Annotated in this window: 44 protein-coding genes and 6 pseudogenes (1 of these 50 cut by a window edge); 20 read left to right on the top strand and 30 right to left on the bottom strand. The window is 71.8% G+C overall.

All coding sequences use genetic code 11. The annotated features are described in order from the left end of the window. Nucleotides 1-200: 200 nt before the first annotated feature. The gene (locus tag GFH48_RS08830) at nt 201-965 is read right to left on the bottom strand and encodes a CDP-alcohol phosphatidyltransferase family protein (protein WP_153287734.1); all 765 of its coding nucleotides are present in this window, start codon (nt 963-965) and stop codon (nt 201-203) included. A 106-nt stretch (nt 966-1,071) separates the two neighbouring features. On the opposite strand from GFH48_RS08830, the gene GFH48_RS08825 reads away from it, so the two are divergent. The 5 genes and pseudogenes from GFH48_RS08825 to GFH48_RS39045 form a co-directional block, all read left to right on the top strand. Further along, on the top strand, nt 1,072-2,052 hold the full coding sequence (locus GFH48_RS08825; protein WP_153287733.1) for a zinc-dependent alcohol dehydrogenase: 981 nt from the start codon (nt 1,072-1,074) through the stop codon (nt 2,050-2,052). Between the two features lie 137 nt (nt 2,053-2,189). Next, on the top strand, nt 2,190-2,588 hold the full coding sequence (locus GFH48_RS08820; RefSeq protein ID WP_153287732.1) for a 6-pyruvoyl trahydropterin synthase family protein: 399 nt from the start codon (nt 2,190-2,192) through the stop codon (nt 2,586-2,588). After that, a complete protein-coding gene (locus tag GFH48_RS08815) occupies nt 2,585-3,787 on the top strand; it encodes a glycosyltransferase family 4 protein (protein WP_228120459.1) in 1,203 nt (400 codons plus the stop codon). The genes GFH48_RS08820 and GFH48_RS08815 overlap by 4 nt, the downstream gene beginning before the upstream one ends. Next, entirely contained in the window at nt 3,784-4,785 is a 1,002-nt protein-coding gene (locus GFH48_RS08810) for a class I SAM-dependent methyltransferase (protein ID WP_228120457.1), read from the top strand. The genes GFH48_RS08815 and GFH48_RS08810 overlap by 4 nt, the downstream gene beginning before the upstream one ends. Nucleotides 4,786-4,907: 122 nt before the next feature. Further along, nucleotides 4,908-5,861, top strand: a pseudogene (locus GFH48_RS39045) (lysylphosphatidylglycerol synthase transmembrane domain-containing protein); the annotation flags it as partial. Between the two features lie 89 nt (nt 5,862-5,950). On the opposite strand, the gene GFH48_RS08800 reads toward GFH48_RS39045, so the two are convergent. Then, complete coding sequence (locus tag GFH48_RS08800; RefSeq protein ID WP_153287730.1) at nt 5,951-6,754, bottom strand: creatininase family protein; 804 nt, start codon at nt 6,752-6,754, stop codon at nt 5,951-5,953. Between the two features lie 49 nt (nt 6,755-6,803). Between GFH48_RS08800 and ribA the strand changes: the two genes are divergently transcribed. From ribA to GFH48_RS08775, 5 genes are read left to right on the top strand one after another with little or no spacing between them, the layout of a single operon-like run. Further along, on the top strand, nt 6,804-7,532 hold the full coding sequence (ribA, locus tag GFH48_RS08795; protein ID WP_153287729.1) for a GTP cyclohydrolase II: 729 nt from the start codon (nt 6,804-6,806) through the stop codon (nt 7,530-7,532). Beyond that, the gene (locus tag GFH48_RS08790; protein ID WP_153287728.1) at nt 7,529-8,515 is read left to right on the top strand and encodes an ornithine cyclodeaminase family protein; all 987 of its coding nucleotides are present in this window, start codon (nt 7,529-7,531) and stop codon (nt 8,513-8,515) included. The genes ribA and GFH48_RS08790 overlap by 4 nt, the downstream gene beginning before the upstream one ends. Continuing rightward, nucleotides 8,512-9,657, top strand: coding sequence for an NAD(P)/FAD-dependent oxidoreductase (locus GFH48_RS08785; protein ID WP_153287727.1), 1,146 nt, complete (start codon nt 8,512-8,514; stop codon nt 9,655-9,657). Before GFH48_RS08790 ends, GFH48_RS08785 begins: the two co-directional genes overlap by 4 nt. Further along, nucleotides 9,654-10,709, top strand: coding sequence for a saccharopine dehydrogenase (locus GFH48_RS08780; RefSeq protein ID WP_153287726.1), 1,056 nt, complete (start codon nt 9,654-9,656; stop codon nt 10,707-10,709). Before GFH48_RS08785 ends, GFH48_RS08780 begins: the two co-directional genes overlap by 4 nt. Next, nucleotides 10,699-11,853, top strand: a complete 1,155-nt coding sequence (locus tag GFH48_RS08775; RefSeq protein WP_153287725.1) for a saccharopine dehydrogenase family protein — start codon at nt 10,699-10,701, stop codon at nt 11,851-11,853. The genes GFH48_RS08780 and GFH48_RS08775 overlap by 11 nt, the downstream gene beginning before the upstream one ends. Nucleotides 11,854-11,859: 6 nt before the next feature. Here the strand turns inward: GFH48_RS08775 and GFH48_RS08770 are convergent, their stop codons facing one another. From GFH48_RS08770 to GFH48_RS08760, 3 genes and pseudogenes are all read right to left on the bottom strand, one after another. Beyond that, on the bottom strand, nt 11,860-13,086 hold the full coding sequence (locus GFH48_RS08770) for a serine hydrolase domain-containing protein (RefSeq protein ID WP_153287724.1): 1,227 nt from the start codon (nt 13,084-13,086) through the stop codon (nt 11,860-11,862). After that, nucleotides 13,052-13,922: pseudogene (locus tag GFH48_RS08765) on the bottom strand (MFS transporter). Before GFH48_RS08765 ends, GFH48_RS08770 begins: the two are co-directional and overlap by 35 nt. Next, nucleotides 13,919-14,503, bottom strand: coding sequence for a TetR/AcrR family transcriptional regulator (locus tag GFH48_RS08760; protein WP_153287723.1), 585 nt, complete (start codon nt 14,501-14,503; stop codon nt 13,919-13,921). Before GFH48_RS08760 ends, GFH48_RS08765 begins: the two are co-directional and overlap by 4 nt. Before the next feature lie 103 nt (nt 14,504-14,606). Between GFH48_RS08760 and GFH48_RS08755 the strand changes: the two genes are divergently transcribed. Further along, entirely contained in the window at nt 14,607-15,047 is a 441-nt protein-coding gene (locus GFH48_RS08755) for a PPOX class F420-dependent oxidoreductase (protein WP_153287722.1), read from the top strand. Between the two features lie 313 nt (nt 15,048-15,360). Here GFH48_RS08755 and GFH48_RS08750 read toward each other — a convergent pair. Both GFH48_RS08750 and GFH48_RS08745 read right to left on the bottom strand, forming a co-directional pair. Further along, a pseudogene (locus GFH48_RS08750) lies at nt 15,361-16,317 on the bottom strand (MFS transporter); the annotation flags it as partial. Between the two features lie 110 nt (nt 16,318-16,427). Beyond that, complete coding sequence (locus GFH48_RS08745; RefSeq protein ID WP_153287721.1) at nt 16,428-17,093, bottom strand: TetR/AcrR family transcriptional regulator; 666 nt, start codon at nt 17,091-17,093, stop codon at nt 16,428-16,430. A 211-nt stretch (nt 17,094-17,304) separates the two neighbouring features. Here GFH48_RS08745 and GFH48_RS08740 point away from each other — a divergent pair. Together GFH48_RS08740 and GFH48_RS08730 are read left to right on the top strand one after the other, a co-directional pair. Further along, a pseudogene (locus tag GFH48_RS08740) lies at nt 17,305-17,520 on the top strand (shikimate dehydrogenase); the annotation flags it as partial. A gap of 505 nt (nt 17,521-18,025) precedes the next feature. Continuing rightward, complete coding sequence (locus GFH48_RS08730) at nt 18,026-18,988, top strand: hypothetical protein (protein WP_153287720.1); 963 nt, start codon at nt 18,026-18,028, stop codon at nt 18,986-18,988. Between the two features lie 56 nt (nt 18,989-19,044). Here the strand turns inward: GFH48_RS08730 and GFH48_RS08725 are convergent, their stop codons facing one another. The 8 genes from GFH48_RS08725 to tkt all read right to left on the bottom strand — a co-directional run bounded on the left by GFH48_RS08725 (nt 19,045) and on the right by tkt (nt 28,603). Next, on the bottom strand, nt 19,045-19,500 hold the full coding sequence (locus GFH48_RS08725; protein WP_153287719.1) for a tellurite resistance TerB family protein: 456 nt from the start codon (nt 19,498-19,500) through the stop codon (nt 19,045-19,047). A gap of 81 nt (nt 19,501-19,581) precedes the next feature. Beyond that, a complete protein-coding gene (locus tag GFH48_RS08720) occupies nt 19,582-20,193 on the bottom strand; it encodes a histidine phosphatase family protein (protein ID WP_153287718.1) in 612 nt (203 codons plus the stop codon). Nucleotides 20,194-20,201: 8 nt separating this feature from the next. Then, nucleotides 20,202-21,080 carry a phosphogluconate dehydrogenase (NAD(+)-dependent, decarboxylating) gene (gene gnd / locus GFH48_RS08715; RefSeq protein ID WP_228121288.1) on the bottom strand — a complete coding sequence of 293 codons (879 nt, stop codon included), beginning with the start codon at nt 21,078-21,080 and terminating at the stop codon, nt 20,202-20,204. Between the two features lie 14 nt (nt 21,081-21,094). Beyond that, a complete protein-coding gene (gene pgi / locus GFH48_RS08710; RefSeq protein WP_153287716.1) occupies nt 21,095-22,744 on the bottom strand; it encodes a glucose-6-phosphate isomerase in 1,650 nt (549 codons plus the stop codon). Next, nucleotides 22,737-23,672 (bottom strand): glucose-6-phosphate dehydrogenase assembly protein OpcA, encoded by a 936-nt coding sequence (gene opcA, locus GFH48_RS08705; protein ID WP_153287715.1) that lies wholly within the window; start codon nt 23,670-23,672, stop codon nt 22,737-22,739. Before opcA ends, pgi begins: the two co-directional genes overlap by 8 nt. After that, a complete protein-coding gene (zwf, locus tag GFH48_RS08700) occupies nt 23,669-25,342 on the bottom strand; it encodes a glucose-6-phosphate dehydrogenase (RefSeq protein ID WP_228120455.1) in 1,674 nt (557 codons plus the stop codon). The genes opcA and zwf overlap by 4 nt, the downstream gene beginning before the upstream one ends. Next, nucleotides 25,339-26,484: a transaldolase gene (tal, locus tag GFH48_RS08695; protein WP_153287714.1), complete on the bottom strand. Its 1,146-nt coding sequence runs from the start codon at nt 26,482-26,484 to the stop codon at nt 25,339-25,341. Before tal ends, zwf begins: the two co-directional genes overlap by 4 nt. A gap of 19 nt (nt 26,485-26,503) precedes the next feature. Next, nucleotides 26,504-28,603, bottom strand: a complete 2,100-nt coding sequence (tkt, locus tag GFH48_RS08690; protein ID WP_153287713.1) for a transketolase — start codon at nt 28,601-28,603, stop codon at nt 26,504-26,506. A gap of 146 nt (nt 28,604-28,749) precedes the next feature. Between tkt and GFH48_RS08685 the strand changes: the two genes are divergently transcribed. Continuing rightward, nucleotides 28,750-29,658: a helix-turn-helix domain-containing protein gene (locus GFH48_RS08685; RefSeq protein ID WP_153287712.1), complete on the top strand. Its 909-nt coding sequence runs from the start codon at nt 28,750-28,752 to the stop codon at nt 29,656-29,658. A 64-nt stretch (nt 29,659-29,722) separates the two neighbouring features. On the opposite strand, the gene GFH48_RS08680 is transcribed toward GFH48_RS08685, so the two are convergent. The 9 genes and pseudogenes from GFH48_RS08680 to GFH48_RS08640 form a co-directional block, all read right to left on the bottom strand. After that, nucleotides 29,723-31,120 (bottom strand): glycoside hydrolase family 16 protein, encoded by a 1,398-nt coding sequence (locus tag GFH48_RS08680; RefSeq protein ID WP_153287711.1) that lies wholly within the window; start codon nt 31,118-31,120, stop codon nt 29,723-29,725. Between the two features lie 179 nt (nt 31,121-31,299). Beyond that, nucleotides 31,300-32,054 (bottom strand): annotated as a pseudogene (locus tag GFH48_RS08675) (Ig-like domain-containing protein); the annotation flags it as partial. 199 nt (nt 32,055-32,253) lie between these two features. Continuing rightward, entirely contained in the window at nt 32,254-33,036 is a 783-nt protein-coding gene (locus tag GFH48_RS08670; RefSeq protein WP_228121286.1) for an IclR family transcriptional regulator, read from the bottom strand. Between the two features lie 719 nt (nt 33,037-33,755). After that, nucleotides 33,756-34,382, bottom strand: a pseudogene (locus tag GFH48_RS08665) (histidinol-phosphatase); the annotation flags it as partial. A 180-nt stretch (nt 34,383-34,562) separates the two neighbouring features. Beyond that, entirely contained in the window at nt 34,563-37,487 is a 2,925-nt protein-coding gene (locus tag GFH48_RS08660; RefSeq protein WP_153287710.1) for a glycoside hydrolase family 2 TIM barrel-domain containing protein, read from the bottom strand. Further along, nucleotides 37,487-38,323 (bottom strand): carbohydrate ABC transporter permease, encoded by an 837-nt coding sequence (locus GFH48_RS08655; protein WP_153287709.1) that lies wholly within the window; start codon nt 38,321-38,323, stop codon nt 37,487-37,489. The genes GFH48_RS08660 and GFH48_RS08655 overlap by 1 nt, the downstream gene beginning before the upstream one ends. A gap of 13 nt (nt 38,324-38,336) precedes the next feature. Next, nucleotides 38,337-39,302: a carbohydrate ABC transporter permease gene (locus GFH48_RS08650; protein WP_153287708.1), complete on the bottom strand. Its 966-nt coding sequence runs from the start codon at nt 39,300-39,302 to the stop codon at nt 38,337-38,339. Then, nucleotides 39,302-40,588, bottom strand: coding sequence for an ABC transporter substrate-binding protein (locus GFH48_RS08645; RefSeq protein WP_153287707.1), 1,287 nt, complete (start codon nt 40,586-40,588; stop codon nt 39,302-39,304). Before GFH48_RS08645 ends, GFH48_RS08650 begins: the two co-directional genes overlap by 1 nt. A gap of 103 nt (nt 40,589-40,691) precedes the next feature. Beyond that, nucleotides 40,692-41,729: a carbohydrate kinase family protein gene (locus tag GFH48_RS08640; protein ID WP_153287706.1), complete on the bottom strand. Its 1,038-nt coding sequence runs from the start codon at nt 41,727-41,729 to the stop codon at nt 40,692-40,694. A gap of 126 nt (nt 41,730-41,855) precedes the next feature. Between GFH48_RS08640 and GFH48_RS08635 the strand changes: the two genes are divergently transcribed. Genes GFH48_RS08635 through GFH48_RS08625 form a run of 3 tightly spaced genes read left to right on the top strand, consistent with a single transcriptional unit; the run spans nt 41,856 to nt 47,032 of the window. Then, nucleotides 41,856-42,623, top strand: a complete 768-nt coding sequence (locus GFH48_RS08635) for a DeoR/GlpR family DNA-binding transcription regulator (protein ID WP_153287705.1) — start codon at nt 41,856-41,858, stop codon at nt 42,621-42,623. Next, nucleotides 42,620-43,957: a 6-phospho-beta-glucosidase gene (locus GFH48_RS08630; protein ID WP_153287704.1), complete on the top strand. Its 1,338-nt coding sequence runs from the start codon at nt 42,620-42,622 to the stop codon at nt 43,955-43,957. Before GFH48_RS08635 ends, GFH48_RS08630 begins: the two co-directional genes overlap by 4 nt. A gap of 27 nt (nt 43,958-43,984) precedes the next feature. Then, the gene (locus GFH48_RS08625; protein ID WP_153287703.1) at nt 43,985-47,032 is read left to right on the top strand and encodes an alpha-mannosidase; all 3,048 of its coding nucleotides are present in this window, start codon (nt 43,985-43,987) and stop codon (nt 47,030-47,032) included. Between the two features lie 82 nt (nt 47,033-47,114). On the opposite strand, the gene GFH48_RS08620 is transcribed toward GFH48_RS08625, so the two are convergent. Then, the gene (locus tag GFH48_RS08620; protein WP_153287702.1) at nt 47,115-48,806 is read right to left on the bottom strand and encodes a carbohydrate binding domain-containing protein; all 1,692 of its coding nucleotides are present in this window, start codon (nt 48,804-48,806) and stop codon (nt 47,115-47,117) included. A 291-nt stretch (nt 48,807-49,097) separates the two neighbouring features. Continuing rightward, nucleotides 49,098-50,282: an ATP-grasp domain-containing protein gene (locus GFH48_RS08615; RefSeq protein WP_153287701.1), complete on the bottom strand. Its 1,185-nt coding sequence runs from the start codon at nt 50,280-50,282 to the stop codon at nt 49,098-49,100. 289 nt (nt 50,283-50,571) lie between these two features. Between GFH48_RS08615 and GFH48_RS08610 the strand changes: the two genes are divergently transcribed. Both GFH48_RS08610 and GFH48_RS39040 read left to right on the top strand, forming a co-directional pair. Next, nucleotides 50,572-51,480 (top strand): metallophosphoesterase family protein, encoded by a 909-nt coding sequence (locus GFH48_RS08610; protein ID WP_153287700.1) that lies wholly within the window; start codon nt 50,572-50,574, stop codon nt 51,478-51,480. Then, a complete protein-coding gene (locus tag GFH48_RS39040) occupies nt 51,428-52,312 on the top strand; it encodes a 4'-phosphopantetheinyl transferase family protein (protein ID WP_228120453.1) in 885 nt (294 codons plus the stop codon). Before GFH48_RS08610 ends, GFH48_RS39040 begins: the two co-directional genes overlap by 53 nt. Nucleotides 52,313-52,495: 183 nt before the next feature. Here GFH48_RS39040 and GFH48_RS08595 read toward each other — a convergent pair whose 3' ends face one another. Further along, entirely contained in the window at nt 52,496-52,738 is a 243-nt protein-coding gene (locus GFH48_RS08595; RefSeq protein WP_153287699.1) for a hypothetical protein, read from the bottom strand. Nucleotides 52,739-52,955: 217 nt separating this feature from the next. On the opposite strand from GFH48_RS08595, the gene GFH48_RS08590 reads away from it, so the two are divergent. Continuing rightward, on the top strand, nt 52,956-53,999 hold the full coding sequence (locus tag GFH48_RS08590; RefSeq protein WP_153287698.1) for an alpha/beta fold hydrolase: 1,044 nt from the start codon (nt 52,956-52,958) through the stop codon (nt 53,997-53,999). 474 nt (nt 54,000-54,473) lie between these two features. Here the strand turns inward: GFH48_RS08590 and GFH48_RS08585 are convergent, their stop codons facing one another. The 3 genes in view from GFH48_RS08585 to GFH48_RS08575 are tightly spaced (at most 15 nt apart) and all read right to left on the bottom strand, a layout consistent with a single transcriptional unit that may run on beyond the window. Next, complete coding sequence (locus tag GFH48_RS08585) at nt 54,474-55,934, bottom strand: NAD(P)/FAD-dependent oxidoreductase (RefSeq protein ID WP_153287697.1); 1,461 nt, start codon at nt 55,932-55,934, stop codon at nt 54,474-54,476. Next, complete coding sequence (locus GFH48_RS08580) at nt 55,918-57,144, bottom strand: MAB_1171c family putative transporter (RefSeq protein WP_153287696.1); 1,227 nt, start codon at nt 57,142-57,144, stop codon at nt 55,918-55,920. The genes GFH48_RS08585 and GFH48_RS08580 overlap by 17 nt, the downstream gene beginning before the upstream one ends. Nucleotides 57,145-57,159: 15 nt before the next feature. Continuing rightward, on the bottom strand, nt 57,160-57,671 hold the 3' portion of the coding sequence (locus tag GFH48_RS08575; protein WP_153292791.1) for a toxin-antitoxin system, toxin component. It continues 19 nt past the right edge of the window; the window shows 512 of its 531 coding nt (coding positions 20-531); its start codon lies beyond the right edge, outside the window — the gene reads right to left on this strand; it ends in the stop codon at nt 57,160-57,162.

Genomic DNA, 57,671 nt, shown 5'->3' with positions numbered 1-57,671 from the left:
GCGGCCCTGTTCGGAGCCGTGGGCCCACAAGTGGGGGACGGCCTCCGGCGCGTTCGCCCTCACGGGAGTGATCCTCCGGCGACGCCGGTCCCGTGGGACGGCTCTCCGCCGTACCGCTCGCGTACCTGTCGTGTGGGACGGCTCACCGCGCTACCGGTAGCGCGGGGACGGCCCCCGGCCGTCCGTCCCGGTCCTTCCGCTCAGCCGACCTCGGCGAGCTCGCGGACGCTCCGCGGACGCTCCGGCGTGTGCTGGTGACGGTGGCGGCACAGCCACACGATGTCGCGGCCGAACGACCAGACCAGCAGCCCGAGCGCCAGCAGCACCGCGGCCGTGTCCCCCTCCCGGGGCAGGATTCCGGCCCCGGCGACCAGCAGCACGATGCCCTGAAGGGCCGCCACGGTCTTGCGGGCCATGCTGTGCGGCAGTGCCGCGTTCAGCCAGGGGAGGACCCGGGCGGCGGCCACGAACACGTACCGCATGGTGCCGATCAGCAGCACCCAGGGGCCGAGCGACATCGAGACGTACACGCTGAGCACGAGGATCAGGAAGGCGTCGACCTCCATGTCGAAACGGGCGCCGAGGGCGGTCGAGGTGCCGGTGCGGCGCGCGACCTTGCCGTCGACCCCGTCGAGGATCAGGGCGACCGCCGTGAGACCGACGAGCAGGGAGACCGGGGGCGAGCTCTGGAAGGAGTCCGCGACCAGCGCGGTGACGCCGCCGACCAGGATCGCGCGGCCGAGGGTCACCCGATTGGCCGGTCCGAAGGAGCGGGGGCGTGAGCGGCGCAGGGCGCGGGTCAGGACCGCCCAGGTGGCGATCGCGAAGGCCAGGCCGGTCAGCCAGCCCGCGGGCCCCATCCCGATCGCCGTGCCCAGCAGAGCCAGCACCAGGAGCTGCACACCCGCTCCCACCGTGGTCTCCTGAGCCAGGAGCCTCGCGTCGTACGTGTTGTTCAGGGCCACCGCACATCCTCCGGCCATATGACAGAGTCGATCAACGCCGCGTACTGAGCGCGGCTTGTCACCGCTCCGTACGTGAAGATCTGCTCGATCGTTCAGGGGGACGCTCATGGAACTCACAGCTCGCGCCTTCTGGCTGGGCTCGCCCGGCCACGGCGAGATACGCGAGGTGGCCCTGCCGGCGCCCGCGAAGGACGAGGTGCTGGTGCGCACGCTCTACTCCGGAGTCAGCCGGGGCACCGAGTCCCTCGTCTTCCGCGGCGGCGTGCCGGAAAGTCAGCATGCTTCGATGCGTGCACCGTTCCAGGACGGCGATTTCCCCGCACCGGTGAAATACGGCTATCTGAGCGTCGGCCAGGTGGAGGAGGGCCCGGCGGGCCTGCTGGGCAGGACCGTGTTCTGCCTGTATCCGCACCAGACCCGCTACGTCGTCCCGGCGAGCGCCGTGACGGTCGTACCGGACTCGGTGCCGGCGGCCCGTGCCGTTCTCGCCGGGACCGTGGAGACCGCGGTGAACGCCCTGTGGGACGCGGCTCCGCTGGTCGGCGACCGGATCGCGGTGGTGGGCGGCGGCATGGTCGGCTGCTCCGTCGCCGCGCTCCTGGCCCGCTTCCCGGGCGTACGGGTCCAGCTCGTCGACGCCGATCCCCAGCGCGCCGGCATCGCCCGCGCCCTGGGCGTCGACTTCGCGCTGCCCGCGGAGGCCGCCGACGAGTGCGACCTCGTCGTGCACGCCAGCGCCACCGAGGCCGGACTCACCCGGGCACTGGAACTCCTCGCCCGCGAGGGGACCGTCCTGGAGATGAGCTGGTACGGCGACCGGCGGGTCAGCCTCCCGCTGGGAGAGGCCTTCCACTCCCGGCGCCTGGTCGTACGCAGCAGCCAGGTGGGTTCCGTTTCGCCGGCTGCCCGGCCCGGCCGCACGTACGCGGACCGGCTCGCGCTCGCCCTCGAACTGCTCGCCGAGCCCGCCTTCGACGCTCTCGTCACCGGAGAGTGCGACTTCACGGAACTGCCCGGCGTGATGGCGAAACTCGCCTCCGGATCGATACCCGGGTTGTGCCATCGCGTCGTCTACGACGGGGTCTGAGCACCGGGCGACCGGCCTGACCTCAGAAGACTGCGAAGAAAGGGGAACAGGCAGCTGAACAAGGAGAACGGGGCAGCCGTACTACACGGCATGGTCCCGGCAGGGGATCAGACGTGCCGCACCTGGAGGGTCGTCCGTTGTTCAGCATCACCGTCCGCGATCACCTGATGATCGCCCACAGCTTCCGTGGCGAGGTCTTCGGGCCCGCGCAGCGCCTGCACGGAGCGACGTTCCTGGTGGACGCCACGTTTCGGCGCGCCGAACTGGACGACGACAACATCGTCGTCGACATCGGTCTGGCCACCCAGGAACTCGGCGCCGTCGTGAGCGTGTTGAACTACCGCAACCTCGACAACGAGCCGGACTTCAAGAACACGAACACCTCGACGGAGTTCCTGGCCAAGGTCGTCGCCGACCGCCTCGCCGAGCGCGTGCACGCCGGGGCACTGGGCGAAGGCGCCCACGGGCTCTCGGGCATCACGGTCACCCTGCACGAATCACACATCGCGTGGGCGAGTTACGAGCGTGCCCTGTGACCGACACGACCATCGGCCCGCCGGCCGCGAACAGCGACCGGTCGTCCCTGAACTACGTGCCCGTCCAGCACACCGCTCTCAAGAATGCGGCGATCATCCCCATGTCCCTGCGCTCCGTGCACTTCGTGATGCCGGGCGGCGTCGACGACGCGTCCGCGCCCAGCGGCGGCAACGCCTACGACCGGCGGCTGTGCCTGGACCTCCCCGGCTTCGGCTGGCAGGTCCACCGGCACGCCGTCCCGGGTGACTGGCCGCGGCCCGCGGCCGCCGCCCGTACCGAACTCGCGCGCACCCTGGCCGAGTTGGAGGACGACACGGTCGTCCTCCTCGACGGCATCGTCGCCTGCGGTGTCCCCGAGATCATCGTCCCCGAGGCCGAACGGCTGCGTCTCGTCGTCCTGGTGCACCTGCCGCTCGGCGACGAGACCGGACTCGCGCCGGCCGTGGCCGCGGAGCTGGACGCGAAGGAACGCACCACCCTGCGGGCCGTGCCCGCCGTCGTCGCCACCAGCGAATGGGCGGTGCGCCGGCTCGTCGCCCACCACGGACTCGCCCCCGACCGTGTGCATGTCGCCGCCCCCGGCGCCGACATCGCCCCGCTGGCCTCCGGCACCGACGGCGTCTCGCGGCTGCTGTGCGTCGCCGCCGTCACCCCGCGCAAGGGCCAGCACCGGCTGATCGAGGCCCTCGCCACCGTCACCGACCTGCCCTGGAGCTGCGTCTGCGTCGGCGGACTCACCCAGGACCCGGCGTACGTCGCCCAACTGCGCGGTCTGATCGAGAAGTACGGCCTCGGCGACCGGCTGCACCTCGCCGGACCGCAGGCGGGCGCGGAACTCGACGCCAGCTACGCCGCGGCCGACCTCATGGTCCTCACCTCGTACGCCGAGACGTACGGCATGGCCGTCACCGAGGCGCTCGCCCGGGGCATTCCGGTGCTGGCGACGGATGTCGGCGGCCTGCCCGAAGCGGTCGGCCGCGCGCCCGACGGCGGGGTGCCCGGCATCCTCGTCCCCCCGGAGAACCCGGCCGCCCTGGCCGTGGAACTGCGCGGCTGGTTCGGCGAGGCCGATGTGCGCCGCCGGCTGAAGGCGGCCGCCCGCGGCCGGCGCGCCGCACTCGACGGCTGGGCCGCCACGGCCCGCAGCCTGGCGGGCGTGCTGGCACGGCTTCCGCAGGAACCCCGGAGGGCGGCATGAAAACGACGGCGACCGGTGCGGACGCTCCCCGGCAGGGGGCGCCGCGTACCGCCGGGACCGATACCGCGGGCGCGAGCGTGAAGCAGGTCGTTCCCGGGGCGGGCCCCACCCCGGGCGGTTCCGGCGCACCGGGACGGCGCGCGGACACGCCCGACGACGACATGCCCCGTTACGCCCCCCAGTGGCTCCAGTTGCGGGAGGGCGCCGACGCCGCGGCACGCGCGGCCGACCTGCTCGACCCGCTGCGCATCCGGCTGGCCAACCTGCCCCGGCGCGGCGGCGACCTGGTGATTCACGACCTCGGCTGCGGCACCGGCTCCATGGGCCGCTGGCTGGCCCCGCGTCTCGACGGTGCCCAGCACTGGGTCCTGCACGACCGGGACCCGTATCTGCTGCACTTCGCGACGGTGGGCTCGCCCAGCGCGGCCGCCGACGGCAGCCGGGTCACGGTCACCACGCAGCGCGGCGACATCAGCCGGCTGACCGCCGACGCGCTGACCGGGGCCTCGCTGGTGACGGCCTCCGCCCTGCTGGACGTGCTGACCCGCGAGGAGATCGGCCGGCTCGCGGAGGCCTGCGCGGACGCCGGGGTCCCGGCCCTGCTGACGCTCTCCGTCGCGGGCCGTGTCGAGTTCACCCCCGGCGACCCGCTGGACGCCGAGTTCGCCGAGGCCTTCAACGCCCACCAGCGGCGCGGGGACCTGCTCGGCCCGGACGCGATCACGGCGGCCTGCGAGGCCTTCGACCAGCACGGCGCGACCGTCCGGGTGCATCCGAGTCCCTGGCGGCTCGGGCCCGCCGAGGCCGCGCTCACCGAGGAGTGGCTGCGCGGCTGGGTCGGTGCGGCCGTCGAGCAGCGGCCCGAGCTGGCGGAGCGTGCGGAATCGTACCTGCGGGACCGTCTGGCGGCCTGCGCCGCGGGCGAGTTGCGTGTGGTCGTGCACCACAGCGACGTACTGGCGCTGCCGTCGCCGCGGCCGACGGGCGGTGCGAAGTGAGCGCGGGGGTGGAAACGGTCGGCGTGGACGCCGGCACGGTTCCCGCCGTCGGCAGGCGTGTCGTCCTGCGCATCCGCGGCGCGGCCGCCCGAGCCGTCGCGCTCCCGTCCGCGGCGGGCGACATGACACCGGCCGGCCACGCGCCCGAGCGGGCCGAACCGGCGCCGACCGCCGACGGCCGGCGCCCGGCGGGCGCCCTGCGCGCGCTGCTCGACTCCCGCGGCCTGCGCACCCACTTCGGCACCGTCGCCGGCGCCGCCATCCTCGGCGTACTGCTGTGGCGGCTCGGCACCGGAGTCTTCCTGGACGGGCTGCGCAGGATCGACGCCACCACCCTGCTGGCCGGGGTCGGACTGGGGCTGCTCACCACGGTGTTCAGCGCCTGGCGCTGGTGCCTGGTGGCCCGCGGACTGCGGATCCGGCTGCCGCTGGCCAGCGCCGTCGCCGACTACTACCGCGCGCTGTTCCTGAACGCGGCGCTGCCCGGTGGTGTCCTCGGTGACGTGCACCGCGCGGTACGGCACGGCCAGAGCGCGGGCGACATCGGGCGCGGTGTGCGCGCGGTGGTCCTCGAACGGACCGCCGGACAGGCGGTCCTGGTCGCCGTGGGGGCCGTGGTCCTGCTCACGCAGCCGTCACCGGTCCTCACGGACGCCCGCCGGCTGGCCCTCGTCCTGGCGATGGTGTCGGTGTGCTCGGTCGTGACGGTGGGCGTGGTCCGCAGGGCGAGGCCGACCGCTCCTTCCCGCCGGTACGGAGCCGTCCGCGCCGCCCTCACCGAGGCGCGCGGAGCGCTGCTGGCCCGCGGGAACTGGCCGGGTGTGCTCATCTCGTCGGTCGTGGTGCTGGCCGGACACCTGGCCATGTTCCTGATCGCCGCCCGCGTCGCCGGATGCACCGCGTCCGCGGCCGAGTTGCTGCCGCTGGCACTGCTGGCCCTGCTCGCCATGGGCCTGCCGCTCAACGTCGGCGGCTGGGGTCCCAGGGAAGGCGTCATGGCCTGGGCGTTCGGTGCGGCCGGCCTGGGCGCCGGCATGGGTCTGAGTGTCGCCGTGATCTACGGGGTGCTCAGCTTCGCCGCCGCCCTGCCCGGCGTCGTGGTCCTGTTCGTCCGCTGGTTCGCGGCGCTGCGACGCCCGCGGGAGGAGAACGCAGGAGGGCAGGATCAATGCCGGGATTCAGCGACCGCCGAGGGGCCCGTCCCCGCCGGGGGCGGCGTCTTCTCCGTCAGCAGCGAGAAGTACGCGCCGAAGGCCTCGGTCAGCCCCGCCAGGAGCTCCCTGCCCTTCTCCGCGGAGGCCCTCGAAGGACGGCCGATGACGCCGGACTCGGTATAGCCGGACATACCGAGGGTGAGCAGATGACGCCGGTCGTCCGCGACGAAGTCGGAGGTCTCGTGACCGGGCCGGAGCAATTCCGGGTGAGTGTGCAGAAGAATGGAGGTCTCGATTTCTCCCGCGTGCATATCGGTGAGCAACGAGGTCTCCACACCTGCCCGTTCGAGCGCGGCCTCCCAGTCCTCCGCGGCAGGGAAAAGCGCCATACGCGTACCACTGCCCGCGGATTCCTGGACGACATTGCCCAGCACGTAATTCCCGCCGTGTCCGTTGACCACTACCAGGGTGTCCACACCCGAGCGGCGGAGCGATTCGGCTATGTCCCGCACCACCGCGTACAGCGTGACGGCGGAAATGCTGACGGTCCCCGGCCACGCGGCGTGCTCGTGCGAGCAGGAGATCGTCAACGGAGGAAGGAGATGGACCGGATGGGCGGCGGCGATCTCATGCGCGACGGCGCACGCGACCAGCGTGTCCGTCGCCAACGGAAGGAACGCCCCGTGCTGTTCGAAGCTTCCCACGGGAAGCACCGCGACCTCACGGGTGACACCGGCCCCCCGCTCGCGCACATCCTCGGTGGTGTCCGCCGGCAACAGACCGGACACCGTCGAGCGCGTTCCCGAACCACTCATGTTTCACGGCCTTTCGACTCTTCTTTCGACTCTGCTTAGGAACCAGATCATGACAGATAACTTCGCAGTACTTGCCGGGACCGCGCGCCGCTCTGGTGTCGAACGAGTCGTGATTGCCCCTCTGCCCACCGTGTACGGCAATTTCCAGGCGGTCGGCTACCTTGACCACGACCGGGGCGAGGAGCAAGTGGTCCTGGTCCACGGGGATGTCGGTGATCTCGCCGACGCCGGAGGGGACGCGACGAAGGAAGGCGTCCTCACCCGGCTCCATTCGGAGTGCCTCACCGGCGACGCCTTCGGCTCCACGCACTGCGAGTGCGGCGACCAACTCGCCGCGGCGCTGCGCGCCATCGTCGCGGAGGGCCGCGGCATCCTCGTCTACCTCCGCGGGCACGAGGGCCGCGGTATCGGTCTGCTCGCCAAGCTGCAGGCGATGAAGCTCCAGTCGGAGGGCCTCGACACCGTGGAGGCCAACGTCGCCCTCGGTCTGCCGGTCGACGCCCGCGACTACCGGGTGGCCGCGGACATCCTGCACGACCTCGGCGTACGGTCGGTGCGTCTACTCTCGAACAACCCGCGCAAACGTGAGTCGCTGCAGCGCAACGGCATCAGGGTCGCCGAACAGGTCCCGCTGCTGATACCGCCGTGCGAGGAGAACCTCGGGTACCTGCTCACCAAGCGGGAGCGCCTCGACCACTTCCTCCCGCACCTGGACGGCGGCGACTGGGCGAAGGCGATCTTTTGCGGAACGGCGCAGGCGGCTATCACTGAGGAATGACAGAAGACGACGCCGGACCGCTCTACCTGTCCCGAGAGCAGGTCGTGGAACTGCTCGACACCGACACGGCGATCGCCTCGCAGCGCGCGGCGTTCACCGCGCTCGGTGACGGCACCGCCGAGCTTCCCGGCAAGATCATGCACCCCAGCCGCTTCGACGACAGTGTGGTCTTCGCCTACCTGGCGCGGCTGTCCGCGGACACCGGGGCCGTCGCCAAGTTCGGCAGCGTCAACCCGGGCAACGCGGCGGCCGGGCTGCCGACCGTCCACGCCGTGATCAACGCGCTCGATCCGGTGACCGGTGGGCTCGCCGCGGTCATGGACGGCACGGCGGTCACCACCCTGCGCACCGCCGCCGCCGGCGCCGTCGCCTTCGACGCGCTGGCCACCGCGGACAGCGCGGAGCTCGGCCTGCTGGGCTCCGGCACCCAGGCGCTGGCCCACGCGCGGGCCGTCGCCCGGGTACGCGAACTGCGGTCCGTACGGGTGTGGAGCCCGCATCCCGGCCGGCGTGCGCGGGCGGCCCAGCGGCTCGCCGCCGAACTCGGAGTCGCCGTCGAGGCGGTGGGCACCGCCGAGGAGGCGGTCGCCGGAGCGTCGATGGTCGCGGCCTGCACGCTCAGCACGACGCCCGTCGTGCGGGGCGAGTGGCTGGCGCCGGGATGCACGGTGATCAGCGTGGGATCGTTCGAGCCGACTCGCAGCGAGGTCGACGCCGAGACGGTCCGGCGGGCCGCGGCGGTGGTCGTCGACGACCCGGTGACGGCCGCGGAGCACGCCGGACCGGTGGTCGAGGCGCTGGCCCGGGGCACCCTCGCACCGGACGACCTGATCCCGCTCGGCGGCGTCCTCACCGGCGGTCGCAGGGCCCGCACCGGCCCCGACGACATCGTCCTCCACATCAGCGTCGGGCTCGGCATCCAGGACGCCGCGGCGGCCTGGGCCGTGATCGACGCGGCCCGCGCCCGGCGGGCACGGCGGTGAACGGGACCGCTGAGGTCGTCGTCATCGGAGGCGGCGTCATCGGCACGAGCATCGCCTACCACCTGGCCCGCGCGGGCGTACGGGACGTCGTGCTGGTCGAGCGCGGCGAACTGGCCTCCGGCTCCACAGCGCGGGCCGCGGGCGGCGTCCGGGCGCAGTTCTCCGACGAACTCAACATCCGGCTGGGCGCGCGCAGCCTGGAGGCATTCGCCCGCTTCGCGGAGGAACCCGGCCAGGACATCGGCCTGCACCGGGTCGGCTACCTGTTCCTCCTCTCCACTCCCGAGGAGGTCGCGGCCTTCGAGGACGGGGTGCGGCTGCAGAACACGCTCGGAGTGCCCAGCCGTCTGATCGGCCCGGCCGAGGCACGGCGGCTGTCCCCGCTCATCACGACAGACGGTCTGCTGGCCGCCGCCTTCTCCCCGGACGACGGGCACTGCACCCCCGAGTCCGTGGTCCAGGGATACGCGGCCGGAGCCCGCCGGCACGGCGCGACCCTGCTGCGGCACTGCGAGGTCACCGGCATCGAGACCCGCGGGGACACCATCACCGCGGTGGTCACCACGGGCGGCCGGATCACCACCGGCGCGGTCGTCTGCGCGGCCGGCGCCTGGTCGCGGGCCGTCGGCGCGATGGCCGGGGTGGACCTCCCGGTGCAGCCGCTGCGCCGGCAGATCGCCGTCACCGAACCCGTCCCCGGCCTGCCGCCCGGCCTCCCGATGACCATCGACTTCACCACCAGCCTGTACTTCCACGCCGAGGGCCCGGGGCTCCTCGTCGGCATGTCCGACCCCGACGAGACCCCCGGGTTCGCGACCGGGACGCACGATCGCTGGATACCCCGGCTGGCGGAGGCCATGCGGCGGCGGGCGCCCGCCCTGCTCGACCTGCGCCGCACGGGCGGCTGGGCGGGCCTCTACGAGGTCACGCCGGACCACAACGCGCTGATCGGCGAGGCGCGTTCGTGCGCGCGCTTCCTGTACGCGACCGGGTTCTCGGGCCACGGTTTCCTCCAGGGACCGGCGGTCGGCGAGGTGGTCCGGGATCTGTACCTGGGCCGCGTACCCTTCCTCGACAGCAGCCCCCTGAGCGTCGAGCGCTTCGCCGCCGACGCCCCGCGCCCGGAGGTCAACCTCGTATGACCGAGCTCCACTTGTGGCTGCGCCACGAGACCCGTACGACCGAACGGCGCACGCCCGTCGTGCCCTCGGACGCCGCACGGCTCGTCGACGCCGGCGTGACACTCACGGTCGAGGACTCGCCGCAGCGGGTCCACTCGATCGAGGCGTACGAGCAGGCGGGGTGCCGTGTCGCCGAGGCGGGCTCCTGGGTCTCCGCGCCGCCGGAGACGGTGGTCGTCGGCCTCAAGGAACTCCCGGACGAACCGGCCGGACTGACCCACCGGCACATCTTCTTCGGCCACGCCTACAAGCGGCAGCCGGGAGCCGAACCGCTGCTGCGGAGGTTCCTCGCCGGTGGCGGCGCCCTGCTCGATCTGGAGTACCTGGTCGACGACGAGGGACGCAGGCTCGCCGCCTTCGGCTACTGGGCCGGATACCTGGGGGCGGCGCTCGCGGTGCTCCACCACCGGGGCGCCCTGAAGGTCCCGTTGCACCCCACGTCGAAGGGGGAACTGGACGCGGAACTCGGCGCCAGTGCAGGGGAGTTGTCGGCTCTGGTGATCGGTGCCCTCGGCCGCAGCGGCCGGGGCGCCCGAGCGGCGCTGGGCGTGGCCGGGGCGGAGCCGACCTGCTGGGATCTCGCCGAGACCCGTGATCTGGACCGAGCCGCCCTGCTGGAGCACGAGTTGACGGTGAACACCGTGCTCACGACCCGGCCGATCCCGCCCTTCCTCACGGACAAGGACCTCGACGAACCCGGCCGCCGGCTGCGCACGCTGTGCGACGTGACCTGCGACGTCGGATCGCCGCTCAACGTGCTGCCGGTCTACGACACCACCACGGACTGGACGCGCCCCGTACGCCGCCTGCGGGAGCGTCCCGCCCTGGACCTGATCGCCATCGACAACCTGCCGTCCCTGCTGCCCCTGGAGGCGAGTGCCGACTTCTCGGCGGCGCTGCTGCCGCGGCTCCTGGAGTTCGGCGTCGGCGGACCCTGGGGCCGCTGCCTCGACCGGTTCCACCAAGCGTGCCGTGAACTCGGCCTGGACGAGGGAGAGTTCCGTGACGTCTGAGGCCACGGCCGCGAGCGGCACCGTCCACTGGATCGGCGCGGGTCTGTCCACCGGCAGCGGTCTGGCCGCGGTCTGTGACGTCGCCGACCGTGTACATCTGTGGCACCGCACCGAGGAGCGCGCGGCACGGAGCCTGGAGGCACTGGGCCTGACCGGTCGCGCCGATCCCCGGGCCCACACGCTGCCCGCGCTCACCGCCGCGCTCGCCCCCGGAGACGTCGTGGTCTCCATGCTGCCCGCGCCGGAACACGCCCCCCTGCTCGCCGCCTGCGTCGGGAGCGGCGCCCACTTCGCGTGCTCCAGCTATGTGTCGGACGCGGTGCTCGAACAGGTGCCCGCGGCCACGGCGGCCGGCGCGGTGGTGCTGACCGAGTGCGGGCTCGACCCGGGCATCGACCACCTCTTCGCCCACAGCCTGATCGCGCGGGCCCGCCGGGAGATCGGGGACGACGCGGCCGCCTCGTACCGCCTCACGTCGTACTGCGGGGGCATCCCGGCGGTGCCCAACGACTTCAGGTACCGCTTCAGCTGGGCGCCGGCGGGTGTGCTGGGCGCCCTGCGCTCGCCGGCCCGATACATCGAGGACGGTGCCCGGACCACGGTCGCGCGCCCCTGGGAGGCGACCCGCCCCCATGTCGTCGACGGCGAGACCTTCGAGGTCTACCCCAACCGCGACAGCGTGCCCTTCCTCCGGCAGTACGGTCTCCCCGACGCCTGGACGCCGGAGACCTTCGTCCGGGGCACCCTCCGCCTCGACGGCTGGCTGCGTGCCTGGGACGCCGTCTTCGCCGAGCTGAAAGCGGGCGACGACGAGCGGATCGGGGCCCTCGCCCGGCACCTCGCGGCGGCCCACCCGACGACGGACACGGACCGCGACCGCGTCGTCCTCGTGGTGTCCCTCGAGGTACGCGGCGAAGCGGGCGCCGGTTGGTCGGGCCGATACCTCCTCGACCTCGAAGGCACCGCCGACGAGAGCGCCATGGCGCGCTGCGTCTCCCGCACACTCGCCCTCGGCGTCCGCCACATCCTCGACGGTTCGCTCCCGCCCGGCCTGTGCCGCGCCGCGGGAACGGCGCCGCGGTCCGAACAGTGGCTGGACGAACTCGCCCGGGACGGAATGGAGTTCGGCCTGCGGACCGGGTGAGCCGGGTCAGTCCTGCACGGCCTCGTGCACGAGCCGTTTCAGCTCGGGGAAGTGCGCGTGCGACCCCGTCGGGCGGACCTGGGTGAAGAACTGCACGGTCAGGTCCCGGCGCGGGTCGACCCAGAAGGTCGTACCGGCGACCCCGCTCCACCCGAACGCGCCCTCGCTGGAGGGGTACCGGGTGACCGCCGGGTCCACCACGACGGAGACGCCGAGACCGAAGCCCAGGCCCGCGTTGCCGGGTTCACGGTGCAGGGGGCTGCCGAAGGCGCGGCGGTCGACGCCCCCCGGCAACTGGTTGGACGCCATCGTGTCCACGGTCTCGGGCCTCAGCAGCCGGACGCCGTCGAGTTCGCCGCGGCGGCGGAGCATCTCCATGAAGCGGTGGTAGTCGTGGGCGGTGGCCACCATGCCGCCGCTCCCGGACAGGAAGCGCGGACGGCCGTGCAGCGGAAGCCCGGCGATCGGGGCGATCCGGCCCTCGGAGTCCTCACCGTAGAGCTCGGCGAGCCGCCCCGACTGCTCGTCGGTGACACAGAACCCGGCGTCCGTCATCCCGAGCGGGCGGAGGATCCGCTCGGCGAGGAAGACGTCGAGGTCCTGGCCGGACACGACCTCGACGAGGCGGCCCAGGACGTTGGTGGAGACCGAGTAGTTCCACTCGGTGCCCGGCTCGAACTGGAGCGGCAGACCGGCGTACACCTCGCAGGTTCCCGCCAGATCCGCGCCCGGCGCCACCGACGACTCCAGACCGGCGTCGCGGTAGAGGGCGTCGACCGGATGGGAGTGGTAGAAACCGAACGTCAGACCGGAGGTGTGGGTCAGCAGGTGCCGGATCGTGAGGGGCCGACCGGCCGGACGGGTCCGCGTGCCGGCCCCCGATCCGCCGACGTACACCCGCGGTTCGGCGAAGGCCGGCAGGAAACGGGCGATCGGGTCGTCCAGTCGGAAGCGCCCCTCCTCCAGCAGCATCAGAGCGGCCACCGAGGTGACGGGCTTCGTCATGGAGTAGATCCGCCACAGCGTGTCGGTCTCCACCGGGAGCCCGGCCGCGCGGTCGCGCCATCCGTGCGTCGCGAGGTGCGCGACCGTGCCGTGCCGGGACACGGCCACCAGACAACCGGGCAGCCGGTGGTCGTCGACCAGGTGGGCGAGGTACTGGTCCAACCGGGCCAGCGCCTTCGGGTCGAGGCCGACCTCATGCGGCTCGACGTCCTGTCGCAGGTGTCCCATCGCTCTCCTCCGCACTGCGGCTCGTGGACCGCCTCGTGTTCATCGTCTCGTACGGAGTTCCCCCGGCTGCTCCGGGGCAGGCCTGCCCGCGGGTCGCGGAGCGGTCGCGTCCCGGCAGGCGCAGGGCGAGCGGCAGCGCGGTCAGGGCCACGGCCGCCAGAACCGTCAGCGCGGGACCCGTCCCGACTTCGCCCCGGAAGGGCATCAGCACGGCCACCGCGGCGATTCCCAGCGTGGGCCCGACATTCATGGCCGTCTGCTGGAGACCGCCCGCCACCCCCGCCGACTCCACGCGGACGTGCCGTACGACGACCGTCGTCGCGGTGACCATCACCGCCGCGAAGCCGGCGCCCAGCAGGAGGAATCCGGTGCCGATGAGCACCGCCGTGGACTCCCGGCCGAGCCGCGACAGCAGCAGGACCCCCGCCACGAGGACGCACAACGCGATCAGGACCGTCCGGCGCGCCCCGAGGCGCCGCATGAGGACGGCCGACGCGGGCGCGCCCAGCACCATCATGACGGGCGCGGGCAGGGCCCGCAGACCGGTCTCCAACGGGTCGAGGTCCAGTACGTCCTGAAGGAAGCAACTGGCCGCGAACGAGCCGCCGGTGTCCGTGACGGTCCCCGAGCCGTCCGGCGAACACCAACAGGCAGGCCACCGCGATGAGATAGCCGGTGCTGGTCCACTGGACCCGCACGAGGGAGGCGCCGAGATCCCGGCGCAGAGCGGGCTGAGCGACCGTCAGTACGGTGCCGTCCAGGGCGACGATCGCGGCCCCGAGGACGCTTCCCGCGAGGGTGAGGCGGCGGCCGGCCGCCGGGCCGGGCTGCTTCATGACTCCTCCGGTCCGAGGTGCGCGTCCAACGCGGCGCGCAACAGAGGTACGAAGTCGGCCGCACCGGTGGCGAGTCGGAGGCTGCCCCAGCCCCACAGCTGGGCGATGCCGTGCAGGTTCGCCCACAACGCCCCGGCGGTGACCCGCGCCTCGGTCCCGGGTCTCGCCCGGCCGACGAGATCGGTCAGCACCCCGAACAGCGGCAGACTCGTCTCGCGCAGCCCCAGCCGGCCGCTCTCCAGGAGGTCATGACGGAACATCAGCTCGTACATGCCCGGACGCGACCGCGCGAAGTCCAGGTAGACCAGCCCGAGCGCGGTGAGCTGCGAACGAGGGCTCGCACCGCCGTCGCCCAGGGCCTCGGCCACCCGGGCCGCGAGGTCGGTGAAGCCCCGGTGCGCGATGGCCGACAGCAGTTCCAGATGGGTCGGGAAGTGGCGGCGCGGGGCCCCGTGCGAGACCCCCGCCCTGCGGGCGATCTCCCGCAGGGTCAGCGCCTGTGCCCCCTCCTCGGCCACCAGGTCGACGCCGGCATCGATCAGCCGGGCCTTGAGTCCCGTCTCCCGTTCGTTCACGCACATGGTCTACCAGTTGGTAGTAGACACTGTCTACGGACTCGTGCGGACGGTGTCCGTCTCCGGGCGGCCCGGGAATGACGATCCGCGCCGGAGGGTTGATCCCCGTATGACTCAGGACGCGAAGCAGGACGCACTGCTCAGGCTGCTCTCCGAGTACAAGGGCGGGGTGCTCACCACCCTCAAGAGGGACGGACGGCCCCAGCTGTCGAACGTCGTCCATGCCTACAGTCCCGACGAGAACGTCGTCCGGGTCTCCCTCACGGACGACCGCGCCAAGACGCGGAACCTGCGCCGGGATCCGCGGGCCTCGTACCACGTGACCAGCGACGACCGTTGGGCGTACACGGTGGCCGAGGGCACCGCCGAGCTCACGCCCGTGGCCGGGGACCCGCACGACGAGACCGTCGAGGAGCTCGTGCGGCTCTACCGCGACCTGATGGGCGAGCACCCCGACTGGGACGACTACCGGGCCGCCATGGTCCGCGACCGGCGGCTCGTGCTGCGGCTGCACGTGGAGCACGCGTACGGCGTCCCCCGCGAACGCTGACGACCGCGGTCCGGGTCCGCGCCGGGCTCCCGGGCGTCCCCGCCCGTTCGTGTCACGGGCGCGGGCGGGGGCTCCGCGCATCCCGGCCGCCCCTGAATCCGGCCGGGGTGCGCGGAGCGACTCCCTGGGGCCGCGCCGTCGCGTCGCGCGCCGCTTCGGCCGGTGTTCCCGCCGTGGCCTCGCGCTCGGCCCCGCCCGATGTTCTTGCTGTCCGACGTGGGCTGTCAACCAAATCCAGGGGTGGCGTTCACCCGGATACGCCCAAGTCCCCGGCGGTGAGGGGCTGTCGGGGACGTGGACGACCGGGGGAGCGTCAGGCCGTCACGGTCTCCCGCCGCGACGCGTCGCGGGGAACCCGCTCGCCCAGCCGCTCCGTCGGGACCGTGTGCGTCTCGCGCGCGGTGAGCGCCGCGAGCACCGGCGGCACGCACAGCGCCGCGGTGAACAGTGCCACCGACGACCAGCCGTCGCCGTCCGGCCCGGCGATCCGCGTGGCGAAGGTGACCGCGAACCCGTCGACCGCGAAGCCGATCTGTGTACCGATCGCCATGCCGGACAGCCGGACGCGGGTGGGGAACATCTCGCCGTAGATGGACGGCCAGATCCCGTTCGCGGCGCTGTGGACCACCCCGAAGGCGAGGATGCCGAAGAGGAGGACCAGGGGGTAGGAGCCCGTGGAGACGGCCCACAGGCAGGCGGACATCAGACCGGCGCTGCCCGTGGCCCCGATCAGGTAGACCGGGCGACGGCCGATCCGGTCGGAGAGCGCGGCCCAGGCCGGGATCGCGGCGAGCGCGACGACGTTCGCCAGCGCGCCCACCCACAGCATCCGGGTGCGTGAGAGACCCACCGAGTCGCTCGTGCCGTACGCCAGTGCCCACACCGTGAAGATCGCGCCGACCGACGCGATCAGGGCGCCCGCGACGACCCGCAGGACGTCCGCCCAGTGCTGCGTGCGGAACAGCATGGCGAGCGGGAACGAGGCGACGCCCTCGGAGTCGGCCTGCCGGGTGAAGGCCGGGGTCTCCTGGAGGGTGCGGCGGACGACGTACCCGACGGCTGCCACCGCGACACTCAGCCAGAACGGGACGCGCCAGCCCCAGGAGAGCAATCGGTCCTCGGGCAGCGCGGCGACCGGCAGGAAGACCAGGGTCGCGAGCAGTTGTCCGCCCCGGGTGCCGCTGAGGGTGAAGCCGGTGAAGAAGCCCCGGCGCCCCGGCGGCGCGTGTTCGAGCGCCATCGAGCCGGCACTGGCCTGCTCTCCGGCCGCCGGAAAATAACCCACTGGATAGTTAGTAGCGGGGCTATGGATGCTGCGCCGACGATTCCCGGGTGTCAAGAGGTCGCGCCGAAGGACCTCCCCTGCCGCGGCCGGGCTCCTCAGTCCGCCGCGCGGTCCGCCGTCAGATAGGCGATGACCATGTCGCCGAGCATGGCCCGGTAGCGATCCCGCTGGTCGGGGGCGGTCAGGTCGCGGCCGAACAGGGCGCCGAAAGTGTGCCGGTTGGCGACCCGGAAGAAACAGAACGAGCTGATCATCGCGTGCAGGTCGACGGCGTCGACGTCGGCCGTGAACAGGCCCGACGCGCGGCCGGTGGCCAGGATCCGGCCGATCACCTCCAGGGCGGGCGAACCGATCTTGCCCAGTTCCTCGGACGCGGCGATGTGTTCGGCCCCGTGGATGTTCTCGATGCTGACCAGCCGGATGAAGTCGGGATGCGCCTCATGGTGGTCGAAGGTCAGCTCGGCGAGCCGGCGGATGGCCGCCACCGGGTCCAAGTGCTCGACGTCCAACTCCTGTTCGGCCTGCCGGATCACCGAGTACGCGCGCTCCAGCACGGTCGTGAACAGCTGCTCCTTGCCGCCGAAGTAGTAGTAGATCATCCGCTTGGTGGTCCGGGTGCGGGCGGCGATCTCGTCGACCCGTGCCCCCGTGTACCCGGCGCGCGCGAACTCCTGGGTGGCCACGTCGAGGATCTCGGCCCGCGTGCGGGCGGCGTCACGGATGCGCCCGTTGGGACGTGCCGGTTCTTCGACGCTGGTCATCGGGTTCCTTCGGGCGAGAGGGTCGTGCCCGCGATTGTAGAAGGAGGGCGCCCGGCGCTGACGTCCCGGAGTCGCTCCAGGGCGGCCGGCCCTTCCCATCGGACGGACCGCTCGCTATGACTGATGAACCAGTTCGTACATCACGAGTCCTCATCCGGTCGCCGACCAGTCACCGGGACGGTCGCCACGCCCGTACCCGCGGAGGCGCTCCGTGCCCCGGACCTCGTACCTCGTCGGCCTCGTCGGCCTCGTCGGCTCCGGCATCGGCCCCTCGCTCAGCCCCGCGCTGCATCAGCGGGAGGCCGACCGGCAGGGGCTGCGGCACCTGTACCGCCTGATCGACATCGACACGCTCGGCGTCCGCCCGGAGGCGGTCGGCGACCTCGTCCGCGCGGCCGGGGACCTCGGCTTCGACGGACTCGACATCAATCTACTTCTGGCGGCATACCAGGAACTCGGCGTCCTCTACGACCGTGACGAGTGGGGAGAGTTCCGGCACTGCTGCACGGGGACCGTGGGCCGCGTCTTCTTCGAACTCGTCCAGCGCGACGGCGGCTACCGCGGCTACGGCGCCCGGAACGCTCCGGTGCGCCTCGCGGCGCAAGCCGCCGCGCGCGGCCCGGGGCGCTGACACGGCCCGCGCGCCAGGTCACCGCCGCGCGGGGCCCTACCCGACCGATGTTACCGGCGAGTTGACATTGAAACACCAAAGACCACCGCTATCATCACACCACCTGCGGAACACCTCCTGCGGAGCTACCGTCGGCCGACAACAGCGGCCTCCGGGCAACCGAAGCAGCGCATCCACGAACGACGACAGGGGCAGAGGGCTCTCCCAACCGGAGTCCTCGGTTCGTCCGACACGGTGGTGACGGCGGTCGAGCGGTCCTTTCTTCACGAAGGTCTCCCCACCGACTTCTGAGAGAGACCGCATGGCGAGAGACCGCTTCACTCCCGATTTCGACCCCGGCGGCGGGGACACGCTCCTCAGCTCGGCGCGCCAGGACATCTCCGTCGGCCGCTGGCAGAGCCTGCGTGACCTGTTGAGGGCCACCGGCCCCGCGTGGCCCGTGCGCGGCCACCGGATGCGGCTGCTGGCGGCGGCCTGTGTGGACAACTCCTCGGTCGAGTCCTGGCTCGCCGCCGAACCGCGCGGCGGCGACGCCCTGGTACTGCGGGCCGCGACCGAGGTCGCCAGGGCGTTCCACCTCGCCGGCGCGGCGGGCGGGGGTGCCCCGGTGGAACGCCGTCGCGTCGACCAGGCGGTGATGGCCTGCCTCCAGGGCGCCGAGGCCTACCCGGACGACCCCACACCCTGGATCTGCCTCATCTCCGTCGCCCGGCTCTATCCCGCCGGGGTCCGCCGTCAGGAACTCGGGCGCTGGTGGGACGAGTTGCACGCCCGCGATCCGTACAGCGTGGAGGGGCACCTCCAGGTGCTGCGCTACTACTCGGCGCGCTGGCACGGGTCGCACGGCCTCATGTACGACTTCGCCCGGGACGCGGCGGGTGTCGCCCCGGCGGGCTCGGCGCTGCCGGTCCTCCTGCAGGTCGCACGGGTGGAGGAGTACCGCGCCGCCTCGGAGGAGGCGAACGGCCGGCGGGACACGCCCGCCGGGTTCGACCGGCACTGGGACCACGACGAAGCCGTCGGCGACGTGCGGCGGAGCTGGCAGCGCTGGCTCACCGCACGCTCCGAGGAGCCACCCGCTCCCGAGGAGGTGCGTCACTTCAACTACCTTGCGCACGCCGCCTGTTACGCCGGCCTCCCGGACCTGGCGGGTCCGCTCTTCCGGATGGTCGGGCCGCGCGCCAGCCGCTCGCCCTGGTCCTGCACCGGCGATCCGGAGAAGGAGTTCGTGAAGTGGCGCAAGCGGTCGTCGCGCGGCGCCTGAGCCACTTCACACGCCCCGGGCCGCCGTGGGCGACGCGGCCGGGGACCGGCGGGGAACTACAGGTCGAACTCGTGCGGCGGCAGGTCGAGCGCGAAGCACGCCTCCCGCACCACGGCCTGCTCGGTCTTGTCGAAGTCGCCGTCGGCGCCGCCGATCACGATGCCGATCTGGATGACGGCACGAGCCTCGGCGGGCTTCTTCTTCGCCTTGGCGACCTCCTGGAGGACGCTGACCTTGCCGAAGGCGAAGTCGGCGGTCAGCTTGTTCAGGTTGTCGTCGAAGCGGCGGCGCAGGTCGTCGGCGTCGAAGTTCTGCAACACCTCGTTCGTGGCGATGAGCTGGGCGACGCGCTGCCGCTCGGACGGATCGACCGACCCGTCCGCCGCGGCGACGAGCGCGCACATGGCCATGCTCGCGTCGCGGAAGGCACCGCTCTTGAGATCGTTCTTCTTCGCCACGAGCTGGGTCTGCATCGTCGACGCGGACTCCTTGACGCGGTCCCACAGGGCCATGAGAACTCCATACGTCGGGAGAGGCCCGGTCCGCCCGTGGGCGGACCGGAGACCTCCTCGGTTTCTACAGCAACGTAGAAACTAGCGGACCGGCGCAGAAGTTCCGGTGGCGTTCCACTCGGCGATCACCGGATGTCCGTGTTCGGTGGACAGCCGGCTGACGGTGCCCGTCGAGAGCTGGAACAGCCGTCCGGCGTCCGCCGGGAGCCCGAGCCGACGGGCCGTCAGCACCCGCAGGAAGTGCGCGTGGGCCACCAGGACCACGTCACCGGGGTGGTTCTGGAGCGCCGCGTCCACGCGGGACAGGACCCGGTCGGCGCGTTCGCCCACCTCCTGCGGCGACTCGCCGGGGTGCCCGTCGGGACCGGGCGGCACCCCGTCCTCCCACAGGACCCAGTCGGGCCGGGTGCGGTGGATGGATCGGGTGGTGATCCCCTCGTAGCTCCCGTAGTCCCATTCGTGCAGGTCGGGGTCGCTCACCAGTCCCGTCAGGCCCGCGAGTTCCGCGGTCCGTACCGCCCGGTCGAGGGGGCTGGTGAACACCTGCGCGAAGGACTGCCCGGCGAAGAACGGGGCGAGGGACTTGGCCTGTTCCTCGCCGTGCCGGGTGAGCGGCAGATCGGTCCAACTGGTGTGCCGGCCGGTCAGGGTCCACTCGGTCTCGCCGTGACGGACCAGTATGAGGTCGCCCATGGCGCGGCCTACTCCGCGGACTCGACGGCGTGGCCGCCGAACTGGTTGCGCAGTGCGGCGATCATCTTCATCTGGGGTGAGTCGTCCTGGCGGGAGGCGAAGCGGGCGAAGAGGGACGCGGTGATGGCGGGGAGGGGTACGGCGTTGTCGATGGCGGCTTCGACGGTCCAGCGGCCTTCGCCGGAGTCGTCCGCGTAGCCGCGGAGTTTGTCGAGGTGCTCGTCGTCGTCGAGGGCGTTGACGGCCAGGTCGAGCAGCCAGGACCGGATGACGGTGCCTTCCTGCCAGGAGCGGAAGACCTCGCGGACGTCGGTGACGGAGTGGACCTTCTCCAGGAGTTCCCAGCCCTCGGCGTAGGCCTGCATCATGGCGTACTCGATGCCGTTGTGGACCATCTTGGAGAAGTGGCCGGCGCCGACCTTGCCGGCGTGGACGAAGCCGGCGTCGCCCTCGGGCTTGAGGGCGTCGAAGACGGGCTGGACCCTGGCGACGTTCTCGGTGTCGCCGCCGACCATGAGGGCGTAGCCGTTCTGCAGGCCCCAGACGCCGCCGGAGACGCCGGCGTCGACGAAGCCGATGCCCTTGGCGGCGAGTTCTTCGGCGTGCTTCTCGTCGTCGGTCCAGCGGGAGTTGCCGCCGTCGACGACGGTGTCGCCGGGCTCCAGCAGGTCGCCGAGCTGGTCGACGGTGGACTGGGTCGCGGCGCCGGCCGGCACCATCACCCACACCACACGGGGGGCTTCGAGCGCGCCGACGAGTTCTTCGAGGCTGTGGACATCGGCGAGTTCCGGGTTGCGGTCGTATCCGATGACGGTGTGGCCTGCGCGGCGGATCCGCTCGCGCATGTTGCCGCCCATCTTGCCGAGGCCGACGAGCCCCAGTTGCATCGCGGTCATGTCGTTCACTTCTTCCGGAGAGAGCGGTACGCGGCCACGAGGGCGGCGGTGGAGGGGTCGAGGCCGGGTACGTCGGTGCCTTCGGTGAGGGCGGGTTCGACGCGTTTGGCGAGGACCTTGCCGAGTTCGACGCCCCATTGGTCGAAGGAGTCGATGTTCCAGACGGCGCCCTGGACGAAGACTTTGTGTTCGTAGAGGGCGATGAGCTGGCCCAGGACGGAGGGGGTCAGTTCGCGGGCGAGGATCGTGGTGGTGGGGTGGTTGCCCTGGAACGTCTTGTGGGCGACCAGGTGTTCGGGGACGCCTTCGGCGCGGACCTCGTCGGGTGTCTTGCCGAAGGCCAGGGCCTGGGTCTGTGCGAAGAAGTTCGCCATCAGCAGGTCGTGCTGGGCGGCCAGGCCCGTCTCGAGTTCGTCGACGGGGTTGGCGAAGCCGATGAAGTCGGCCGGGATCAGCTTGGTGCCCTGGTGGATGAGCTGGTAGTAGGCGTGCTGTCCGTTGGTGCCGGGGGTACCCCACACCACCGGTCCGGTCTGCCAGTCCACCGGCCGGCCCTGCCGGTCCACCGATTTGCCGTTGGACTCCATGTCGAGTTGCTGGAGATAGGCGGTGAACCTGCTGAGGTAGTGCGAGTAGGGCAGCACGGCGTGGGACTGCGCGTCGTGGAAGTTGCCGTACCAGATGCCCAGCAGGCCCAGCAGCAGGGGCGCGTTGGCTTCCGCGGGCGCGGTGCGGAAGTGTTCGTCGACGAGGTGGAAGCCGTCCAGCATCTCCCGGAACCGGTCCGGGCCGATCGCGATCATCAGGGACAGGCCGATCGCCGAGTCGAAGGAGTAGCGTCCGCCGACCCAGTCCCAGAACTCGAACATGTTGTCGGTGTCGATGCCGAAGTCGGCGACCTTCCCGGCGTTCGTGGACAGGGCCACGAAGTGCCGGGCGACCGCCTCGGGGCCGGCCTTCAGACCGGCCAGCAGCCAGGTCCGCGCGGAGGTGGCGTTGGTGATCGTCTCGATGGTGGTGAACGTCTTCGACGCGATGATGAACAGGGTCTCGGCCGGGTCGAGGTCACGGACGGCCTCGTGGAGGTCGGCGCCGTCCACGTTCGACACGAACCGCACCGTCAGACCGCGGTCGGTGAAGGACCGCAGCGCGTCGTACGCCATCGCGGGACCCAGATCGGAACCGCCGATCCCGATGTTCACCACGTTCTTGATCCGCCGGCCGGTGTGACCGGTCCACTCGCCCGACCGCACCCGCTCGGCGAAAGCGGCCATCCGGTCCAGGACCGCGTGCACCCCCGGGACCACGTTCTGCCCGTCGACCTCGACCACCGCGTCCCGCGGCGCACGCAACACCGTGTGCAGGACCGCACGGTCCTCGGTCACATTGATCTTCTCACCCCGGAACATCGCGTCCCGCAACCCGAACACATCCGTGGCCACCGCAAGCTCCTGGAGCAGGGCGAGAGTCTCGTCCGTGATCAGGTGCTTGGAGTAGTCGATCCGCAGATCGCCGACCCGCACGACATAGCGCTCGGCGCGGCCGGGGTCCGTGGCGAACAGCTCACGCAGCCGCGTGTGGAGCATGCCGTCCGCGCGGTGGTCCTCCAGGGCCGCCCATTGCGGACGCCGGGTGAGCTTGGGGGAGTCAGGCATGACGGGCGGTCTCCTTGGTGCCCTCGCCCCGCAGGGCGACGGCGTACATCTCGTCGGCGTCGAGGCGGCGCAGTTCCTCGGCGATCAGTTCGGAGGTGCTGCGCACCTTCAGGGCGAGGGTGCGCGAGGGCTGTCCGGGCAGCGTCAGCGTGGCGAGCGGGCCCTCGGGGCGGTCGATGACGATCTCCCCGCCCGCCGTGCCGAGCCGTACGGCGGTGACCACGGGACCGGCGGTGACCACGCGGTCGACCGGGACGCCGAGCCGGGCGCCCAGCCAGCGCGCCAGCAGCTCGGCGCTCGGGTTGTCGGCCTCGCTCTCGACGGCGGCCGAGGTCACCTTCGTACGGGCCTGGTCGAGCGCGGCGGCCAGCATCGAACGCCACGGGGTCAGCCGTGTCCAGGCCAGGTCGGTGTCGCCCGGCGCGTAGGAGGAGACCCGGGCGTCCAGGGCCGCGAGCGGGGCCTCGACGGCGTACATGTCGGTGATGCGGCGCTGCGCGAGAGCGCCCAGCGGGTCCTTGGCGGGCACGGCGGGCGCGTTCACCGGCCACCAGACGACGACGGGCGCGTCGGGCAGCAGCAGCGGCAGTACCACGGAGTCGGCGTGGTCGGACACCTCGCCGTAGGTCCGCAGCACGACCGTCTCACCGGTGCCGGCGTCGGCGCCCACCCGGATCTCGGCGTCGAGGTGCGAGTTGGTGCGGTCGCGCGGGCTGCGGGCGTGCCGCTTGATGACGACCAGGGTGCGCGAGGGGTGCTCGCGCGAGGCCTCCTCGGCGGCCTTGATCGAGTCGTAGGCGTTCTCCTCGTCCGTGACGATGACCATCGTCAGGACCATGCCCACGGCGGGGGTGCCGATGGCCCGGCGCCCCTGCACGAGCGCCTTGTTGATCTTGCTTGCCGTGGTGTCGGTCAGGTCGATCTTCATGGCCTGCGCCAGCTCCGTCCGTCTCGTGCGAGCATCTCGTCGGCTTCCTTCGGACCCCAGCTGCCCGAGGGGTACTGCGCGGGCTTGCCGTGCGTCTCCCAGTGCTCCTCGATGGGGTCGAGGATCTTCCAGGACTCTTCCACCTCCTGATGACGGGGGAAGAGATTGGCGTCGCCGAGCAGGACATCCAGGATCAGCCGTTCGTACGCCTCCGGGCTGGACTCGGTGAACGACTCGCCGTAGGCGAAGTCCATCGAGACGTCCCGGATCTCCATGGAGGTACCCGGCACCTTCGAACCGAAGCGGACCGTCATGCCCTCGTCGGGCTGGACACGGATGACGATCGCGTTCTGTCCCAGTTCCTCGGTGGCCGTCGAGTCGAAGGGCGAGTGGGGCGCACGCTGGAAGACCACCGCGATCTCGGTCACCCGCCGGCCCAGACGCTTGCCGGTCCTCAGGTAGAAGGGGACGCCCGCCCAGCGGCGGTTGTCGATCTCCACCTTGACGGCCGCGTAGGTGTCCGTCGTCGACCCGGGGTCGATGCCGTCCTCCTGCAGATAACCGCGTACCCGCTCGCCGCCCTGCCAGGCCGCCGCGTACTGCCCGCGCACGGTGTGCTCGCCCAGGTTCTCCGGGAGCCTGACCGACTTCAGGACCTTCAGCTTCTCCGTCAGGAGCGACTCGACGTCGAAGGCGATGGGCTCCTCCATCGCGGTCAGCGCCATCAGCTGGAGCAGATGGTTCTGGATGACGTCACGGGCCGACCCGATGCCGTCGTAGTAGCCGGCCCGGCCGCCGATGCCGATGTCCTCGGCCATGGTGATCTGTACGTGGTCGACGTACGACCGGTTCCAGATCGGCTCGTACATCTGATTGGCGAAGCGGAGCGCCAGGATGTTCTGGACGGTCTCCTTACCGAGGTAGTGGTCGATGCGGAACACCTGCTCCGGGTCGAACACCTCGTGCACGATCGCGTTCAGCTCCCGCGCGCTGGCCAGGTCGTGGCCGAACGGCTTTTCGATGATCGCGCGCCGCCAGGACCCCTCCGGGGCGTCCGCCAGCCCGTGCTTCTTCAGCTGCTGGACGACCTTGGGGAAGAACTTCGGCGGGACCGACAGGTAGAAGGCGTAGTTGCCGCTGGTGCCCCGGGAGGCGTCCAGCTCCTGCACGGCCTCGCGCAGCTGCTTGAACGCGGTGTCGTCGTCGAAGTCGCCCGGGATGAACCGCATGCCCTCGGCGAGCTGCTGCCAGACCTCCTCGCGGAACTCCGTCCGCGCGTGCTCACGCACCGAGTCGTGGACGACCTGGGCGAAGTCCTGGTCCTCCCACTCGCGCCGGGCGAACCCGAGGAGCGAGAAACCCGGCGGCAGCAGACCCCGGTTGGCGAGGTCGTACACGGCCGGCATCAGCTTCTTGCGGGACAGGTCGCCGGTGACACCGAAGATGACGAGACCGGAGGGGCCCGCGATCCGCGGCAGACGGCGGTCGCGGGGGTCGCGCAGCGGGTTGTCCCAGTCGTCGGGGTCCTCCGGGTCCGCCGGGCCGTGCTCGGGCGTGGTCCCCGCCGCGGCCTTCACAGCGCGCGGTTCCACGGCCTGGTCACCGGATCCCTGCGGCGCGGCGGCCGCATCCTGCGGGGCACCGTCGGGAAGCGCTTCACTCTCGGTCATTCCCCCTCGACTCCCTTGCCGTTCAGCGAGACCTTCACCGCGTCGAGCAGATCGCCCCACGCGGCCTCGAACTTGGAGACACCCTCGTCCTCCAGCTGCTTGACGACCTCGTCGTACGAGATCCCGAGCCGCTCGACGGCCGCGAGGTCGGCGCGGGCCTGGGCGTAGCCACCGGTCACCGCGTCACCGTGGATGTCACCGTGGTCGGCGGTGGCGTCGAGCGTCGCCTCCGGCATGGTGTTGACCGTGCCCGGCGCGACCAGCTCGTCGACGTAGAGTGTGTCCTTGTACGCCGGGTCCTTGACGCCCGTCGAGGCCCACAGGGGGCGCTGCTTGTTGGCGCCCGCCGTGGCGAGGGCGGTCCAGCGGGCCGCGCCGAAGACGTCCTCGTAGGCCTCGTACGCGAGACGCGCGTTGGCCAGCGCCGCCCTGCCCTTGAGGGCCAGCGCCTCGTCCGTGCCGACCTTCGCCAGCCGCTTGTCGATCTCGCTGTCGACGCGGGAGACGAAGAAGGAGGCGACGGAGTGGACGCCGGCGAGGTCGACGCCGGCCTCCCGGGCCTTCTCCAGCCCGGCCAGGTAGGCGTCCATGACCGCGCGGTAGCGCTCCAGCGAGAAGATCAGGGTGACGTTGACGCTGATGCCGAGGCCGACGACCTCGGTGATCGCCGGGAGACCCGCCTCGGTCGCCGGGATCTTGATCATCACGTTCGGGCGGTCCACCAGCCAGGCCAGCTGCTTGGCCTCGGCGACGGTCGCGGTGGTGTGGTGGGCCAGGCGCGGGTCGACCTCGATCGAGACCCGGCCGTCACGGCCGCCGGTCGCGTCGTACACCGGGCGCAGGATGTCGGCGGCGGCGCGGACGTCGGCCGTGGTCATCATCCGGACGGCCTCGTCGACCGTCACGCCGCGCACGGCGAGCTCGGCCAGCTGCTCCTCGTAGCCCGCTCCGGAGCCGATGGCGGCCTGGAAGATGGAGGGGTTGGTGGTGACGCCCACCACGTGCTTGGTCGCGACGAGTTCGGCGAGGTTGCCGGACGCGATGCGCTTGCGGGAGAGGTCGTCGAGCCAGATGGAGACGCCTTCGTCGGAGAGGCGCTTCAGGATTACCGCGGTCGCGGCTGCTTCGGTCACAGTGATCATCTTCCTTGGTGCGATCGGATCAACCGCGGGCGGCGGCGAGGGATTCCCGCGCGGCGGCGGCGACGTTCTCGGCGGTGAAGCCGAACTCGGCGAACAGGGTCCTGGCGTCGGCGGAGGCACCGAAGTGCTCCAGCGAGACAATGCGTCCGTGGTCACCGACGTACCGGTACCAGGTCAGGCCGATGCCCGCCTCGACCGCCACGCGGGCCTTCACGGACGGCGGAAGCACGCTCTGCCGGTACTCGGCGGGCTGCTCCTCGAACCACTCGACGGACGGCATCGACACCACCCGGGTGCCGACCCCCTCGGCCTCCAGCAGCTCGCGCGCCTCCACCGCGAGGTGCACCTCGGAGCCGGTGGCCACGAGCACCACGTCCGGCGTCCCGGTGGACGCCTCACGCAGCACGTAACCACCCTTCGCAGCTTCGGAGTTGACCTCGTAGGTGGGCACGCCCTGACGGGTCAGCGCCAGCCCGTGCGGGGCCGGGTTCGTGGAGTGCCGGCGGAGGATCTCGGCCCAGGCGACCGTCGTCTCGTTGGCGTCGGCCGGGCGCACGATGTTCAGACCGGGGATGGCGCGCAGCGAGGCGAGGTGCTCGACCGGCTGGTGGGTGGGGCCGTCCTCGCCGAGCCCGATCGAGTCGTGGGTCCAGACGTAGGTGACGGGGAGCTGCATCAGCGCGGAGAGCCGGACGGCGTTGCGCATGTAGTCGGAGAAGACCAGGAAGGTGCCGCCGTAGATGCGGGTGTTGCCGTGCAGCGCGATGCCGTTCATCTCCGCGGCCATCGAGTGCTCACGGATACCGAAGTGGACGGTACGGCCGTACGGGTCGGCCTCCGGCAGCGGATTGCCCTCCGGCAGGAAGGAGGAGGTCTTGTCGATGGTGGTGTTGTTGGAGCCCGCCAGGTCGGCCGAACCGCCCCACAGCTCGGGGAGCACACCACCGAGCGCCTGCAGCACCTTGCCCGAGGCGGCACGGGTCGCGACGGAGGTGCCGGGCTCGAACACCGGCAGCGCGGCCTCCCAGCCCTCGGGCAGCTGGCCGGCGACGACGCGGTCGAAGAGCTTCGCGCGCTCGGGCTGTGCGGCCCGCCACTCCGCGATCCGCTTGTCCCAGACGGCGTGCGCCTCGGCGCCCCGGTCGAGGGCGGTCCGCGCGTGCGCCAGCACGTCGGCGTCGACCTGGAAGGACTGCTCGGGGTCGAAGCCCAGCAGCCGCTTGGTGGCGGCGATCTCGTCGGCGCCGAGCGCGGAGCCGTGGGACGCCTCGGTGTTCCGCGCGTTCGGGGCCGGCCAGGCGATGATCGTGCGCATCGCGATGATCGAGGGGCGCCCGGTCTCGTCCCGCGCCGCCCGCAGGGCCGTGTGCAGGGCGTGGACGTCGACGTCCCCGTCCGCGGTGGGCTCGATCCGCTGCACGTGCCAGCCGTACGCCTCGTAGCGCCCGAGGACGTCCTCGGAGAAGGCCGTCGCGGTGTCGCCCTCGATGGAGATGTGGTTGTCGTCGTAGAGGAAGACGAGGTTGCCGAGCCTCTGGTGGCCCGCGAGCGAGGAGGCCTCGGCGGAGATGCCCTCCTCCAGGTCGCCGTCCGAGACGATCGCCCAGATGGTGTGGTCGAAGGGAGACTCGCCCTGAGGGGCCCGGGGGTCGAACAGACCGCGCTCGTAGCGGGCGGCCATCGCCATGCCCACGGCGTTGGCGACACCCTGACCGAGCGGACCGGTCGTCGTCTCGACACCCGCGGTGTGACCGTACTCGGGATGGCCCGGCGTCTTCGAGCCGTGCGTGCGGAACGCCTTGAGGTCGTCGAGGCTCAGTTCGTAGCCGGACAGGAAGAGCTGGGTGTAAAGGGTCAGCGAGGTGTGACCGGGGGAGAGGACGAAGCGGTCACGGCCGGTCCACTCCGGGTCGGCGGGGTCGTGCCGCATCACCTTCTGAAAGATCGTGTATGCGGCCGGGGCCAGGCTCATGGCGGTGCCGGGGTGGCCGTTCCCGACCTCCTGCACGGCGTCCGCCGCCAGAAGACGAGCGGTGTCGACGGCACGCCGGTCGAGTTCGGTCCACTGGAGGCCGTCGGGGGAACGGTCCGGTGTCTGGCTGCTCTGCTGCGTGCTCATCTTCAAGAAGTCCTCGTGGGAAGCGTCTCAACTGCTCGGACGCGTTCAAACTTAAAAGTCTGACTTTTGCCGGGAAAGGTGCCCCTGTGTCAGCCTTCGGTGAAAGTGGGACACGCAGTGCCGCACCGAGCCGACGCGAGAGAGACATGACGGACAGAACCACCCAAGGCGGTGCCGGGGGCGAAGAGGCCCAGGACGGGATCAGGACCTTCCCCTTCCCCACCGACCTGAGCCTCTCCGGCGTCGGCATGCAGGTCGGCGCGATGGGGACGGGTCACACCTGGCATGTGGACGCCCCCCTGGAGCGCGTGCACCGCATCGACTTCCACGTCGTGATGCTGTTCCACGAGGGGCCGGTCCGGCACATGATCGACTTCGCGGAGTACGAGGTCGGCGCGGGCGACATCCTGTGGATCCGGCCCGGTCAGGTCCACCGCTTCTCCCGTACCGACCGCTACCGCGGCACCGTCCTGACCATGCAGCCCGGCTTCCTGCCGCGGGCGACCGTCGAGGCGACCGGCCTCTACCGCTACGACCTGCCCCCCACGCTGCGTCCCGACCCCGAGCGGCTCGCCGCCCTGGAGCACGCGCTGGCCCAGCTGGAGCGCGAGTACGTCGACACGACCACCCTGCCGCTCAGCCTGCACACCGCGGTGCTGCGGCACTCCCTCACCGCCTTCCTGCTCCGCCTCTCCCACCTGGCCGCCAGCTCCGCCGAGGCCGACCGGGAGCGCGCCGACACCACCTTCACCCGCTTCCGGGACGCGGTCGAGAAGGACTTCGCCACCAACCACAGCGTCAGCGCCTACGCCGACACCCTCGGCTACTCCCGGCGCACCCTGGTGCGCGCGGTGCGGGCCGCCACCGGACAGACCCCGAAGGGCTTCATCGACAAGCGGGTGGTCCTGGAGGCCAAGCGGCTGCTCGCGCACACCGAGATGCCCATCGGCCGCATCGGCGTCGCCGTGGGCTTCCCGGACTCGGCGAACTTCTCGAAGTTCTTCCACCAGCACACGGGGACGACCCCGGTGGTGTTCCGGGCGGAGCTGAACTGACCGAGGGGGCGGGCCGCGCGGCCCACCCCCTCGGTCAGTCACCGCACGCGGCGCGTTCCTCCGGTCAGTGGCCGAAGTCGAACCAGTTGACGTTCACGAAGTCGGCGGGCTGTCCGCTGGTGAAGGTCAGATAGACGTCGTGGGTGCCCGTGACGCCGGTGATGTTGGCCGGGACCGTCCGCCAGCTCTGCCAGCCCCCGGTGTTGCCCACCGCGAAGCTGCCGACGGGCGTGCTCGTACGGCTGTCCAGGCGCACCTCGACCAGGCCGCTGACGCCGGCCGCCGCGCCGCTCGCGACCCTGGCGTAGAACTGACCGGCCGCCGAGGAGCCGAAGTTGACGCCCTTGTAGAGCGCCCAGTCACCGTTCGCCACCGAGCCGATGTCCTGTCCGCCGCCGGTGTCCGTGGTGGTCTCGGCGACGGTGCCGGACTGACTGTCGTAGGACTCGGCCTGGATGGCGCTGTAGGCGTCGCGGTTGCCGGTCGGCGGCGGCGTGGTACCGCTCCCATTCGCCTGCAGCACCTGGACGTAGTCCACCACCAGCGGGTGGCCCGGCACGGTTCCCGAGTCGGGGCCACCGCCGAACGCGCCCGGGAAGCCGCCGCCCATCGCCACGTTCAGGATGACGAAGTAACCGTGGTTCGTGGCGTTCGCCCAGGTCGTCGCGTCCACCTGGTTCGCCCTCACCGTGTGGAAGTTGACGCCGTCGAGGTAGAAACGGATCTCCTCGGGGCTGGTCGACCTGTCCCACTCCATCGCGTACGTGTGGAAGCCGGCCTGGCAGGTCGTGCCGGCGCAGGGGGTGTTGCCGCCGATGCCGCTCGTCTCGTTGCACGGGCCGCCCGGGTTGGTGCCGCAGTGCATCGTGGCCCACTCGGTGTTGAGGCCCTGGACGTTCTCCATGATGTCCAGCTCGCCGACGCTCGGCCAGTTCTGGTAGTTGCCGCGGTAGGGCGCGCCCAGCGCCCAGAAGGCGGGCCAGTAGCCCTTGGCGGCGGCGCCGGTCACGTTCGGCATCTGGAGCCGCGACTCCACGCGCAGTTTGCCTCCGGCGGGGGGCTGGAAGTCGGTGCGCTTCGTCTCGATACGTCCCGAGGTCCAGTTGCCGGCGGCGTCGCGGCGCGGGGTGATCTGCAGGTTGCCGCTGCCGTCCAGGGCGACGTTGTTGGTGCTGGAGGTCATCGTCTCGACCTCGCCGGTACCCCAGTTGGCGGCGCCACCGGGATAGCTGGTCCCGGTGTCGTACTGCCAGTTGGAGGTGTTGACGCCGGTCCCCGCCGCTCCGTTGAAGTCGTCGACGAAGACCTGGGACCAGCCGGAGGGGGGAGTGGGCGCGGACGCGTTCGCGGGAAGGGTGGCGGCCGCGGCGGCGGCCGCCACCAGGCTCAGGGTGCCGATGACGGCCACCAGGGTGCGCCGCAGGGGGCCGCGTCCTACGAGGGTGCCGGAGGGTTCACGCATGGGTGCCTCTCAGGTACGGGGGTGGGGGTGCGCGGGTTGTGCCGACGCATTCTGAGAGCGCTCTCAGAGTGCGTCGGCCAATGTGCTCCCCGCCACTCGTACCGTCAAGAGGTTGAACCGATAAACTCCTTGCGCCACAAGGGAGTTCAGGCTCTGAAGGGGGAATTGTCAGGCATGCCTCAGAGGGCGCTCCCGGCCTTCCGGTCCGACCAGGACAGGTTCCAGCCGTTGAGGCCGTTGAGGCCGTTGGACGGATCGACGGTCCGTTCGCCCGAGTTCCGCACGACCATCACGTCGCCGGGCATCGAACTGGCGTAGAACGCGTAGCCCGGCGCGGAGGTGTCGTTCGCGCCCTTGGCGTCGTGCAGGCCGACGCAGCCGTGGCTGGTGTTCGTGGTGCCGAAGACCGCCGGCGAGGCCCAGTAGTTGCCGTGGACGAAGGTGCCGGAAGTGGTCAGGCGCTGCGCGTGCGGGACGTCCGCGATGTCGTACTCGTCGCCCAGCCCGACGGTCGAGGACTCCATCCGGGTCTGCTCGAACCGCTCGCTGATCACCATGATCCCGCCCCAGGTGGTGTGGTCGGCGTCCCCGCCGCTCACCGGATAGGTGGCGCGCGTGGAGCCGTCACGTTCGACCGTCATGGTCTTCTTCGCCAGGTCGACCGTGCTCACCTGACGGCGGCCTACGCGGAAGGCGACGTCCTTCGACTGCGTGCCGTACACACCGGCCGCGCCCTCGACGTCCCTGAGGCGCAGACCGAGCGTGATCGTCGTCCCCGCGGCCCAGTACTCCTCGGGCCGGAAGCCGAGACGGGTGTCGCTGAACCAGTGGCCGACCACCTCGACGGGGGCTGTGCCGTCACCGTGATCGCCTTCTCGACGGCGGCCCGGTCCTCGACCGGCTCGGTGAAGTCGAGCGACACGGGCATTCCGATGTCCGGGGCCGGGGTGGGTCGGTGCCGCCGCCCTCACCTGTACGGGGCCGGTGTCACTGTCCCGCGTTCGCGGCCGGGCGCGTGCCCCTATCGCCTCCGCGCCCGGCGTGTGCCCGTATCGCGGTTCCGCGCGCCGGGTTCCGTGTGTGCCGGTGCGGCCGTTTCGCGCGCCGGGGTTCCGCGCGCCGGTGTGGTGGTCCTACGAGCCCGGACCGGGCCGTGGCGGTACGGCCGCCCTCGCCCCCGCGCGGACCGGCGGCTCCGGCCGCGGCTGCCATCCCAGTGCCCGCGAGATCCCGCGCGCCGCCAGCCGGACCGCCGGGACCAGCGCCGGTACCTGCCCGTCCTGCCAGGGCACCACGACCGACACCGCCGCGACCACGGCCCCGCCCGACCGGCGCACCGGAGCGGCCACCGACACGGCGTCCTCGGTGACCTGACGGCTGCTCACCGCCACGCCGGTACGGCGCACCTCGGCGAGTTCCCGGCGCAGCCGTACCCCGTCACTGATCGTGTGCGGTGTGAACGCGGCCAGCGGACCGCGGCAGTAGGCCGCCTGGAACGCGGGATCGCCGTGGGCGAGCAGCGCCAGGCCGACGCCCGTCGCGTGCAGCGGCCAGCGGGCGCCGACCTGGATGCGGACGCCCACCGCTGAGCGTCCGGAGAGCCACTCGATGTAGACGACCTCGGCGCCGTCGCGCACCGCCATCTGCACGTTCTCGTGCGTGGCCTCGTACAGGTCCTCCAGGTACGGCAGCGCGGCCTGTCGCAGCGCGAGGCCGCGGGGAGCCAGCGCCGCGAGCTCCCACAGGCGCAGCCCCACGTGGTAGGCGCCGTCCTCGTCCCGCTCCAGCGCGCCCCACTCGGTGAGCGCGCCCACCAGCCGGTGCGCGGTGGTGAGGGTGAGCCCGGCCCGGCGGCTGATGTCCGTGAGACACAGCGCCGGGTGCTCGTGGTCGAAGGCGGCGAGCACGGCGAGCAGCCGGCCGGGCGCCGAGAGCGGTTTTCCGCGCGCGGTCCGGCCGCCGCGGTCCGTCGCCGGGGAGCGAGCGGGGTGGCCCGCCGGCCCGGGGACGGAGGGCCGGAGCGGATCGCCTGTCACATGGGGACCCGCGTCACCGGTCGTACGTAGGCCCGTGTCGTCGGTCACATGCGGACCTGCCTCGTCGGTCACCCGTGGACTCGCGTCACCGGTCGTACGTGGGCCCGCGTCGTCGGTCACCCGTGGCTCCGCCCGTCGCTCACCCGTGGCCCCGCGTCGTCGGTGGCACGCTGCCGGCCTGCGATGACGGGCTCCCTGGGACAGGCCCCGGGCGGGGGCGCTTCGTACGTACGGGGCACAGCATGCCGCGCGGCCGGGGCGGCAACAACCGTGGACGCGGACAACGGCCGAATCCGGCCCGGGACCACGGTCGTCCCTCGTCCGGCGGCGGACCGAAGCGGCGGACCGGACGGTGCGCCGAGCGCGCGCCGTCGACGCGATCGTGCCGGCCACGGCCCGGCCCGGGCCCTGACCGAGTGCCATCGGCGACGTCGTGACCACCGGGTCCGACAGGGGCGGCAGGGGCGACCCCCGCGGCCCACCGGGACCGACACCGGTGGGAAGTCCGTCCCGGTGGGCGCCGCGCCTCCCCTCCCTCGGCGGCTCACCCCAGCCGCCCCCACTGATCGTCGCCCACCCCGAACGCGGGCATGGTGCCCCTAGCGGCCGCGCACCACATCGACGAAGACCGGGTTCGTGCAGAACCAGGTGTCGACCCAGGGGTCCCCGTCCCCGGGCACGTGCGGAATCGGGCCGTTCGGGTCGACCGAGGCGCCCAGGTACCCCGCGCCGTGGCGGTTGCCGTCGCTGCCGCGCAGCCGGAGGTAGAAGGACTCGTCACCGGCGACCAGCGGGACCCGCAGGGCGTACGTCCCCTTCCGGCCGCCCACGTCCACCGTCCGCACCCCTCTGGTGTCCGGCGCCCGCCAGTCGTCCCGGTCGGCCACCGGGCCGCGCACCGCGCCGCGGATGACGTCGACGTGGGCCGGCTTCGGCAGGATGCCGTGGGGGTTGGGGCGCGAGGCGGTGGTCACGGTGACCGTCAGGGTCAGTTTCTCGCCCGCGCGGGCGCGCAGCCGGCCGCCCGTCGTCACACCGCGCCCGTGGTCGGCGTCCCGCTTCAGCCGGACGTCGAGGCCGTCCAGCAGATGCCCGTGGTCGAGCCAGACCCGGCCCGCGCGCAGGCCGGCCATCACGGCACGGTGGCCGTTGCGGGTCACGCCCACGTGGGTGCGGCTGAACTGGCCGGGCCAGAAGTCGCCGCCCGGCTGCGGGGTGCCGGTGTCGTGCCCTCTCGTCACCCCAGTTGGTGGCCGCCGCGGTCGCGGCGCCGATCGGAGCCGTGGCCCGCAGGAAACCGCGTCCGCCGGCCCCGGCCCGCTCGGCCTCGGCCCGCTCGGTCCGTGTACGGGCATGCGAAGTGCGCACGTCTGCTCCATCGGGAGGAAGGTGGGGTACGAGTGGGGTCAGCGCGGGCGCAGCGTCCAGGACCAGCGGTGGGTGCCGGCCCGGACGAGATGGCCGGGAGAGGTGTCGGGCCCGCAGGAGGCCGTGCCGAGGCCGCGGTGGGCGGCGTCGAGGCGGACCACGCAGCCGGGCCGCGCGACCAGCTCGTCGTGGTGGGCGGCGGCGGCCAGGTCCTCGTCGCGGTACCGGGTCACGGACACCTGACGTGGCTCGTCCAGCGCGACCGTGAACCCCGTCCCGTCCGGCGCCGAGAGGGTGAAGCGGCGCACACCGTGCCGTCCGCCGCTCTCCTGCGGTCGCAGATACGGCGTGAACAGCTCGTCCACGGGCAGTGAGTGATGGCCCACGGGCGCGCCCGTGCTGCGGTCCGGATAGGACTCCCAGGGGCCCTGCCCGTACCACTGGAGGACATCGAGCCCGGCGACCGTCTCGAAGACGGAGCCGACGCGTGGCACGTCGGTGAGACCTTGCGGCAGGTCGGCCGTCTCCTCGATCCGTATCCCGCCCCCGACGCGGGTGAACACCTGCTCGTGGCGCACGGCTCCGGCGAGCGTCGTGTACTCGGCGATCACCGTGACACCCGTGTTCCCGCGCCGCACGTCGAGCAGCGTGCGCCGGGTGGCGTCCAGGCCCCACGCCCGCCAGCGTGCCGCCATGCCGCCCAGCTCGTCGTTGTCGGTCGGTGTCCGCCACAGCGAGAGCACGGGGGCCGCGGTGAGCAGCGGATGGACGAGCAGACCGTCCTCGTCGACCTCGACGGGCGGCCCCGGCGCAGTGGCCGTGGCCGACACCGTGCGGGAGGCCGCCCGCAACCGCACCTGCGGCACGCACACCTCGGTGCCCCGCGGTGCCCACGCCTCCTCGTCCGCCGTCGTCACCCGCAGTGTCAGCCAGGCCTCGCCGCCCTCCTCCGGCAGGGTGAACGGCATCGGCACCACGGCCGACCCACCCGCCGGTACGCGGGGCAGTTCGGCCGGCGCGGTCCGGGTGCCGCCGTCCGCGAGGGACAGCCGCCACTCGGCGGCGAGCCGGTCGAGCCCGCGGAAGTGCTGGTGGTTGGTCACCCGCAGCTCACCGCCGGTGTACGCGAGGCGTACCGGTGCGGCGATCTCCCGGTGCTCGAACATCACCGGCTTGGGTGTGCGGTCGGGGAAGACCACTCCGTCGGCCACGAAGGCGCCGTCGTGGATCGTCTCGCCGAAGTCGCCGCCGTAGGCCCAGCGATGGCCCGGGGTGGTGACGCCGTGGTCGTACAGCCCGGCGCCACCGCGCCCGGCCGGTCTTCCGTCGTTCACGCGTTGAAGGATGCCGTGGTCCCAGAACTCCCAGATGAAACCGCCCTGAAGCCCCGGCGTGGACTCGATGGCCTCCCAGTGGTCGGCGAGCGTGCCGTTGCTGTTGCCCATGGCGTGCGAGTACTCGCACTGGATGAGCGGCTTGGTCTGCCGACCGGACAAGGCGTGCGCGACGCAGTCCTCCAGCGGCGCGTACATGGGACAGGCGATGTCGGACGCGACCGTCGGATCGGCCCAGTCGAGCTTGGCCGCACCCTCGTACTGGAGGGGGCGGGTGGGGTCGTGGCGGCGGACCCAGCCCGCGGCGGCGTCGTGGTTGGCGCCGTAGTCGGACTCGTTTCCCAGCGACCAGACGATGACGCAGGGGTGGTTCTTGTCGCGCAGCACCATCCGGGAGACGCGGTCCACGAAGGCGCCGAGGTAGCGCGGGTCGTCGGCGATCTCGTGGGCGTGGTCGTGCGCCTCGATGTTGGCCTCGTCGATCACGTAGAAGCCGAGTTCGTCGGCGAGGTCCAGCAGGGAGGGGTCGTTGGGGTAGTGGGCGGTGCGGATCGCGTTGAAGCCGAAGCGTTTCAGGGTGACGAGGTCCGCGCGCATGTCCTCGTACGACACCGTGCGGCCTGTCAGGGGATGGAAGTCGTGCCGGTTGACGCCCCTGATGTAGACGCGCTCACCGTTGAGGAGGAGGTCCCGGCCGCGGATCTCGACCTCGCGGAAGCCGACGCGGTGGTGCGAGGTGTCGGCGACCGAGCCGTCGGCGCGGTGCAGCCGTACGGTCAGGGGGTGGAGCGCGGGCGTCTCCGCGGTCCAGGGGCGCGCGTCGGCGACGACCGTGCCGAGGCGGGCCTCGCCGAGGAAGTCGGAGACCCGCCCGTCCTTCTCCTTGAACCGTTCGAACTCCTGGTCCTGGGTCAGGAGTCGCCCGTCCAGCTCACCGGTGACGTACCAGCCGGCGGGCAGCGCGCCCCCCGCGTCCCGGACCTGGCAGTCGACGCGCAGCGTGCCGTCGCACCGCGTCCGTACGGTCACGTCGGCCAGCCGCAGCGGATCGGTCGCGTACAGCAGGACCGGGCGGGTGATCCCGGCGTGCCACCACTGGTCCTGGTCCTCCAGGTGCGAGGCGTCCGACCACTTGACGACGGTGAGCCGCAACACCGCGCGCCCGCCGGGGCGTACGACGCCCGAGAGGTCGAACTCGGCCGCGAGGTGGGAGTCCTTGGAGACGCCGACCGGCCGCCCGTCCACGTGGACCAGCAGCACGCTTCCGGCGGCGCCGACCTGGAGCACGATCCGGCGGCCGGCCCATGCGGCGGGGACGTCCACCTCGCGCTCGTACACCCCGGTGGGATTGGCGGCGGGGGAGTCGGGCGGGAACTCGCCCCAGGGCATCGCGAAGTTGGTGTACTGAGGCAGGTCGTCGGTGCCCTGCACGGTCCAGGCGCCCGGGACCGGCTGGGAGGACCAGACGCCCTGGACCGGGGCGTCCGGCGCGGGCAGCAGCTGGAATCGCCAGTCGCCGTCCAGCGGGAGGGCTCCCGTCCGGCGGTCCAGCGCGTTCATCGGCAACCGCCCCCAGGAGGTCACCTCGGGTGACTCCCAGGGGCGGAGCGCGCGGAGCGGGTCGCTCATCAGCGGATGGCCCCCTTGCCCAGGTCCGCGATGATCTGCCGGGCGCCGATCGCGAAGACGATCAGCAGGGGGACGAGGGCGAGGAGTGCGCCGGTCATGACCATTCCGTAGTCGGTGGTGCCGTGGACACCGTTGAGCTGGGACAGCGCGACCTGGAGGGTCACGTTGTCGGGGTTGGTGAGGGCGATCAGGGGCCAGGCGTAGTCGTTCCACTGGCCCATGAAGGTGAAGATGCCGAGGAAGGCGAGGCCGGGCCGGACGACCGGGAGCGCCACGTGCCAGTACTGGCGCAGGAAGCCCGCGCCGTCGAGCTTCGAGGCGTCGATCAGCTCGTCGTGGATGGCGCTCCTCATGTACTGACGCATCCAGAAGATGCCGAACGCGTTGGCCGCCGCGGGGACGATGAGCGCGGTCATCGAGCCGATCCAGCCCAGCTTCGCCATGATGACGAACTGCGGGATGGCCTGGAGCTGGGCGGGGACCATGAAGATGGCCATCATCAGCGCGAACAGCACCCGGCGGCCGGGGAAGTCGAACTTGGCGAAGACGAACGCGGCCAGCGAGTCGAAGAACAGGACCAGGACGGTCACCGAACACGCCACCAGCAGCGAGTTGAACATCGACCCGAAGAAGTCGACGTTGTCGAAGAGGTGGCGGGCGTTCTCCAGGAAGTGCGAGCCGGGCAGCAGCTTCGGCGGGTAGGAGAAGATCTCGGTCGACGAGTGCGTCGACATGATCACGGCCCAGTAGAACGGCAGGACCGAGAGCAGCAGACCGGCGATCAGGACGAGATGGAGGCCGATGCCCCTGCGCCGTGAACCCTTGAGGGATGCCATGGTCGGGGGCCTCCTAGTCTTCGCCCCGGCGCTGCACCAGCCGCCAGTTGATGATCGAGAAGATGATGACGACGAGGAAGATGCCCCAGGCCACGGCGGCGCCGTAGCCGAAGTCGTTGTTGTCGAAGGTCTGCTGGAAGAAGTAGAGGACCATGGTCTGGCCCGAGTGGCCCGGACCTCCCGCGAACGACGAGTTGTTGTCCGTGGTCTGGAGCAGCACCTGGGGCTCGGAGAACGTCTGCAGACCGGTGACCGTCGAGATGACGAGCACGAAGAGGAGCACCGGTCGCATCAGCGGCAGCGTGATCCGGAAGAAGGTCTGCACGGGGCCGGCGCCGTCCATCCGTGACGCCTCGTACAGTTCGCCGGGAATCGTCTGGAGCCCGGCGAGGAAGATGATCGCGTTGTACCCGGTCCACTGCCAGGTCATCAGCGTCGCGACGGCGACCTTGATGCCCCAGGGGGTGTTCAGCCACGCCACCTGATCCAGCCCGACGGCCTGCAACAGGGCGTTGACCAGGCCGAAGTTGGTGGAGAAGACCGAACCGAAGATGATCGCGACCGCCACGATCGAGGTGACGTTCGGCAGGAAGTAGGCGAAGCGGTAGACGTTCTTGAAGCGCACCGCGGAGTTGAGCAGCACGGCCGTGACCATCGACAGGAAGATCATCGGGAAGGTGGCCAGCGCCCAGATGACGAGCGTGTTCCCGATCGAGCTCCAGAACTGACTGTCCGTCAGCAGATAGCGGTACTGGGACAGTCCGGCGAACTCCATCGGCCCGAGCCCGTCCCAGCGGTGGAACGAGAGATAGAGGGAGAAGCCGACCGGGATCAGGCCGAAGGCGAGGAAGAGCAGGTAGAAGGGGGAGATCGCGGCGTAGAGCCGCCAGTGACCGAGGACGCCCTTCCCGGGACGGGCGGGGAGCGGCCGGGTGACCGTGGGCGGGGTGGTCGTCTCCAGCGCGGGGGCGGTGGCCATCAGTGGCTCACCCCCAGGTGGTCCGCGATGCGCCGGCACTTGCTCATGGCGTCCCTCCAGGCCTTCTCCGGGTTCTTGCCGAGGACGTAGAAGTTGCGCATCTCGTCGTTGATCGGCGTGCTGAGCGCGACGTCGTACGGGCTGTTGAAGGCGACCGGGATCTCCCGCGCCGCCGGGCCGAAGACGTCCATGGTTATCTGGTCACCGAAGAACGGATCGGGTTCGCGCAACTGCCTCATGGCGTACGAGGCGGGGGTCGAGGGGAACAGGACGGAGTCGACGAACCCCTGGGCCTGGTTGCCGGCGTCGAGCATCCAGGTGATCATCTCGAAGGCCTTCTCCGGTTCCCGGCACGCCTTCGTGATCGCCAGGAACGAGCCCCCGATGTTGGACGGTCCGCCGGGACAGTTCGCGACCCGCCATTTCCCCTTGGTCCTCGGCACGTTGAGCTTGATGTCGCCGGCCGCCCAGGAGGCGTTGAGCTGGCTGGGCAGCAGACCCCGCTCGGTGGCGGAGGTGTTGTCCGGCGTCCCGTTGACGATCTTCGAGACCAGACCGCGGTGGGTGGCCTCGACGGCACGGTCCCAGGCCGTGCGCACGTGCTCCTGGTCACCGATGAAGTGCCGGTCCCTGTCGACGAACCGCTTGGTCGACTGGTTGACCGAGATGCTGAGGACGCTCAGCGCGTCGGTCAGGATGAAGGAGCCCGGGACGCGCTTCCTGAGCTGCTCGCCGGCCGCGAAGAACTGGTCCCAGGTGGCCAGTTCCCGGGAGACGTCGGCCGGTTCGTAGGGTAGTCCTGCCTTCTCGAAGACGGCCGGCTGGTAGTAGTGGGCGACCGGGCCGCAGTCGATGGGGAAGCCCACCATCGAGCCGTCCTCGGCGATGGCCTGATCCCATTTCCAGCCCAGGTACCGGTCCTTGAGCCTGTCGGCGCCCAGCGTCCGCAGGTCCACGAACTGGTCGGAGTTGGGCAGGTACGAGGCCATGTCCTCGCCCTTGAGGCCGGCGATGTCCGGTATGTGGGCGCGCCCGGTCAGGGTCGTCAGCAGCTTCGAGCGGTAGTAGCCGCCGATCTGGATGGCCTGGAGGTCCACCGCGCCGGCGTAGCGGGCCCCGGCGTCCTGGACGACCTTCGGGCTCAGCCCGCCGCTCCAGTACCAGAGCACCATGTCCCGTCCGGTCGAGCCGGTCGGGACGCCGCAGCCGGTCGTCAGGCCGCCGAGCGACGTGGCGGCCGCTCCGGCCAGGCCCGCGCGGAGCAGGCCCCTTCGTGAGAGCCGCACTGCTCCCACCGCCTTTCGGATCTTTTCGGTCTTCGTGTACGAGGGGTCGAACAATGGGGAGGAGAGGTCGGGCAAGGGGTCGTACGGGATGTCGCGTGGGGGGTCATCGGGGGGTGCTCGGCCGGCGTGTGGTGTCGGGAGGAGCCACCGGTGCGTGGTGGACGGGCGGGCCGGGGTCCGCCGGGACGCGGTCGGCCAGGAAGCCGTACGTACGGCGCAGACCGGGATCCCGCAGCGACCGCCACCAGCGGTGGATGCCGTACCAGCCGGGCGCGGCGAGGGCGCCGCCGTGCCGCCGCACCGAGAGTCCGGCGGCCAGTACCGCGAAGCGCAGCCGTTCCTCCAGCGGCCAGCCGCCGAGCGAGGCGGCGACGAAGCTCGCGCCGAAGACGTCCCCGGCCCCCGTCGCGTCCAGGACTTCGATGTCGAGGGCCGGGACGTCCGCGTACTCGCCCGTCGTCTGGTCGACCGCCAGCGCGCCGTCGCCGCCGCGGGTCACCACGGCGACCGGTACCAGTTCGGCCAGTTCACCGAGCGCCGCGACCGCGCTCCCGGTGCGTGTGTACGCCATCGCCTCGGCCTCGTTCGGGAGGAAGGCGTGGCACAGGGAGAGCTGGTCCAGCAGGTCGCGCGACCACCGCTGGGTGGGGTCCCAGCCGACGTCCGCGTAGATCCGGGTGCCGTGGGCGGCCGCCTTGTCGAGCCAGGCGCGGGGCTCGGCCTCGAGGTGCACGAGGGCGGTGCGCGCGGCCGGCGGGTCGCCCATCAACTCGTCCTGAGAGTACGGCGGTTCCTGGCCGTGGGTGACCAGCGCCCGGTCGTCGCCGTGGGCCAGCGAGACGGTGACCGGGGTGTGCCAGCCGTCCGCGGTGCGGGACAGGGAGAGGTCGACGCCCTCCTGTCCGGCGAGCACCTCGCGGCAGTACGCCCCGTGGTGGTCGTCGCCGAAGACCGTGGCCAGGGAGGTGCGCAGACCGTAACGGGACGCCGCCACGGCCAGGTTGGCGATGCCGCCCGGGCTCACGCCCATGCCCTCGGTCCAGATCTCCTCGCCGGGGGTCGGCGGCTTCCCCAGTCCGGTCAGGACGAGGTCGTAGAAGAGCAGCCCGGTCAGCAGGACATCGGGCCGTTCGTCACCCACAAGCACATCCTCTCGTCAAAAGTCTGCAAGCGGTGACCAGGATCGTGCGCGCATCGCGTCAATTTGGCAAGAGTCGAGCAGAACTGAGCATGGAAATGATTGAAGATGACGAGTACTGTTCACAGGGTGCTGGCAGAGCGACGACATCAACTCATCCTGCGGGCCCTGCGCTCCGGCGGGCCCGCGGCCGTGACCGATCTCTCCGAACAGCTGGGCGTGAGCCCGGCCACGGTCCGCCGTGACCTGCTGAGACTCGAGGAGGAAGGCCTGCTCACGCGGGTGCACGGCGGCGCGGTCGTCGACGAGGGCGACCAGCCCTTCGCCGAGGTCGCCGAGGTCCGGGTGGCCGAGAAGGACGCCATCGCGGCGCGCGCCGCGTCGATGGTCCAGGACGGCCAGTCCGTCCTGCTGGACATCGGCACCACCGCGTACCGGCTGGCCCGGCAGCTCCACGACCGCCGCATCACCGTGATCACCAGCAACCTGGTGGTCTACGAGGAACTCGTGGACGACGAGAACATAGAGCTGGTCCTGCTCGGCGGCATGGTCCGCCGCGAGTACCGCTCCCTGGTCGGCTTCCTCACCGAGGACAACCTGCGGCAACTGCACGCCGACTGGCTCTTCCTCGGCACCAGCGGGGTACGTCCGGGCGGACAGGTCATGGACACCACCGTGGTCGAGGTACCGGTCAAGCGCGCCATGATCCAGGCCGGTGACAAGGTCGTCCTGCTCGCCGACCGCGCGAAGTTCCCGGGTACGGGAATGGCGCGGGTCTGCGGGCCCGAGGAGCTGGACGTGGTGGTGACGAACGGTCCGCCGGACCCGGCGACGCGGTCCTCGTTGGAAGAAGCGGGCGTGCAAGTGGTCGTGACGGGAAAGGCGGAGACGGCGTGAAGCTGACGATTCTGGGTGGCGGCGGGTTCCGGGTGCCGCTCGTGTACGGGGCACTCCTCGGGGACCGCGCCGAGGGCCGCGTCACCCGTGTCGTCCTGCACGACGTGGACGCGGGGCGGCTGACAGCCGTCGCCCGCGTCCTGGGCGAGCAGGCCGCGGGGGACCCCGACGCTCCCGAGGTGTCCTTCACCACCGATCTCGACGACGCCCTGCGCGGCGCCGACTTCGTCTTCTCGGCGATCCGGGTCGGCGGCCTGGAAGGCCGGGCGGCGGACGAGCGGGTCGCCCTCGACGAGGGTGTCCTCGGCCAGGAGACGGTCGGCGCCGGCGGCATCGCGTACGGCCTGCGCACCGTACCGGTCGCCGTCGACATCGCCCGCCGGGTGGCCCGGATCGCCCCCGACGCCTGGGTCATCAACTTCACCAACCCGGCCGGTCTGGTCACCGAGGCCATGTCCCGCCACCTCGGCGACCGCGTGATCGGCATCTGCGACTCGCCCGTCGGCCTCGGCCGCCGGATCGCCACCGTCCTCGGCGCGAACCCCCGCGAGGCCTTCATCGACTACGTCGGACTCAACCACCTCGGCTGGGTACGCGGGCTGCGCGTCGAGGGCAGGGACGAGCTGCCGCGACTGCTCGCCGACCCCGGACTGCTCGGCTCCTTCGAGGAGGGCAAGCTCTTCGGCGCCGACTGGCTCCAGTCGCTGGGCGCCGTCCCGAACGAGTACCTGCACTACTACTACTTCAACCGGGAGACCGTCCGCGCCTACCAGCGGGCGGAGAAGACGCGCGGCGCGTTCCTGCGCGACCAGCAGGGCCGGTTCTACGAGGAGATGAAACGGCCGGACACCGCCGCGCTCACCGCATGGGACCGCACCCGCGCCGAACGCGAGGCCACCTACATGGCCGAGAACCGGGACGCGGCCGGCGCGGGTGAGCGCGCCGCCGACGACCTCTCCGGCGGGTACGAGAAGGTGGCGCTCGCGCTGATGCGGGCCATCGCCCGCGACGAGCGGACCACCCTGATCCTGAACGTCCGCAACCGCGGCACCCTCGCGGTGCTCGACACGGACGCGGTCATCGAGGTGCCCTGCCTCGTCGACGCCAACGGCGCGCACCCCGTCTCGGTCGCCCCGCTGCCCGATCACGCCACCGGACTGGTCTGCTCGGTCAAGGCGGTCGAACGCGAGGTGCTGTCCGCGGCCGGGTCCGGCTCCCGCTCGACCGCCGTCAAGGCCTTCGCCCTGCACCCGCTGGTGGACTCGGTGAACGTGGCCCGGCGACTGGTCGACGGATACACCTCGGTCCACCCCGGCCTGGCGTACCTCAAGTAGCGCTTTCCGTCCGCTTGGAGACTTCTCATGCACGACGAACGCCGCCGGATCGAGGAGCGCGTCCAGCGCGTCCACGACCAGCGCATCAAGCCCGCCGTCCACGCCGCCTCCGTACCTTTCGAGGTCGAGGCCTGGCAGGCGCCCGGTGAACCGGTGCCCTTCGAGGAGGCCGCCGCGGCGCCGTACGAGCCCTTCGCGATGGGCACCCCCTGGGGGCCGCCGTGGGGCACCACCTGGTTCCGGATGCGCGGGACCGTCCCGGAGGACTGGGCGGGCAGACGCGTCGAGGCCGTCTTCGACCTGGGCTTCGTGGGGGACTGGCCCGGCAACCAGGCGGAGGCGCTGGTCCACCTCCCCGACGGAGTGCCGCTGAAGGCGGTCAACCCGCAGAACCAGTACGTGCCGATCGCCCGTCCGGCGGCGGGCGGGGAACACGTCGACTACCTCGTCGAGGCGGCCTCCAACCCGGACATCCTGGCGAACGACTTCGCGGGCCCGACCCCGCTCGGGGACCGGCTGACAGCCGGCTCCGCACCGCTCTACACCTTCAGGCGCGCGGACATCGCCGTCCTCGACGAGGACGTCTGGCACCTCGACCTCGACGTCCAGGTGCTGCGCGAGCTGATGCTGGAGCTCGGCGAGGCCGACCCGCGCCGCCACGAGATCATGATCGCGCTCGACCGGGCGCTGGACGCGCTGGACCTGGACGACGTCTCCGGGACCGCCGGCGCGGCACGCGCCGTACTGGCGCCCACGCTGGCCAGGCCCGCGCACGCCAGCGCCCACACCCTCTCCGCCGTGGGCCACGCGCACATCGACTCCGCCTGGCTCTGGCCGATCCGCGAGACCAAGCGCAAGACCGCCCGCACCTTCTCGAACGTGACCGCGCTCGCCGAGGAGTACCGGGAACTGGTCTTCGCCTGCTCACAGGCCCAGCAGTACGAGTGGGTCCGCGACAACCACCCGCACGTGTGGGAGCGCATCAAGAAGGCGGTCGCCGACGGGAACTGGGCGCCGGTCGGCGGCATGTGGGTCGAGGCCGACGGCAACCTGCCCGGCGGCGAGGCGCTGGCCCGCCAACTCGTCCACGGCAAGCGGTTCTTCATCGAGCACTTCGGCGTCGAGACCAGGGGCGTGTGGCTGCCGGACTCCTTCGGCTACAACGCGGCCTTCCCGCAGCTCGCCAAACTCGCGGGCAACGACTGGTTCCTGACCCAGAAGCTCTCCTGGAACCAGACCAACAAGCTGCCCCACCACAGCTTCTGGTGGGAAGGCCTCGACGGCACCCGCATCTTCACGCACTTCCCGCCCGTCGACACCTACAACGTGGAGTTCTCCGGCCAGGAGATGGCGCACGCCGTCCGCAACTACCAAGACAAGGGCCACGGTTCGACGTCCCTTGCCCCCTTCGGTCATGGCGACGGCGGTGGCGGCCCCACCCGCGAGATGATGGAGCGGGCCCGCCGGCTGGCGAACCTGGAGGGTTCGGCGAAGGTACGCGTCGAGCACCCGGACGCCTTCTTCGCCACCGCGCGCGAGGAGATCCCGGCGGACCAGGTCTGGTCGGGCGAGCTCTACCTGGAACTGCACCGCGCCACCTACACCTCGCAGGCCCGCACAAAACAGGGCAACCGGCGCAGCGAACACCTGCTGCGCGAGGCCGAGTTGTGGGCGACCACGGCCGCGCTGCGGGCTCCGGCGTACTCCTACCCGTACGAGGAGCTCGACCGGCTCTGGAAGACGGTCCTGCTCCACCAGTTCCATGACATCCTGCCCGGCTCCTCCATCGCCTGGGTGCACCGCGAGGCCGAGGCGGAGTACGCGAGGGTGGCGCGGGAACTGGAGGCGATCACACAGGAGGCCGTGACCGCGCTGGGCGACGGAGGGGCCCGTGTGTTCAACGCCGGCCCGGTCGACCGCGCCGAGGTGGTGCGTACCCCCGCGGGCGTCCCGGCGTACGCCGAGGTCCCGGCGAACGGGAGCGCGCCGCTCGGCACGGACGGGCCCGCGCGTCCGGTGACCGTCGACGGCCGTGTCCTCGACAACGGTCTGGTCCGCGTCGAACTGGCCGAGGACGGCACCCTCGCCTCCGTACGGGACCTGGTGGCCGACCGCGAGGTCCTCGCCGGCAAGGGGAACCTCCTGCGCCTGCACAGCGACCTCCCGAACCACTGGGACGCCTGGGACATCGACAAGCACTACCGCAACCGCTACACCGACCTCCTCGACACCGAGTCCGTGACCGTCGTCGAGGACGGACCGCTGCTGGGCGCCGTGCGGGTGGAACGCGCCTTCGGCAAGGGCTCGCGGATCGTGCAGACGATCACCGTGCGGGCGGGCAGCCGCCGGATCGACGTCGAGACCGAGATCGACTGGCACGAGGCCGAGAAGATCCTCAAGGCCGCCTTCCCGGTGGACCTCCGGGCCGCGCACTCCTCCGCGGAGATCCAGTTCGGCCACGTCCAGCGCCCCACCCACACCAACACCAGCTGGGAGTCGGCGCGTTTCGAGGTCTACGGCCACCGCTGGGTGCACATCGGCGAGCCCGGCTACGGCGTCGCCGTCATCAACGACTCGACGTACGGCCACGACGTCTCGCGCACGGTCCGCGAGGACGGCGGTACGACGACCACCGTCCGGCTCTCGCTGGTGCGCGCCCCGCGGGTACCCGATCCCGACGCCGACCAGGGCAGGCACCGCTTCACCTACGCGCTGCTGCCGGGAGCGAGCATCGAGGACGCGGTCGCGGAGGGGTACGCGCTCAATCTGCCGCTGCGCGTGGCCGATTCGGCCGGCTGCGCGGTGCCCGTCGTCTCCGTCGACGGTGACGGTGTGACGGTCGAGGCGGTCAAGCTCGCCGACGACACCTCGGGTGACGTCGTCGTACGCCTCTACGAGTCACGCGGCGGCCGGGCCACCGGCACCCTGCGGACGGGCTTCCCGCTCGCGGGGGCGCGGGTGACCGACCTGCTGGAACGCCCGCTGAGCGAGGCGGACACGGACGGGGACGCGGTGGCGGTGTCCCTGCGGCCGTTCGAGGTGCGGACGCTGCGGCTGGCCGTGCGGAGGGACTGACCGTCCGGGGGTACGGGGTCCGAGCGTGTGTGTGGGGGTACCCGGCCGGGTGACGGCCGGGTACCCCCACACGGCGGAGGTGTCAGCCGGTGAACCCGGCGGTGATGGAGGTGAACTGCCAGGTGCTCTGGCTGATGCCGGAGCAGTTGCTCACCACGCCGCCTCCGGGGCAGGACCGGTCGCGGTTGACCGCCCAGTAGGCGAGCCGGGCGATGTGGTGCGAGTTCGCCCAGTCACGGATCGACGTCCAGATGGCCGGTGTCGTCGTCTCCTGCTGGTCCGACAGACCGTTCATGCCGGAGATGCCGATGTGGGAGTACGTGGTGGCGTCGTCCCAGCCGAAGGTCGACTTCAGCTTGGCCTTCAGCCCCTCGGTGGCGTTGACGGTGTTGCCGTACATGTCGGAGCCGCCGCCGAAGTCGAACGGCATGATGGTGAAGACGTCGATGTTGGCGTTCAGCGACTGCGCCTGTTCGATGAGCCGGTTGCCGTAGTACGTCGGACCGGTCGTCGAGGTGCCGAAGGTGACGATCGTCCGCAGACCGGGGTTGTTCGCCTTGACGGTCTTCAGCGCGGTCAGGATCTTCGCCTGGACGGCCTCGTTCTCGAACTCGTCCGTGTTCTCGATGTCCATGTCGATGGCCTTGAGGCCGTAGGCGTCGATCACCTTCTGCAGCGCGCCGGTGAGCGCGCTCGCCGAGGAGCAGTTGGCGCCGAGCTTGCTTCCCTGCCAGCCGCCGAACGAGGGCACGATGTCCCCGCCCGCGGAGCGGATCTGGTTGATGGCCGTCTGGTCGACGCCGCCGGTCAGCGGCCGGCTGCCGTCCCATGTCGGGTTGCAGCCACCGGAGTCGAGCACGAACGCCATGGTGAACCACTTGACGCCGGTCGCGCTCATCACCGTGGCCGGGTTCGGCGGGTCGCCCCAGCCCTCGAAGAGGTAGGGCGCGGCCTGCTTGAAGCCGGCGCCACCGCCCCCGCCCGCGCTCGTGGTCACGCTCACGGAGTTGGAGGCGGCGGAGGTGTTCCCGGCCGCGTCCCGTGCCTTCACCGTGAAGGTGTACGCCGTGCTCGGCGACAGCCCGCTGACCGTCGCGCTGGTGCCGGAGACGCTGAGCACCTGGTTGGAACCGCTGTAGACGTCGTACGCGCTGACGCCGACGTTGTCGCTCGACGCGCCCCACGACAGCGACACGCTCGAAGAGGTCTTGCTGGTCGATGTCAGGTTCGTCGGTGTGGTCGGCGCCTGGGTGTCGGAGCCGCCTCCGCCGCCGCCCGGACCGTCGAGGCTGATGTCGTCGGCGTAGTAGGTGCCCTGCGCGTACCAGCCGTGGACATAGATCTTGGCACTGGTCTGCGAGGCGCCCGTGGTGAAGGACACGGACAGTTGGCTGTACGCCGACGGGGACGTGGTCCAGGTCGAGGCACCGCCGTCCACACCGAGGTAGACATAGCTGCCGCGCACCCAGCCCGAGAGGCTGTACGTGGTGTTGGGCTGTACCGAGACGGTCTGGCTGCACTGGGCGTTGTCACTCGAACTCACCGCGCCCGCGAGGGCCTTGGAGCCTCCGTGCACGGGACTGGAGACGACCGAGTCGAGGTTCCCGGTGCAGGACCAGGGGGAGAGGCCGCCCGACTCGAAGCCGGGGTTGGAGAGGATGTTGGCCGCCTGGGCCGTGGTGGGGAGGGCGACCGCCCCGGCCAGGGCCAGGGCGGCGGTGCCGAGCAGAGCGAAGAAGCGACGTCTGGAACGTCCGAGGTCGGTGATGCGCACGCGATCTCCCTGAAGAAATGGGGGTGTTCGGGAGTGCTGAGAGGTGCGCAACCAAGTTGGTATGGACCAATCGCGCTGTCAAGACGCTGAGCGAGAACTGGTCCGGACCGATGGGCCGACCGGTGCCGCGGAGGGAGCGGGGAGACGGGACGAGGGGAGCCGGGGGGACTGGAGAAACGGGACGAGGAGAGCTGGGGGACTGGAGAAGAGGGGCGGCGCGGAGGGCGCAGGGGAGTGAGGGGAGCGTGAAGGGGTGGACCGGCGTGACAGGCGTGCCGGGTACGGCGGTCGTCAGGCGGGAGCGACGGCGGCGCTGCTCGCCCCCGCGGACGCGGCGGCCGACGCGGGTGCCGCGGCCGGTGCCGTGCTGACCTCCGCCGCCGGGGCCGGGACCGCCGGAAGCGTGGGCGTGAGGGCGGGCGCGGGAGCGTCGGTACGCTGCTGCGGCAGCGACACCGGGCGCACCGGGCGGGGCCCCGCCACCACGGTGTAGTCCGGTGCGAGCGCCGACGGCACCAGCTCGCCCGTCTCCTCACCGAGAGCCAACTGCACCGCTGCCCACGGGGCGTTGACACCGCACTGGGCCAACTGGTGCAGGCCGCCCGCCGGACGGGTGTTGACGTCCATCAGTACCGGCTCGTCGCCGAACATACGGAACTGGATGTTCGTCAGATAGTGCAGCCCGAACGCCTCCGCGATCAGCCGCGCCGGCTCGATCCACGAGGGGTGGAGCGTGAAGCCCCGGCGACGCCCGTTCTTGGTGCGCCCCACCGCCATGCGGACCCGGCCGTCCGGCCCGGTCAGACAGTCCACGGACACCTCGGGCTCCGCCAGGCGCGGCATGACCAGCCAGTCGACGGGCTCGTCGGCCTGCCGCATCGCCTCCACCACCAGGTCGAGCGGCACGTACGGGCTCGGGAAGCCGTTGAGGTGCATCATCGAGAAGGGGGTCCGCGTCAGGACGCGGAAGCCCACCCCGCCCGCGCCCGCCGCCGGCTTGAAGCAGGTTTGGTGACCGTCGGCCTCCAGCGCCTCGACCGCCGCCACCAGGTCCTCCGGGGTACGCACCCGCCACCACGGGGGCACCGGTACGCCCACGGCCTGTACCGCCTGGTACGCGGTCGCCTTGTCCTGGAAGACGGCCACGGCCTCGACGGACGGCGCCAGCAGCGCCGTACCGGCCGCGGCGAAATCCGCGCGGTGCGCCACGATCGCCTGCTGGTGCAGGACCGGCACGAACACGTCGACGGAGTGCCGCGCGCACTGGTCGAGCGCGTACTCGACATAGGCGGCGGGGGAGAGACCGTCCGGCTCCATGGCCGCGGTGTCCGCCGCCGCCAGCACGGGGGAGTCGGGATCACCGTGCGTGGCATGGATCTCGACCCCGCGGCGCTGCGGATTACTTCGCAGCTGGTCCATGAAGAACACGTTCTCCGCGTACGTGCGGTTGAGCCAGACGCGTACGCGAGAGGCCATGCAGGCCGCCTTTCAGGGTTCCCGGGCACGGCGGAGCAGGCCGTGCCCGGCCATGGGGGAGGGAGGAACACCGAGCCGCCGTACGCCAAGCAAGGTTCCTGGCGGCGGTGTTGGGGCGATCATAAGGGGAGCGGGACCGCAGTGGTGCTACGGGCCTGTTACGGATTTCCCGGGACGCGGCACCGAGCACCCCGGGCCGGAACCGGACCCCGCCGCGCGCGGTCCGTTCTTGTCCCGCGAGGGTGAATGTGTTCTTGTGTTTCCAGTCCTTTTCTCGGAGGTGGCGAGGGTGCGGTCGACGGCCGGCGGACACGGGAACCTGCTGGCCATCAGCGACCTGCACATCGGGTATCCGGAGAACCGCGCCCTGGTCGAGCGGATGCGCCCTTCGACGGACGACGACTGGCTCCTGGTGGCCGGTGACGTCTCGGAGACCGTGGCCGACATCCGCTGGGCCCTGGAAACACTCGCCGGACGCTTCCGCAAGGTCGTCTGGGTGCCGGGCAACCACGAGCTGTGGACCCATCCGAAGGACACCGTGACGCTGCGCGGTGTGGAGCGCTACGAGCATCTCGTGACCCTCTGCCGGGAGCTGGGCGTCACGACCCCCGAGGACCCCTACCCGGTCTGGGACGGGCCGGGCGGCCCCGTCGTCGTCGCACCGCTCTTCCTCCTCTACGACTACTCGTTCCTGCCGCCGGGCTGCGCGACCAAGGACGAGGGCATGGCGTACGCGGAGAAGACCGGGGTGATCTGCACCGACGAGTACACACTGCACCCCGACCCCTATCCGAGCCGCGAGGCATGGTGCCGGGCCCGGGTCGCCGGGACGGAGCGCCGGCTCGCCGAGCTGCCCGAGGACCTGCCCACGGTGCTGGTCAACCACTACCCGCTGGACCGCCATCCGACCGACGTCCTGCGCTATCCCGAGTTCGCGATGTGGTGCGGCACCGGGCTGACCGCCGACTGGCACCGCCGGTTCCGCGTCGAGGTCATGGTCTACGGTCATCTCCACATCCCGCGGACCACCCACCTCGAAGGAGTCCGCTTCGAAGAGGTCTCGGTGGGATACCCCCGTGAGTGGCGCCCCCGCCCGGGTCCGCCGGGAACACTGCGCCGCATACTGCCGATGGAGGTCGCAACCGGTGATCGAGGAGCTGCTCCCGGACTCGGTCGTGAGCGTGGAGGCGCTCGGTGACGACGCGGCCGAGGGAGTGCGGCTGTATCCCGAGGAAGAGGTGCTCGCGGCGTCGTTCGTACACAAACGGCGCAGTGAGTTCGCCGCCGTGCGCGGCTGTGCCCGGCAGGCCATGGAGAAACTCGGGGTGGCGCCGCGCGCCATCGCCCGCGGGGACAGCGGAGAGCCGGTCTGGCCGGCGGGGCTGATCGGCAGCATGACCCACTGTGAGGGCTACCGCGCCGCGTCCCTCGCCCGCTCCGGGGACCTGGCCTCCCTCGGCATCGACGCCGAACCGCACGAGGAGCTTCCCGAGGACGTCATCGTCTCGGTGGCGCTGCCCACGGAGAACGAACGCCTGCGCCGGCTGGCGGAGCGGGATCCGTCCGTGCACTGGGACCGGCTGCTCTTCAGCGCCAAGGAGTCGGTCTACAAGGCGTGGTTCCCCCTCATGGCGCAGTGGCTGGACTTCCTGGAGGCGGACATCGACCTCTTCGAGGACGGCGGCCCGGTGCCGCACGGCGCCGGAGCGGGGGCCTTCGCGCCCAGGAGGTCCACGGCGGGGCCCGCGACGAGAGTGCCCGCCGTGACCAGGGGGCCGGTGGCCAGAGGTCCGCTGACAGACGACTCCGTGTCCAGGGGCTCGGTGACCGGGGACTCCGCGACCGGGGGTTCCCTGGCGGGTCCCGTCACCGGCGGGTCCGCGCGCTCCGGCGGATTCCGGGCCGCGCTCCTGGTACCGGGACCGGTGGTCGGCGGGCGCCGGATCCAGTCCTTCGACGGACGGTGGACCGTCCGGCAGGGCCTGCTGGCCACGGCCGTCACCGTGCCCGGCGGGCACGGCGCGGCCTAGAAGCAGGGGCCGGCCTTCCGACGCCCGGGTCCCTTCGCGGCCGGGTTCCCCACGGCGGGCGCCCACGGCCGGGACCGCCCCGCAAGCTGGGACCGCACGCGCGGCCGGGACCGCCGGCCCCGTGGTCCCCCAGCGGGTCGCGACGCGGTGCCCGTGCCGGAACTCGGCGCGCGGCGCGGGGCCTCAGGGCAGCCGTCCGCCGGGCTCCGGGCACCAGCGGTGCAGCAGCCGGAAGAACTCCTCCTCGTTGCCCGCGAGTCCGGCAGCCGCCAGCGCCCGCTCCGCCTCCGCGAGCGCGGACGGCGCCACCACAGGCGGCCGGTGCGCCTCCGGCGTACCGTCGAAGGCGGCTCTCACGGTCTGGAGGAGACGCAGATAGGCCTGCACGGCGGCGCGTTCGTGGTCGGTCAGTACGGCGGTCTGCATCGGACGGCTCTCCCCGGGTCGGCTGGTCGTGAGCGGTGCGTGGCACTACGTGACCCCAGCTTGCCGTCCACCACTGACAATGCCGTTTCGATGTGCGGGGGTTCGCCCGCTTAGCGGAGGCGAAACCTCACGGAAATCCCGCGTGGGACAGGAGCCCTAGGCTGGGAGGAGGAGCCGGAGGCCGCCCGCTCGGCGGCCCGGAACAGGAGGTGAGCCCGTGGCCGACGTACCGCCTCGGCGTCCGAGGCGCAACCTGCGACTGCGTTCGGTGGGCGGCGCGGAACTGCGCCTGCAGCATCGCGTCGTGCACGGCTACCGGCGTGCGTACCGCGTGGCGGGCGAGGGCCCCGCGCTGGTCCTCATCCACGGCATCGGCGACTCCTCCGCGACCTGGGCCGACCTGATCCCGGACCTCGCCCGCACCCACACGGTGATCGCGCCCGACCTGCTGGGCCACGGGGCCTCCGACAAGCCGCGTGCCGACTACTCGGTGGCCGCGTACGCCAACGGGGTTCGCGACCTGCTGACCACGCTCGACATCGAGTCCGCCACCCTGGTCGGTCACTCGCTCGGCGGAGGCGTCGCGATGCAGTTCGCCTATCAGTTCCCCGACCGTACGGAACGGCTGATCCTGGTCAGCGCCGGTGGCGTCGGCGGCGAGGTCAACCCGGTGCTGCGGGCCGTCTCGCTGCCGGGCGCCGACCTCTTGCTGTCCACACTGCGGCTGCCCGGCATGAGAATCCAAGTGAGTCTGTTCTTACGCCTGATGAAGCTCCTCGACACCGACCTGGGCCAGGACGCGCCGGAACTGCTGAACCTCGTGGACGCCCTGCCCGACGCGACCTCCCGCAGCGCGTTCATCCGGACCCTGCGCGCCGTGGTCGACTGGCGCGGCCAGTCGGTCACCATGCTCGACCGCTGTTATCTGACCGAGGGAATGCCCACGATGCTGCTGTGGGGCGACCGGGACAGCGTGGTGCCGGTGCGGCACGCGTACGGGGCGCACCGGGCGATGCCCGGCAGTCGGCTGGAGATCTTCGAGGGTGCGGGCCACTTTCCGTTCCACAGTGACCCGGCGCGCTTCCTCGACCTCGTCGAGGAGTTCACCAGCACGACCAGTCCGGCCGACTGGAGCCGCGAGCACTGGCGGGAACTGCTGCGCGCCGGGCGCCCCGGTACGACGGTGGGGCAGCCGGACACCGCGCACAACCGGGCCGTGGAACGGGACCTGCGGGAGGCGAGCGAACGCAGCGCGACCTGACCGCCCGCCGCTGACGCCCGCCCCTGACGCCCGCCGCTCCGGGCCGGCGCACGCCGTCGCGGAGCGGCGCCTGCTTCCGGGCGCGTCAGCTTCGGACAGGGCCGCTCGCTCTCTTACCGGGCGACGCCACCACCCGTTCGGCCGAGTCCGGCCCCGTCGGATCGCAACCGGAACGGTCCCCTCGGATCCAAGCGTCCCGGCGCGCCCGTCCCGGCGCGCCCGTCCTGGCGTGGACCGTCCCGGCGCGGCCCGGCCGCAGCGGGACCGGACCGATCCCGCCCGGTCGGGACCAGCTGCCGGGTCCTGTCCGGGTGGGACCGGTCGTCGTGGTCGCGCCCGGACGGGATCGGCCGTCGTGGTCCCGTACCGGTGGGACCGGGGCGGGCCGCACGGATCGTGGTCCCGTACCGGCCGGGCCGGGTCCGGTCCCGCGGGGGCCACGACCGCGTCGGGCGCGCGGATCCGTCCGGCGGGTCAGCCCGCCGTCGGCGTCACCGCGGGCTCCGGCGCGCTGAACACCACGGCGCGTTCGTCGGCCGTGAGCGGCGGCTCGGTGAGCGGAGGACGCCGCGGACCGCGCAGCACCGCGAGGAGCATCTCGGGTCTCACGAGGGCGGTCAGCGGCGCGGAGAGGGTGATCACGGAGAGGAGGGCCCGCGCGACCGGCGGACTTCCGGCCGCGGTACGCGTCAGCCGTGCCATGTAACGGCCGAACAGTTTCCGCGCGACGCCGGGCTGCTCACCGATCGCCTCGGGGTAGCGGATGTCCGTTCCGGTGGCCAGTTCCCAGGCGACCGCCACCGGGAGGGCCACCGCACGCTGCGCCCGCCGCGCGAGCCCGGGTGCCGAGATCCCGTACTCGGCGACCTGCCCGCGCAGCGCCACCGCACCCTGGGCGGCCACCGACATGCCGTGTCCGTAGACGGGGTTGTACGTGGCGACGGAGTCGCCGAGCGCGACGAACCCCTCGGGCCAGTCCCGTACCTTCTCGAAATGGTGCCGCCGGTTGATCGTGCTGCGGGTCAGCACCACGTCCGTGAGCGGCCGCGCGTGCGCGATCAACTCGCCCACCACGGGGTGCCGGACGCCGCGGGCGAACAGCTCGAACTCCTCGGCGGAGGCGGTCGGCTGTCCGCCGCGGGTGCCGGAGAGCGTCACCAGCCAGCGTTCGCCCTCCAGGGGCACGACGATCGCGGACCGCGCGGGCTCGGGCCGCGCCGGGTCGGGCTGCACACTCACCACCGGGAAGTCGCCGGTGCCGGCCGGCGCCAGGAACACCCGGCTGGCGAAGGCGAGTCCGGAATCGATCTCCTCCATCGGCGCCTGCGGAACGCCCAGCGCGTCGAGCCACGCGGTGGACCGGGATCCCCGTCCCGAGGCATCCACCACCAGATCGGCCTCCAGGACGCGCTCGGTGCCGTCCGACGTCCGCACCCGCACTCCGCTCACGCGGGAGGCGTCACCCAGCAGTCCGAGCAGCTCCGTGCCGTCCAGGACCGTCACCCGCTCCGTGCGCGCGACCTGTTCACGCAGCACCGAGTCGAGCAGATCGCGGCTGCACGAGATCATGAACTCCGTCTCGGGCCAGCGCCGCAGCCAGCCCCGCGCCGACAGGGTGACCAGTCCGGTCGGCAGCGGTACCCGGCGGGCGCCCGCGGCCAGCCAGGCGGCGGTGACACCGGGGAGCAGTTCCTCCACGGCGCGGGCACCGCCGGACCACAGCGGGTGGGCGTGACGGGCCTGGGGCAGGCCCTTGCGCGGTTCGGGCCCGGCGGGCAGGACGTCACGCTCGACGACGATGACGTCGGCGTACGTGTGGAGGGCCGCGGCGGCCAGCAGGCCGGCCGCCCCGGCACCGATGACCACGGCCCGACCGGAGGCCGGGGTGTGGTCGTCCGTTGCCGCGGCCCGGGGGGCGCTAGCGGGATTGCTCATGGAAGTCGCTCTCTGACCTGGCCGCGGCGCGCCCTCGGGCGGCCGCGACGACGGGTGACTGACGCAGGGCCATCGACATCCGCACGAGGTCGCGCGGACCGTCGGTGTAGGCGTACGCGGACCCGCGCCCGGCGGGGGCGGTGGCCGCCTCCGCCGCGCTGATGACCCGGCCCTCCGGGTCGGCCGCCCTGGCCCGTACCGCCGCCGTCACCATCGCCGCGTCGGCCTCGGCCTGTGCCTGGACGGGCTCGGAGCCCGCCGCCACGGCCGCGTCGTAGGCGAGGGCGCGCGCCGCGGAGTCGAAGTAGGGGTACAGGCTGAGCATGCCGTCGTGGATGTCGGACTCCCGCTGGGTGACCTGGAGTTCGGCGGGGGACCACCAGGAGATCCGCACGGCGCGGTCGTCGTGGGCCGAGACCGACCTCAGTTCGTGCCACAGCGGCCCGAGCCGGCGGTACGTCGACCAGGTGCACCAGCTGTCCCCGATGCGGCGGCAGGCCAGCGGGAGCAGGAAGCCGACCGCGCTGACCTGCGCTCCGACCGAGGCCAGCACGGGTGCCACGTCGGTGCTCAGACCGTCCAGGTCGGTGCCGTTCCAGCGGGCGCCCACGGCGATGAACTTGAGTGCCGCGTAGGGGACGTTGAAGAGGAAGCCGAACGCGATCGTCCGCAGCCCGGCGCGCAGCAGGCCGCTCACCTCGCGGGCCCAGCGCCAGCACATGACGTTCATCGCGACGCCCGCGACGGTCAGCGAGGCGAGGTAGAGCACGATCATCTCGCGGATGAAAGGGGTGTTGGCGTAGTGGGTGTCGAAGTCCCGAAGCCGTTCCTCGTGGCAGTCCCCGAGCACGTACAGCACCACCAGCGCCGCGCTCACCACGCCGTAGCCGGCGATCCAGCGACGCGAGAGCCGGCGGGTCGCCTCGGCGGGGCCGCCGCGCCAGTTGATGATCAGCACCAGGCAGGAGGCGCTGAAGGCGGTCAGCAGGCAGTAGACCAGGGGCGCCGAGACGTTGGGGATCCCCGTGAGGTCGTTGACCTGGCCGATGGTCGGCGGTGCCGCGAAGAGGAAGACCAGGCAGGCCAGGGCCAGCAGGACGCCCACGGACCTCAGGAGCGGGTCGCGCCAGCCGCGGACCAGGGTGGGCGCCTTCGCGGCGAGGGCGACGCCCATGGCGACCGCCGGGACGTAGTAGCTGGATCCGTCCATTCCTGGAGAGTGCCCTCAGCCCTTCGGCCCACGACAGCCGAGGGACGTCTCGATCCGGCCGGCCAGACCGTCCCGGCTCACCGGTCCGCGCAGCGACGAACCAGCAAGCCACGTACGGCACTTGCTGGCGAGCAGCAGGCCGAAGCTCTCGGCCTCCTTCTCGTCGGCGAGGTCGAACCGGGTGCGTGCGGCGACCTTGAGGACGGTCGCCTGAAGGTCCGCGTCGTGGCTGAGCAGACGGGCGGCCACGGCCGCGCCCTCGACATGGTGGCCGCTGTGCCCGGCCGTCATGTGCCACAGTTCGTGGCCGAGGATCACCAACTGATGGTCAGGAGCGGTGCGTTCCTCGATGACGACCAGGTCCTGCTCGGCCATGTCGAGCCACAGCCCGCTGGCGGTACCGGGCGGGAACACGGCCGTACGGAACTGGACGGGGCGGCCGCGGCGTCTGCTCATGGCGTCGCACAGGGCGGCGTACAGGGTTGCGGGTTCAGCCGGCGCCGGGAGCGAGAGTTCAGCGACCAGCT

The sequence above is a fragment of the Streptomyces fagopyri genome (genome assembly GCF_009498275.1).
Lineage (GTDB): Bacteria > Actinomycetota > Actinomycetes > Streptomycetales > Streptomycetaceae > Streptomyces > Streptomyces fagopyri.
Note: the sequence above shows the minus strand (reverse complement) of the source record. Positions and strands in the feature narration are given on the sequence as shown.

What these genes read in the sequence shown, in the direction of transcription:
- GFH48_RS08825 (WP_153287733.1), top strand. Translation starts at nt 1,072, where the DNA reads ATGGAACTCACAGCTCGCGCCTTCTGGCTGGGCTCGCCCGGCCACGGC.
- GFH48_RS08810 (WP_228120457.1), top strand. Translation starts at nt 3,784, where the DNA reads ATGAAAACGACGGCGACCGGTGCGGACGCTCCCCGGCAGGGGGCGCCG.
- GFH48_RS08800 (WP_153287730.1), bottom strand. Translation starts at nt 6,754, where the DNA reads ATGAGTGGTTCGGGAACGCGCTCGACGGTGTCCGGTCTGTTGCCGGCG.
- ribA (WP_153287729.1), top strand. Translation starts at nt 6,804, where the DNA reads ATGACAGATAACTTCGCAGTACTTGCCGGGACCGCGCGCCGCTCTGGT.
- GFH48_RS08790 (WP_153287728.1), top strand. Translation starts at nt 7,529, where the DNA reads ATGACAGAAGACGACGCCGGACCGCTCTACCTGTCCCGAGAGCAGGTC.
- GFH48_RS08780 (WP_153287726.1), top strand. Translation starts at nt 9,654, where the DNA reads ATGACCGAGCTCCACTTGTGGCTGCGCCACGAGACCCGTACGACCGAA.
- GFH48_RS08770 (WP_153287724.1), bottom strand. Translation starts at nt 13,086, where the DNA reads ATGGGACACCTGCGACAGGACGTCGAGCCGCATGAGGTCGGCCTCGAC.
- GFH48_RS08760 (WP_153287723.1), bottom strand. Translation starts at nt 14,503, where the DNA reads ATGTGCGTGAACGAACGGGAGACGGGACTCAAGGCCCGGCTGATCGAT.
- GFH48_RS08755 (WP_153287722.1), top strand. Translation starts at nt 14,607, where the DNA reads ATGACTCAGGACGCGAAGCAGGACGCACTGCTCAGGCTGCTCTCCGAG.
- GFH48_RS08745 (WP_153287721.1), bottom strand. Translation starts at nt 17,093, where the DNA reads ATGACCAGCGTCGAAGAACCGGCACGTCCCAACGGGCGCATCCGTGAC.
- GFH48_RS08730 (WP_153287720.1), top strand. Translation starts at nt 18,026, where the DNA reads ATGGCGAGAGACCGCTTCACTCCCGATTTCGACCCCGGCGGCGGGGAC.
- GFH48_RS08725 (WP_153287719.1), bottom strand. Translation starts at nt 19,500, where the DNA reads ATGGCCCTGTGGGACCGCGTCAAGGAGTCCGCGTCGACGATGCAGACC.
- GFH48_RS08720 (WP_153287718.1), bottom strand. Translation starts at nt 20,193, where the DNA reads ATGGGCGACCTCATACTGGTCCGTCACGGCGAGACCGAGTGGACCCTG.
- gnd (WP_228121288.1), bottom strand. Translation starts at nt 21,080, where the DNA reads ATGCAACTGGGGCTCGTCGGCCTCGGCAAGATGGGCGGCAACATGCGC.
- pgi (WP_153287716.1), bottom strand. Translation starts at nt 22,744, where the DNA reads ATGCCTGACTCCCCCAAGCTCACCCGGCGTCCGCAATGGGCGGCCCTG.
- opcA (WP_153287715.1), bottom strand. Translation starts at nt 23,672, where the DNA reads ATGAAGATCGACCTGACCGACACCACGGCAAGCAAGATCAACAAGGCG.
- zwf (WP_228120455.1), bottom strand. Translation starts at nt 25,342, where the DNA reads ATGACCGAGAGTGAAGCGCTTCCCGACGGTGCCCCGCAGGATGCGGCC.
- tal (WP_153287714.1), bottom strand. Translation starts at nt 26,484, where the DNA reads ATGATCACTGTGACCGAAGCAGCCGCGACCGCGGTAATCCTGAAGCGC.
- tkt (WP_153287713.1), bottom strand. Translation starts at nt 28,603, where the DNA reads ATGAGCACGCAGCAGAGCAGCCAGACACCGGACCGTTCCCCCGACGGC.
- GFH48_RS08685 (WP_153287712.1), top strand. Translation starts at nt 28,750, where the DNA reads ATGACGGACAGAACCACCCAAGGCGGTGCCGGGGGCGAAGAGGCCCAG.
- GFH48_RS08680 (WP_153287711.1), bottom strand. Translation starts at nt 31,120, where the DNA reads ATGCGTGAACCCTCCGGCACCCTCGTAGGACGCGGCCCCCTGCGGCGC.
- GFH48_RS08660 (WP_153287710.1), bottom strand. Translation starts at nt 37,487, where the DNA reads ATGAGCGACCCGCTCCGCGCGCTCCGCCCCTGGGAGTCACCCGAGGTG.
- GFH48_RS08655 (WP_153287709.1), bottom strand. Translation starts at nt 38,323, where the DNA reads ATGGCATCCCTCAAGGGTTCACGGCGCAGGGGCATCGGCCTCCATCTC.
- GFH48_RS08650 (WP_153287708.1), bottom strand. Translation starts at nt 39,302, where the DNA reads ATGGCCACCGCCCCCGCGCTGGAGACGACCACCCCGCCCACGGTCACC.
- GFH48_RS08625 (WP_153287703.1), top strand. Translation starts at nt 43,985, where the DNA reads ATGCACGACGAACGCCGCCGGATCGAGGAGCGCGTCCAGCGCGTCCAC.
- GFH48_RS08615 (WP_153287701.1), bottom strand. Translation starts at nt 50,282, where the DNA reads ATGGCCTCTCGCGTACGCGTCTGGCTCAACCGCACGTACGCGGAGAAC.
- GFH48_RS08595 (WP_153287699.1), bottom strand. Translation starts at nt 52,738, where the DNA reads ATGCAGACCGCCGTACTGACCGACCACGAACGCGCCGCCGTGCAGGCC.
- GFH48_RS08585 (WP_153287697.1), bottom strand. Translation starts at nt 55,934, where the DNA reads ATGAGCAATCCCGCTAGCGCCCCCCGGGCCGCGGCAACGGACGACCAC.
- GFH48_RS08580 (WP_153287696.1), bottom strand. Translation starts at nt 57,144, where the DNA reads ATGGACGGATCCAGCTACTACGTCCCGGCGGTCGCCATGGGCGTCGCC.